Below are 55,529 nucleotides of genomic sequence, written 5' to 3'. Positions count from 1 at the left end.
ACGGCAGCAACCAGGTCTTGTGCATCAGCGGCGACATTGGCGAAGAAATCCGCCGCCAGTTGCCTGCGCATCAGCCCGTCACCTTCGCCAACCGCCTGATCAATGCGCTGCCGTTGCGCTGCCCGCAGTTCCTGCGCAAATTTTTGCTGAAGTGGAAAATCGAGCGGGCGAACGCCGACGTGGTGATCGTCTGGGACCTGGTGCCGGGGCTGGTGGCCAAACCCAAGCGCGGCAAGCTGGTTTACTACGATCACGGCTGCTCCTGGCGTTACCCCAAGAATAAAAAGACGCTGCGTTTCTTCGCCATGCTGGACGGCGTCATTTCCGCCTCACACGCGTCGAAGCGGGTGATGGAGCAGCGCTTTAATCTGCCTTGCCCAAATCACGTGGTGATCAACCGCATCAAAACGCCGACGGGAATCGACACTGCGCCGAAAACCCTGTCGCAGCCGGTCAGGATCGGCACTGCCTCACGCCTGGTCAGCCTGAAAGGCATCAGCGTGTCATTATTGATGATGCAGGAACTGCTGCGGCGCGGGCATGACGTCACGCTGGAAGTGGCCGGCAAAGGGCCGGATCGCGCGGCGTTCGAGGCGCTGGCGGCCCGGCTACAGCTCGGCGATCGCGTTACCTTCAGCGGTTATCAGGATGACGTCGCCGGCTTCTTCAATCGCACGCACATCTACATGAGCACGCCGATCACCGAGCCGTTCGGCTTGTCCTGCATGGAATCGCTCTATTTCGGCGTGCCGGTCATCTTCCCGCAGGTCGACGGCCAGCCGGAAGCGGTGAAAGACGGGGTCTGCGGCATTGGCCTGACGCCGTCGGTCACCATCGAACAACACCGGCAGCTCACCGATATCGAGGTCGACTTCCCGCATGAGGTCTACGATCCGTTGACCGACAGCCTGGTCGCGCCCAAGCTGCTGTCGCATATCGATTGTGCGGATGCCTTTGAGAAATTGCTGGAGCGAGAAACCTACCAGACTCTGAGCCGAAATGCGCAGCGCTATCCTGCGGAACATTTTAACTATGCTCAGTTCAAAGTTGAATTCGACGACACGCTGCGATCACTCACTACATCTAATTAATTACTTCGGAACCCCAATTCATGCTGAAAGAAAAAATACCTCATCCAGCATTCAGTTATCTTATTTATTTAGGGTGTGCAATTGCATTCTGCACCACACCATTTGACTCCCATACCGGGAAAAATATATTTTACATATCCAGCTACATCGCTTTCATAGCATTCATAATGAATGTGAAATTTTATACAAAAAACTATAAAAATCTCATTCTTCCTATGCTTTTCTTCATTATTGGCATGGCAAGCGTACTCTGGACTGCCTACTTTAAGCAACCTGGTGATTATATAAACATATACCGCTCCTATACTTCATCAGGTAAATTGCAAATTGCAACGGCGTTTATTCTTTTGATTTCACTCAATGAACGGCTAGACATCAAAAAGTATCTTTCCTGCATTATTCTTCTTTGTGGCCTGGCAGTAAACGCTTATGCTATTTATCAAGGAGTTTTGCTAGGAGCAGAGCGCGTAGAGCTTAACTTTGATCGCTCTACTGCCGCTGCCTATATCATCACTGCGGTAAATTTAGTCGTCATGTATACTATCATGATTATGAATAATCGATACCGCCTGTATATCTACGCCATCGCTTTCTTGCTAACACTCTCTTCTATCATTCTGACGGGCACACGTGCGGCGATAATAATTTACCCTATAACTTTAGGCATCTCACTCCTAATTAATAAAGAGTCGATGACAAAGAAAAATAAATTTAACTTGTCATTAATTCTGATCGCAATATTCGCTATTTGCAGCTTCATCTTTAAAGGAGAAATAGAGCAGCGCATTCATGCTTTCCAGACTGATCTACAGATGGCATCTCAGCCAGAAAGAGAAAACTCAATAACATCAAGAATTTCAATGCAAGAGTCAGGTATAAATGCCGGTATGAGTGCGCCACTTGGCCAATCAGCAGAACAACGAGCAAGAGAGATCCTCTCATATGTCGCTCAAAAACCTCTGCTAGCGGGTGTATTGCCTTATTTAACCGTGCATATGCATAACGAAATTATCGAAACATTCTCTATTAAAGGAATGTGGGGGGTCATAATATTACTGGCCCTTTACATTGGATTATTTTACTGTTCCTTCAGACCTATTCGTAATCCAATGTTGTTATCAATATCTATCGCTCTTTTTGCCTATGGGTGCAGCGATGTCGTCTTCTTCAGTAGTGAAGTGACCATTGTTTTCTGTCTTGTTATAATACTTAGCGTGATTCTTGTTAGAAGCCCGATAAAGCAGGTATGAGTATATGACACAGCCCCCTTATTTACTCAGCATTATCATTGCATTATATAACAATGAGAATTTCATTATAGACTGTCTGCAGTCTTTGCTTCCTCAGTTAGACAATGATATTGAGGTGATCATCGTTGATGACGGCTCTACAGATTTATCTGAAAAAAAAGTGCAGAATTTTATTAAGGGGATCGACAACTTCAAATTTATTCATCAAGAAAATCATGGTGTTGCCCATGCAAAGAATACTGGATTGCACAATGCACAGGGCCAGTATGTCACTTTTCTCGACAGCGACGATCTCATTAGTCGTCAATATATTCAAATACTTAGACCAATTTTACAATCTGAGCAATATGATATTATTGACTTCAATTATAAGAAGTTTTGTACATCGCCCCCTGAAGAGCTGACATTGATTAACGTCATCCCCCAAAATTATGCCGTCGAAGCACAAGGTATTTATGCCTTAGAGAAGGTATTTGAAAAATCATTGTGGCACTTGGTGACTCGGATTTTCAGGCGCGCCACAGTTCATGGAGAACGTCTTGAAGACGGCAGGCGCTATGAAGACGTGATTTTCACGCCTTTTCAGTATTTCAAAACCCGCCGCATCGCCCATCTGGACTGCGAGCTCTATTTCTATCGGGATAACAGCCAAGGCATCACTCGCAATATCAAACCCAAAGATATTGAAGATCTGCTGTTCGCCATGGAGAAGATGCTGCGTTTTGTGGCGCAGCATCCCGGGGATGAGCCACTGCGCCGGTTGGCCGCCCTGATGCTGGCCAACTGCTTTTCCGAGGTGAAAAGCATGTCGAAGGCGGTGTACGGCTATTATCATTACGCGCCGGCAACGCTGCACATCCTGCGCCGCGCCGCCGACGTCTGCCGCAACAGCGACGTGCCGGGCAAAAAAGTCCGCCAGATGCGCTATGCGCGAGTGGATACCTTTCTTTCTAAGCTGCGCAGGCGCAGGCAGCACTAACCGCATCGGCCGGGCGGCCGATGGGTCGTCTCGCCTTTAGCGCGCTAAAGGCACGTGTGCGACCAGCTCATCATAAATCCGCTGCGGCTGGATGACCCCCATCGGGCTTTCCGCCTCCAGCGGCATCGTATAACCGGTACGCGACACCTGAATGATGCGGTGCAGTTCAGCATCCTGAATCGGGCCGGTGGAGCGTGAGTCGGCGGTCACGAACAGGCTGATGGTTTTCACCTTCAACGCCACCGCCAGGTGCAGCGGCCCGGTATCGCCGGTGACCAGAACATGGAAACTGTCGATCAACGTCAGCAAGCCTTGCAGCCCCGTTTTACCGATCTGGTTATCCACGCAGGCCTGCGTTTGCGGGCCGATCAGGCTCATAAACTGTTTGGCCTTGCCGTCGTCAAACGGTGCGCCAATCAGCACGATGCGTACATTAGGGTGCTTCGCCACCAGCTCATCGGCCAGCCGCGCATAGTGCGAAACCGGCCAGCAACGCGACTCCGTAGATGCCCCCAATTGAAAACCGATGGTGGGATGCTCGCTGCTTTTGACGCCGCGCTGATAATCCACGGGAATTTCCATCGTCGGATCGTCGCTGCGGCAGCCCAAAATGGAAATCAGCTCCAGCTTGCGGCGCACGAAGTGGCCGTAATAATGGAAGATATAGTTGGTCAGCCAAGGCTCCAGCCCGCAAATGCCCGAGCTGTAGTTATCCCTGATAATGTACTTCGCCCCGGCCAGTACGGCGCTGATGATGTCATAAGGCAGGTGGGAGTGCAGGATCAGCGCCAAATCCGGCTGATGTTCGCGCAGCGATTTCAGCAACGGGCGGATCGTCTTGATCTTGCTGTCCCAATACACCACGCGATCGTAATAGCGGCCGTTTTCCACCAGCTCGCGGTTTTTCTTGTGCACCACCAGCGTGATGTGTGCGTTGGGGTAGCGTTCCCGCATCGCCCTCAATGCCGGCGTGTTGAACATGAAGTCGCCCAACGCCGTGGTGGAATAGATGACGATATTGTCAAACTGCTGGGCGCCGTCGAACGTCGTCTTATCCTGAAAACGACCGTACTTCGCCGTATAGCGCCGCAAGAACCAGTCGGCAACCTTGATTTTCCATTTTTTCGACATGTGCGTGCTTAATTCGCTTTAAGTTGATAATACTCGGCCAGCGTCATGCCCACCGTGCGCTGCTGGAGCCAGTCAAACAGCTGTTCCAGATCGCGGTACAGCACTTCGATATCCTGCTCGGTTTTGAACGTCGGGCTGCCGCCCGGCATAAACTCGGAGGAGTGCAGCATAAATTCGACGTAGTCATGCCCCTGCGCCAGCGACGCTTCAGCCACCCCTATCATCTTGGCCACGTTGCCGCCACTTGGCCGCAGCCAGTTGACGGACGGCGAACGCCGCTTGCCGCGCAGCCGATCATAACCTTGCTTGAACGCGTTCATCAGCGCCGAGTGCTTGTACTGAATGCTCATCGGCACTTCCAGCAGCGCCGAAGCGCCCGGTTTGGCAATGTTCTGCGGATCGATGAAATAGGCCTGCGACGGGAACCGGCTGTAATCGGTGCCGCCGTTGCCATGCGGATTGCCCGGCGAAAACTGCCAGTTGACGCGCGGCGTCACCGAGCAGTCGACCTGATAGCCATACTCCAGCAGCAGCGAGGCATAATATTCGTTGAACGCCCAGCGGCCGGCGCGATGGCTGAGCATTTTGGTCTGGAAGGCATCTTCCAGCAGCTTGGTCATGTGATCGACCTTGGCGCGGATCTGATCGGCGGGATACTCGATCAAATACGGTTTGTAGCGCCAGTCGTCGTCGGTGAGCGGCGTTAGCGGCGGGCTGTTCCAGGCGTGCAGGTGCATGCCGACTTCACCCGCGCCGCGGGCGATCACGTCGCGCGCGAACTCGACGTAAGCCGGATCCATCGCCATTTCATAGTTGGTGAGATAAACCGGTTTGAAGGCGTATTTTTCGCACAATGCCTGAAAGCGCGGCAAGAAACGCGTGTTTTCGGTCGCGATGCGATCGTGGTTTTGCCACAGATTATCGCCTTCGGTATCAATGGTGATGAGAAACGCCGGTTTAGTCATGAATATCGAGCCTGATATCAACAGAATGCACTATGTTACGCAGCCCGTTTCGCCAGGGCAAACGACTTTGCTGCCTGGTTTGGACAACATTGAAACGCATTCGTCCCCGGCTCGGCGATTTTTTTGCGGCCCGGCAAGAAAACCTTGCAACAGTAGCCACATGCGATCGGGTCATTTAGAATCAAAGATTGGTTTCCCAGAAAGCGACTCATGATGAACGACGCGCCAGCCCCAACTTCCGCCCCATCCGTACAGCGTATTTTGATCATAAAACTGCGCCATCACGGCGATATGCTGCTGGTCACGCCGGTCATCAGCAGCCTGCGGCAAAACTACCCGCAGGCGCAGATCGATGTGCTGCTGTATCAGGAAACGCAGGAGATGCTGGCCAGTAATCCGGAACTGTCGACGCTGTTCGCCATCGACCGCCAATGGAAAAAACAGGGCGCCCGCGCGCATCTGGGGCACGAACTGGCGCTGCTGCGCCGCCTGAAGGCGCAGCGCTACGATCTGGTGGTCAACCTGGCCGATCAGTGGCGCAGCGCCATCCTCACGCGCCTGACCGGCGCGCGCATCCGTCTGGGCTTCGATTTCCCTAAACGCCGCGGCTTCCTGTGGCGCCACTGCCACACGCAGCTGGTGCCGGTCGACAATCATGCCCGCCTGCATACCGTCGAACAAAACCTCTCGCTGCTGGCGCCGCTGAACCTGCCCGCGCTCAGTGATCATGTGACCATGAGTTACGATCCGCAGGATTGGCAGGCATGTGAGCAACGGTTACAGAAACAGGGCGTCACCGGCAGTTATATTGTGGTGCAGCCCACCTCGCGCTGGTTCTTCAAATGCTGGAGCGAAGAGAAAATGGCCGCCACCCTCACCGCCTTGCAGGCCGACGGCCACCAGCTGGTGATCACCTCCGGCCCCGACGCCAGAGAACAAGCCATGGTAGAGCGCATTTTGGCGCTCTGCCCGCCGCAGGGCGTGATTTCGTTAGCCGGCCAGCTGACGCTGCGCCAACTGGCCGCCCTGATCGACCACGCCAAGCTGTTTATCGGCGTGGATTCGGTGCCGATGCACATGGCCGCCGCGCTGCACACGCCGTGCGTAGCGTTGTTCGGCCCTTCCAAGCTGACTTTCTGGCGGCCGTGGCAGGCTACCGGCGCCGTGATCTGGGCCGGCGACTTCGGCGAACTACCCGATCCGGACGCCATCGATACCGGCACCGACGAACGGTATCTCGACCTTATTCCTACAGACGCGGTGATTGCAGCCGCGCGGAGCACGCTGGCATGAAAGCATTTCGTTTGGCGATCGTTCGCCAAAAATACCGCCCGGACGGCGGAGCCGAACGTTTCGTTTCCCGCGCCCTGGAGGCGCTGGAGCAACAGGATCTCGATCTGAACGTCATCACCCGCGAATGGCAGGGTGACGCCAATCCCAACTGGCATATCCACCTGTGCAACCCGCTAAAACTCGGCCGCATCAGCCGCGAGCGAGGCTTCGCCGTGGCGGCCAGGGCGCTGTGGCAGAAAGAGCATTTTGATCTGGTGCAAAGCCACGAGCGCATTCCCGGCTGCGACATCTACCGCGCCGGCGACGGCGTACACCGCCGCTGGCTGCTGCAACGCGCGCGTCTGCTGCCGGAATGGCGCCGCAAATGGCTGTTCTCCAACCGTTATCACCGCTATGTGATGTGCGCCGAACGCGCCATGTATGCCGCACCGGAGCTGAAAGCCGTCATCTGCAACGCCGAGATGATCAAGCAGGAAATCATCGCGGACTTTGGCGTGCCCGCCGACAAAATCACGGTGATCTATAACGCCATCGATAATCAAAAGTTCCCGCCCGCCGACGAGGCCCTGCGCCAACGTCTGCGCGAGCAGTATCAGATCCCGCAACAGGCGCACTGCCTGATCTTCGTCGGTTCCGGCTTTGAGCGCAAAGGGCTGGCCGCCGCCATCCGCGCCGTGGCAGCGACCGACAGCCACCTGTTGGTGGTCGGTAAAGACAAGGCCGAAAAACGCTACCGGGCGCTGGCGCAGTCGCTGGGCTGCGGCGATCGGGTTCACTTTATGGGCGTGCAGAAGCAGACCTTGCCGTTCTATCAGGCCGCAGATGCGCTGCTGCTGCCGACGCTGTACGATCCGTTCCCGAATGTGATTCTGGAAGCGATGTCGTGCGGCCTGCCGGTTATCACCAGCACCACCTGCGGCGGCGCCGAGTTTATCACCCCCGGCCAGAACGGCTTCGTGACCGACGCGCTCGACGTACCGGCCATCGCGGAGGCCATTCGGGCGCTGCCGCGCCAGGCGCTGGGATCATCCATGGGCGAAGCGGCAAGATTGCGTATTATGCCGGCTACGCCGGCGCATCTGTCCGAACAGCTTATTTCCCTCTATAACCGGTTACTGGATTAGCTATGCGTATTCTGATGATCATCGACGGCCTGCCGGGAGGCGGCGCGGAAAAAGTGGTGCTGACCCTGTGCCAGGGCATGCAGCAACAGGGGCATGACGTCAGTCTGATCTCGCTGCGCGACGTCTGCAATTACCCTATCCCGCCGGGCATTGATTATCAGGTGGTGGCCGATCGCAGCCGCGCCCCCTGGCGCAAGCTGACCGAGCTGTCGCGCCGCGCCGGCGCGCTGGATCGGGCGATAGCCGAACACGAGCGCCAACACGGCGCGTTCGATCTGGTGTTCTCCAACCTGCATAAAACCGATCGCATCGTCAGCCGCAGCAAGCGGTTGGCCGCGGATCGCCTGTGGTTCTGCATTCACGGCATTCTCTCCACCTCCTACCTCGGCCACCGCAAGGGCCTGGATCGCTGGCTGAAGCAACGCAAAATCGCCAACGTTTACCAGGGAAGAAACATCGTCGCCGTTTCACGGGCGGTCGGCGACGATCTGCAGCAGAACTTGCCGATCCGCCCGCGCCGGCTGGCGGTCATCAACAACCCGTTCGATATCGACGCCATCCAGCAACAGGCGGCGATGCCTTGCGAACTGGCCGGCCAGGACTATCTGGTGCACGTCGGCCGCTTTCACGCCACCAAGCGGCATGACCGCCTGCTGAAAGCCTATGCGCACTCCGGCATTCAGGCGCCGCTGGCCTTAATCGGCGCCGGGGACGACGCCAGAGTCGCCGAGGTCAAACGTCTGGCGACAGACCTGGGCATTGCAGAGCGCGTGCTGTTTCTCGGTTTCCAGGCTAATCCCTACCCGTTTATTCGCCATGCCTCGCTGCTGGTGCTCAGCTCCGACAGCGAAGGGTTTGGCAACGTGCTGGTAGAATCGCTGCTGTGCGGCACACCGGTGGTCAGCACTCGTTGTCCGGGTGGCCCTGCGGAAATTCTGGAAAAAGCCGGCATGGCTAACGCGCTGGCGGAATTAAACGAAGCGTCGCTGGCAGAAAAAATGGCGGAGATTTACGCCAATCCGCCGCAGATAAATCAACAGCAATTGCTGAGCTATGGGCTTGAGCCTATTTGCCGCCAATATCTGGAACTGGAAAGAAAATAATAAAGAATGAAATAAGGCAGGGGATGCCTGCCTTATTTTCTTCGCTAGCTGAGCGCCTGCATTTTCTGCCAAACCTCATCGACAGAAACATCCTCACAGTGCCCCGACTCACTTTGCAAAATATGATGACGGCCGGTCCATGGATGCCAGGAGGCTTTATCGGTATCGCCAAAGAACACTACCATGTCCTTATTCAACGCGGCGGCAAGATGCATCTGCCCACCGTCGCTGCACAGCACCCGGTCGCATAAATCAAACCCGCCCAACAGCTCACGCACCGACGCCGTCGGATAAAGCGCGACGCGTTCGTTTTGACACAGCGCCAGCAGCTGTTCGGCGCGCTGCTGGTCGCCGATGTCGTCCGGCGCCAGGGTGCCCTGCGGCGACCAGAAGATCAGCACGCCGGTGTGGGGATCGGCAACCAGACGGTTGATGATTTCGGCATAGCGTTCAACCGGCCAACGCCTTTTCGGGCTGCGGCTGCTGATATGCACGGCGCATACCCGTTCGACCGGCGGCAGACGCTCCTGCATCCGTTGCGCCGCCAATTGCCGCTCTTCAGGCGTCAGAAACACCCGCACCGGCGGGATCAGAATGGATTGATCGGTTATCGCCGATAAATAGCTGTAGGTATGTTCGACCTGATGTTGACCGTTGAAATCGTCCTTGCGGAACGGGCGATGAATATCTTTCGTGCCCAAATCAGCGCCGATGATATGGGTGGCGCCAGCCATTTTCGCTAAACGTAAACTGTATTTGCAAGGCACCGGGTTGGCCAGAATGACCGCATCGAATTTTATTTTGCGCAGCTTCAGGAAGATCATCAGACGCTCGAAATAAACGCCCAGCGTGGTCTCATTTTTCGCCTTGTGCTTGGCCTTTTTATAGACAAAGACTTTCTCGAGATGAGGGTTGTTTTTAACGACGTCCTGGCTGACTTTATTGATCAGCAGATAAACTTTTGCGTCCGGATAGGCAATTTTCACCCCTTCAATCAAGGGCGTGGTGCAAACAAGATCGCCGATGTTATCGCGGCGAATAATTAAAATATTCTTCATTCCGAGCCTGTCGGCGAAATCGCTCGCCGGTTGTCTGAAACTGACACCCAAGGTTACCAAATTAGCGCCTTTCCCTTCCAGTTATGGTACTATTCCGAATAACCCATATAAATGAAATTGATAGAATGTTGCTGCGTTTATATCAGGTACTACTCTACCTCATCCAACCCCTGATCTGGCTCCGCTTACTGCTGCGCAGCCGCAAAGCTCCAGCCTACCGTAAACGCTGGGCGGAACGCTATGGCTTCTGCGCCGGGAAAGTCGTGCCAGGCGGCATCATGCTGCATTCCGTCTCCGTCGGCGAAACGCTGGCGGCCATCCCGCTGGTGCGGGCGCTGCGCCATCGTTACCCCGCTTTGCCGATAACTGTGACCACAATGACCCCAACAGGTTCAGAACGCGTCCAGTCCGCTTTCGGCAAAGACGTGCATCATGTCTATCTGCCCTACGATCTGCCCAGCTCCATGAACCGCTTCCTCGATCAGGTGAATCCCAAGCTGGTGATCATCATGGAAACCGAGCTGTGGCCCAACCTGATCAACGCGCTGCATCAGCGGCAGATCCCCCTGGTGATCGCCAATGCGCGCCTGTCGGCCCGCTCCGCCGCCGGCTATAAGAAAATTGGCGGATTCATGCGCGATATGCTGCGCCGCATCACGCTGATCGCCGCCCAAAACCAGGAAGACGGCGATCGGTTTATCGAGCTGGGCCTGAAGCGCTCTCAGCTGGCCGTGACCGGCAGCCTGAAGTTCGATATCTCCGTCACCCCGGAGCTGGCCGCCCGCGCCGTTACGCTGCGCCGCCAATGGGCGCCGCGCCGCCCGGTGTGGATCGCCACCAGTACCCATGACGGGGAAGAAACCATCCTGCTGGAAGCGCACCGCAAACTGCTGGAAAAACACCCCGATCTGCTGCTGATCCTGGTGCCGCGTCACCCGGAGCGCTTTCCGACCGCCAAGGAGCTGGTGCAGAAAGCCGGCTTCAGCTACACCCTGCGCAGCAGCGGCGAAATCCCGTCCGGCAGCACCCAGGTGGTGATCGGCGATACCATGGGCGAGCTGATGCTGCTGTACGGCATCGCCGATCTGGCCTTTGTCGGCGGCAGCCTGGTGGAACGCGGCGGGCACAACCCGCTGGAAGCCGCCGCGCACGCCATCCCGGTGTTGATGGGCCCGCATACCTTCAACTTCAAAGACATCTGCGCCAAGCTTTCGCAGGCCGAAGGCCTGATCACCGTGACCGACGTGGATTCGCTGGTGAAGGAAGTGGAAACCCTGCTGACCGACGAAGACTACCGCCGCTACTACGGCCGCCATGCGGTGGAAGTGCTGTATCAGAATCAGGGAGCGTTGCAGCGCCTGCTGCAGCTGCTGGAACCGCACCTGCCGCCCCGGAGCCACTAAATGAGCAGCCGCAAAAGCCTGTCGGTGGTGATGATCGCCAAAAACGAAGCCGGGCTGTTGCCGGACTGTCTGCGTTCGGTCGAGTGGGCCGATGAAATCATCGTGCTGGACTCCGGCAGCGAGGACGACAGCGTCGCCATCGCCCAAAGCCTGGGCGCCAAAGTCTTCACGCACACCGACTGGCAAGGGTTCGGCAAGCAGCGTCAGCTGGCGCAAAGCTACGCCAGCCATGACTACGTTTTGATGATCGACGCCGACGAACGCGTCACGCCCGAGCTGCGGCAATCCATCGAACGGGTGTTGAACGCGCCGGACGACGGCGCCGTCTACAGCTGTGCGCGGCGCAATCTGTTCCTTGGCCGCTTCATGCGCCACAGCGGCTGGTATCCCGACCGCGTCAACCGCCTGTACGCCAACCGAAGCTATCGCTATAACGACGATCTGGTGCACGAATCGCTGAACATCGGCGGCGCCAAAGTGATCCCCCTCAGCGGCGATATGCTGCACCTGACCTGCCGCGATTTCTTCGCCTTCCAGCGCAAACAGCTGCGCTACGCCGAAGAGTGGGCGACGCAACGCCACCGGGCCGGCAAGCGTTGCGGCTACCTGTCTATCCTGACCCACACGCTCGGCGCCTTCGTCAAAACCTGGCTGCTGCGGGCCGGCTTCCTCGACGGTAAACAGGGGTTGCTGTTAGCGGTGGTCAACGCGCAATATACCTTCAATAAATATGCCGCATTATGGGCATTGGGCCGCAACTACTCAGAGAAGTGAATCATGACCAGCAAAGCCATCTATCCCGGGACCTTCGATCCCATGACCAACGGCCACCTGGATTTAGTGACGCGCGCGTCACTGATGTTCGATCACGTGATTCTGGCCATCGCCGCCAGCCCGAGCAAAAAGCCGCTGTTCAGCCTGGATGAGCGCGTGGCGTTGGCGATGCAGGTCACCTCGCATCTGGGCAATGTGGAAGTGCTGGGCTTCAGCGAGCTGATGGCGCACTTTGCCGCTCACCAAAATGCCAATATCCTGGTGCGCGGCCTGCGTGCGGTGTCTGATTTTGAATACGAATTGCAGCTGGCGAACATGAACCGCCATTTGATGCCGACGCTGGAAAGCGTGTTCCTGATGCCTTCCGAAGAGTGGTCGTTCATCTCCTCCTCACTGGTGAAGGAGGTCGCCCGTCACGGCGGCGATATCGCGCCTTTCCTGCCGGATGTGGTCACCCAGGCGCTGATGGCGAAGCTCGCCACCGAGTAATGCTCAGCGCTGGCAGCGGCGGCAAAAGAAGGTGCTGCGCTGCCCGTGCTTAGCGGATTCGATCGGCGTGCCGCACGCGCGGCAGGGTTCTCCCGCCCGCCCGTAAACCTGCAGTTCCTGCGCGAAATATCCCGGTTTGCCGTCAGACTGCAAAAAGTCGCGCAATGTCGTGCCGCCCTGCTCGATAGAGCGCTGCAACACCGCCTTGATGGTCTGCGCCAGCAGCGCCGCTTCGGCTTTGCTCAACGATCCCGCGGGACGATCGGGCAGGATCCCGGCGCTGAACAGGGATTCGCTGGCGTAAATATTGCCGACCCCGACCACCAGCTTGTTATCCATCAACCACGGTTTGATCAGAGTGCGCTTATTACGTGATTTTTCATACAGGTAGTCGCCGTTGAACGCTTCGCTCAGCGGCTCCGGCCCCAGATGCGCCAACACGCTGCTGGTCGCCAAATCTTCGCACCACAGCCAGGCGCCGAAACGGCGCGGATCGGTATAGCGCAGGATCATGCCGTTGCTGATCACCAGATCGACGTGGTCGTGTTTGCCGGCTTCGTCTTCGTTTTCCTCACGCAGCATGCGCAGGCTGCCCGACATGCCCAGGTGCACGATAATCCAACCGTTCTCCAGCTCGATCAGCAGGTATTTGGCCCGGCGCTGTACGCTGAGCACCGGCCGATCGCTCAGCGTCAGGATCTGCTCGGAAACCGGCCAGCGCAGGCGCGCGTTGCGCACCACCGCATACTGAATGCTGTGGCCGACAAGATAAGGCTCTATACCGCGTCTGCTCGTCTCAACTTCCGGTAATTCAGGCATCTGGCTTCCCCTCCGACGTTTTCTACCCTTTATAAAACAAAAAACCCGGCCAAGGCCGGGTTTTTCATTAATCCACTAAAATTATTTAATTTTAGCTTCTTTGTATACTACGTGCTGACGGACAACTGGATCGAATTTCTTCAGTTCCAATTTTTCCGGCTTAGTACGCTTGTTCTTCGTGGTGGTATAGAAGTGACCAGTACCAGCAGAAGAAACCAGCTTGATCTTCTCGCGAACACCTTTAGCCATGATTCAGTTCCTTAATACTTCTCACCACGGGCACGCAGATCGGCCAGAACCGTCTCAATACCCTTCTTATCGATAACACGCATACCTTTAGCAGATACACGCAGAGTTACAAAGCGCTTCTCAGCCTCAACCCAAAAACGGTGTGAGTGCAGGTTAGGCAGAAAACGGCGTTTGGTCGCGTTCATTGCGTGGGAACGGTTGTTACCGCTCACCGGGCGCTTGCCAGTAACTTGGCAGACTCGGGACATGTCTATTCTCCAAAAATCAAATCAGCTCGAGCTTCGTATAGGGTATGGCCGCCTCGTCAGGCTTTTAGAGCCCATCTCAGCAAACTTCATACTGAGGAGACTCTCGTCATCAGGTAGAAACCACACATCAGGTCAGAAACCTGCTGAGATAGGCTCTTGCGCCAAACCCAAGATTCTCAAAGGTGGCGTAGTATACGCTCTGAAGCGTAAGTGCTCAAGTCCCGAACAGCTAAAGATCCCACAAGGATCGCGAAAAAATCGCTTAAAGCCATCCGCGCTCGGCAAAAGAGACGCATTCACCCCGACCGATCACCAAATGATCAAGCACTCGGATCTCCAATAACTGACAGGCTTTCACCACCTGTTCCGTTATCAAGCGGTCGGCATGACTGGGTTCAGCCTTACCCGAAGGGTGATTATGCGCGAGAATCAGCGCGGCGGCATTAGCCTTCAACGCTTCGCGCACAATTTCTCTCGGGTAGACGACGACGCTGCTGATGGTACCAGCAAACATCTCCTGATGGCGAATAACCCGGTGCTGATTGTCTAAAAACAATACCAAAAAGACCTCCCGCTCGCGATGCGCCAGCAGGCTTTGCAGATAATGCTGGGTGACCCGCGGATTGAGCATGGCGTTTTCCTGCGACAAATGGCTGGAAAAGAAGCGCAGCGCCAGCTCGGCAATCGCCTGCAGCTGCGTATAGCTGGCGTCCCCCAGGCCTTTTTGGCTGCAAAAAGCCTGATGATCGGCCGACATCAGGTGATAAAGCGAGCCGAACCGGCGCAGCAGCTGCTCCGCCAGCTGCATCACGTGCACGCCGGGCAACCCGGTGCGCAAGAAAATGGCCAACAGCTCTGCGTCGGACAGCGCCGCCGCCCCCTGCATCAACAGCTTTTCACGCGGTGCCAGCGCGCCCGGCCAGCACGCCACAATCGAGTTGCTCATCGTGTTCCTCCCTGAAAGGGCTACAGCATGCCATGTGCCACCCGGCGCGTTCGACAGGTGTTTGATAACATTGCGAAGTGTTTCGCAAAGCACAATGTAACGCCCTGCAGCCATTGCGGAATCGCTCACCTGAACGGCGGATATGCTAAAATGGCGCATCTTTCGGCTTTCAATCGGACAATGATGATGACGGGACTTTCCGGCAAACATATTGTGCTTGGCATCAGCGGCGGCATCGCCGCCTACAAATGCCCAGAGCTGGTGCGCCGCCTGCGCGACAGGGGCGCGGAAGTGCGCGTGGTGATGACCCACGCCGCCAAGGCGTTCATTACGCCACTGACGCTGCAGGCCGTTTCCGGTTACCCGGTGTCCGACGATCTGTTGGATCCCGCCGCCGAAGCCGCCATGGGCCACATCGAACTCGGCAAGTGGGCGGATCTGGTTATTCTGGCGCCGGCGACCGCCGATCTGCTGGCGCGCGTGGCCGCCGGCATGGCCAACGATCTGCTGACCACCGTCTGCCTGGCGACCGATGCCCCCATCGCCGCCGCGCCCGCCATGAACCAGCAGATGTATCGCGCCGCCGCCACGCAGGCCAACCTGCAAACGCTGCAGGCGCGCGGCATGCTGCTTTGGGGGCCGGACAGCGGCAGCCAGGCCTGCGGCGACGTCGGCCCGGGCCGCATGTTGGATCCGCTGAACATCGTCGACCTGGCGAACGCGCATTTTTCCTCCCCGCAGGATCTGCAACATTTGCAGGTTATGATCACCGCCGGCCCGACGCGTGAAGCGCTGGATCCGGTGCGTTTCATCAGCAACCACAGCTCCGGCAAAATGGGCTTCGCCATCGCCCGCGCCGCCGCCGCCCGCGGCGCGCAGGTGACGCTGATCGCCGGGCCGGTCAGCCTGCCGACGCCGCCATCGGTCACCCGAGTGGACGTCACCAGCGCGCTGGAGATGGAGCAGGCGGTGCAACAGCGCGCCGCGCAACAGCAGATTTTCATCTCCTGCGCCGCCGTGGCCGACTACCGCCCCGAGCGGATCGCCGATGAAAAAATAAAAAAACAGGGTGATGAAATCATCCTCAAGATGGTAAAAAACCCCGACATCGTCGCCGGCGTGGCGGCGATGACCAAAAATCGACCGTTTGTCGTGGGGTTTGCCGCCGAAACCCAGAATGTGGAAGAATACGCGCGGCAAAAACTGGCGCGTAAGAAGCTGGATTTGATTTGCGCTAACGATGTATCGCTTGCAGAGCACGGGTTCAACAGCGACACCAATGCCCTGCACCTTTTTTGGCAGGATGGAGAGAAACGCCTGGCGCTGAGCGACAAGGCACTCCTTGGCCAACGTTTAATAGACGAGATAGTCAGCCGTTATGATGAAAAAAATCGACGTTAAGATCCTCGACCCGCGCATCGGTCAGGATTTCCCGCTACCGACCTACGCCACCCCGGGCTCCGCCGGTCTCGACCTGCGCGCCTGCCTGGACAGCGCGGTAGAGCTGGCGCCGGGTGAAACCACGCTGCTGCCTACCGGCCTCGCGATCCATATCGCCGACGCAAGCCTGGCGGCGGTGATCCTGCCGCGCTCAGGCCTGGGCCATAAGCACGGCGTCGTGCTGGGCAACCTGGTCGGCCTGATCGACTCCGATTATCAGGGCCAGCTGATGGTGTCCGTTTGGAACCGCGGCCAGAAGCACTTCACCATAGAGCCGGGTGAACGCATCGCGCAGATGGTCTTCGTGCCGGTAGTGCAGGCAGAATTCAACCTGGTGGAAGAATTCAACGGCAGCGAGCGCGGCGAAGGCGGCTTCGGCCACTCGGGGCGCCACTAAGCGCCACCCAAGGCACGAGGGCCGGCAGGGAAACGTCGCCTGAACCTTGCCTTTCCGGGGAGAAGGATGTTCTCTGCGGCAAGGTTTTACCGCGACAATTGCAGCGCACACCAGGCAGCGCGGAAAGGGCCGTTAAGGCCGCTGACCCCAGCATCGTAAAAAAGCTATCACATAAGCCGCACAGAGCCTGCTCTGCAGCGGCCGGTGCGCGGGTTTCCGTCAGTTAAGTTTTAGCAAGGGTCTAATCAGACATGGCAGAAAAAGAAAAGACGAAAAGGAATCGGCGCGAGGAAATATTGCAGGCGTTAGCCCAGATGCTGGAGTCCAGCGACGGCAGCCAACGCATCACCACCGCCAAGCTCGCCGCGAACGTGGGTGTTTCTGAAGCTGCGCTGTACCGGCATTTCCCCAGCAAGACACGGATGTTCGACAGCCTGATCGAGTTTATCGAAGACAGCCTGATCACCCGCATCAACCTGATCTTGCAGGACGAGAAAGAGACGTTTAATCGTCTGCGCCTGATTTTACTGCTGATTCTGGGCTTTGCGGAACGCAACCCGGGGCTGACGCGCATCATGACCGGCCACGCGCTGATGTTTGAACAGGATCGCCTGCAGGGCCGCATCAACCAGCTGTTCGAACGCATCGAGGCGCAGCTGCGACAGGTGCTGAAAGAGCGCAAATTGCGCGAAGGCAAAGGCTTTATCGTCGATGAAACGCTGCTGGCCAGCCAGCTGCTGGCCTTCTGCGAAGGCATGTTGTCGCGCTATGTGCGTTCGGAATTCCGCTATCGCCCAACGCAGGAATTCGACGCCCGCTGGCCGCTGTTGGCGGCCCAGCTGCAATAAAGATAACGCCGGGCATGCCCGGCGTTTTTACTTACACCCCGTACTGCTCGCGGTAAGCGCGCACCGCCGCCAGGTGGTCCGCCATTTCCGGCTTCTCTTCCAGATAGGCGATCAGGTCCTTCAGCGTCACGATCGAAATCACCTTGCAGTGATAGTCGCGTTCCACTTCCTGAATGGCGGAGATATCCGCGCGGCCGCGTTCCTGACGGTCGAGGGAGATCAGCACGCCCGCCAGCGAAGCGCCGCTGGCGCCGATGATTTCCATCGACTCGCGGATCGCGGTGCCGGCGGTGATCACATCATCCACCAACATCACGCGCCCCTGCAGCGGGCTGCCTACCAGCGAACCGCCTTCGCCGTGGGTCTTGGCTTCCTTGCGGTTAAAGCAGTAAGGCACGTCGCGCTCATGGTGTTCCGCCAACGCCACCGCCGTAGTGGTGGCGATAGGAATGCCTTTATAGGCCGGGCCAAACAGCAGGTCGAAATCGATGCCGGAGTCCATCAGAGCTTCGGCGTAGAAGCGCCCCAACAGCGCAAGATCGCGCCCGGTATTAAACAGGCCGGCGTTGAAGAAATACGGGCTGGTGCGGCCGGATTTCAGGGTGAACTCGCCGAATTTCAATACCTGCTTGTTAAGCGCGAACTCGATAAACTGGCGCTGATAGGCTTTCATTACTGCTTCTCCTCGTCTGAATCTGCTTAGGTCTTGTTATTACTGCCGCCCGATCGCCGGGCATAAAAAAGGCGACTTCTCAGTCGCCTTAAAAAATCAGTCCGCCAGCGCCGCTTTCTGCGCCTGGAAGATGGTTTCGATGCCCCCTCGGGCCAGCGCCAATAGCGCCAACAGCTCATCGTGGCTGAACGGCTCGCCTTCGGCGGTGCCCTGCACCTCAATCATGCGGCCATCTTCCATCATCACCACGTTCATGTCGGTTTCCGCCGCGGAATCCTCCACATACTCCAGATCGCACAGCGCTTCGCCATTGACGATGCCGACGGAAACCGCCGCCACCATGCCCTTCATCGGGTTGGCTTTCAGCTTGCCGTTGGCCACCAGCGTGTTCAACGCATCGGCCAGCGCCACGCAGGCGCCGGAGATCGAGGCAGTTCGGGTACCGCCGTCGGCCTGCAGTACATCGCAGTCGAGGGTGATGGTGAATTCACCGAGCTTTTTCAGGTCTACCGCGGCGCGCAGCGAGCGGGCGATCAGGCGCTGGATCTCCAGCGTGCGGCCACCCTGTTTGCCTTTGGCGGCTTCACGAGCGTTGCGGCTGTGGGTGGAGCGCGGCAGCATGCCGTACTCGGCGGTGATCCAACCTTGCCCCTGGCCTTTCAGGAAGCGCGGAACGCCCTCTTCTACCGTGGCGGTGCACAAGACTTTGGTATCGCCAAACTCAACCAGCACTGAACCTTCAGCGTGTTTGGTATAGTGACGGGTCAGTGTCAGGGGGCGAACTTGCTGTGGTGCTCTGCCTGCAGGACGCATGGGCTCTCTCCGGCTTCAAATCAACTATTGGCTGCGCATTATACGGGCTTCGTGACGTAATGCCTATCCTGCCCGCAGCCGCGACGCTATAATCGCCCCATCTTTTCCTATTACGGGTACGCATCAATGATCCGCAGCATGACCGCCTACGCCCGGCGTGAAATCAAGGGTGAATGGGGCAGCGCAGCCTGGGAGCTGCGTTCCGTTAACCAGCGCTACTTAGAAACCTACATCCGCCTGCCGGAACAATTCCGCAGCCTGGAGCCGGTGATCCGTGAACGTATCCGTGGCCGCCTGACCCGCGGCAAAGTCGAATGCAACCTGCGTTTCGAGCTGGATCCAAGCGCGCAAAGCTCGCTGATCCTGAACGAAAAACTGGCCAAACAGCTGGTCGAAGCCGCCAACTGGGTGAAAATGCAGAGCGACGAAGGTGAAATCAACCCGATCGACGTGCTGCGCTGGCCGGGCGTGATGTCCGCGCAGGAGCAGGATCTGGACGCCATCAGCGCCGAGCTGATGCAGGCGCTGGACGGCGCGCTGGATGACTTCATCGTCGCACGCGAAAGCGAAGGTGCCGCGCTGAAAACGCTGATCGAACAGCGCCTCGACGGCGTCAGCGCCGAAGTGGTCAAAGTGCGCGCCCAGATGCCGAACATCCTGCAATGGCAGCGCGAGCGCCTGGTCAGCAAGTTGGAAGAGGCACAGGTACAGCTGGAAAACACCCGCCTGGAGCAAGAGCTGGTGCTGATGGCGCAGCGCATCGACGTCGCCGAAGAGCTGGACCGTCTGGAAGCGCACGTGAAAGAGACGCACAACATCCTGAAGAAGAAAGAAGCCGTCGGCCGCCGCCTCGACTTTATGATGCAGGAGTTCAACCGCGAATCGAACACCCTGGCCTCCAAGTCGATCAATGCCGACGTCACCGCTTCCGCCATCGAGCTGAAAGTGCTGATCGAGCAAATGCGCGAGCAGATCCAGAACATCGAGTGATCCTGCCCCGCATGCCATCAAGCCCGCGCCAAGCGGGCTTTTTTCTGGCTGCAGATCAGCGATGGGCGGCCGCCTGCTCTTCATCAATCAGCCCCATGTTCTGCAACTGCACCGCAATGCTCCAGGTTGAGCGCTCGAACTCATCGCTCAGCGCTTCCAGCGTCGCCCCGGCCGCATGGCTCTCACGCAGCCGCAGTTTTTCTTCTTCCGGCCAAGGGAAGTAGGCATTGGCCGGCCGGCCCTCGGCCAGATTCTTCTGCCGCTTCTCCTCCGGCGTCAGCCGGGCTTTTTTCTGCAGTTCGGATTCACCGTCGAACTCGTTGGCCAACGCGAACAGCAGGCGGATAGCCTCCGGCGCACAGGCCGCCGAAGCCGATCTCAACAGCTCGCCGGTGTCGGGATTAACGCCGTTGGCCAGCGCCCTGAGCAACGTGCCGGTATTCATCGTTCGCCTCCTTGTCCGAGAAAATACGCGCCGGTCGTGGCGCTTTGTTCAGGCATTTTTCTCTGCCTCTCTCGAGAAAACCACGCTTTACGCCATGAAAAAGCGCCAGTTGCGAGCCAGATTCCAGGCGTTTGCACGCGAGTGACGGCGATTGCATCAGGTTGCGAGCCGGCAGGCCTCTGGGCAACCGGCTCACCGGGAAGCTTATGAAAAACTGCCGAGCAGCGCGTGCGGATGACAATCGGCAAGATATCCCGCACGCCATAAGTATTTTGTTCTAATTATCACGCAAGGTAATGAAAGGGCGGCGATGCTGTGGCTAAATGTGTTTTTTCTCTGCCCGTGAACCGTACGGACCGTTTATGCCACAAATTCTGCAATTTATTATGGCTCTGGTGGTGATCATCGCCCTGGCGCTGCTGGTCAGCAATAATCGCAAGAAAATCCGCCTGCGCTATATCATCCAGCTGCTGGTGATCGAAGGCGCGCTGGCCTATTTCTTCCTGCACTCCGCCAGCGGGCTCAGCGTGATCAAACACGTCGCCGGCTTCTTCGACACTCTGCTCGCCTACGCCGCCCAAGGATCGGAGTTCGTGTTCGGCGGCATGAGCAAGGATGGTCTGGCATTCATCTTCCTCGGCGTTTTGTGCCCTATCATCTTTATTTCCGCCCTGATCGGCATTTTGCAGCATTTCCGCATCCTGCCGCTGATCATTCGCCTGGTCGGCACCTTGCTGTCCAAGGTCAACGGCATGGGCAAGCTGGAATCGTTCAACGCAGTCAGCACGCTGGTGCTGGGGCAGTCGGAGAACTTCATCGCCTATAAAGGCATCATCGGCGATATCTCGCCGCGCCGCATGTACACCATGGCCGCGACCGCCATGTCGACGGTATCGCTCTCCATCGTCGGCGCCTACATGTCGATGATCGACGCGCAGTACGTGGTGGCGGCATTGATCCTTAACATGTTCAGCACCTTCATCATTCTGTCGATCATCAACCCGTATCAGGTCGAAGACGAGCCGGAGCTGAAGCTGAACAAACTGCATGAAGATCAGAGCTTCTTCGAAATGTTGGGCGAATACATTCTGGCCGGCTTCAAGATTGCGATGATCATCGCGGCGATGCTGATCGGCTTTATCGCGCTGATCTCCGCCGTCAATGCGTTGTTCTCCGCGGTGCTCGGCATCAGCTTCCAGCAGATCCTCGGCTATGTGTTCTATCCGCTGGCCTGGCTGATCGGTATCCCGGCGGAAGAGGCTCTGAAGGCGGGCAGCATCATGGCGACCAAGCTGGTGGCCAACGAATTCGTGGCGATGATTGAGCTGAAGAAAATCGCGGCGGAGCTGTCGCCGCGCGGGCTGGGCATTCTGTCGGTGTTCCTGGTGTCGTTCGCCAACTTCGCCTCCATCGGCATCGTCGCCGGCGCCATCAAGGGGCTGAACGAGCAACAAGGCAACGTGGTTTCCCGTTTTGGCCTGAAGCTGGTTTACGGCTCGACGCTGGTGAGCCTGCTGTCGGCGGCCATCGCCGGCCTGGTGCTGTAATCCCCACTCCCGGCCGCAGAGCCGGGAGTTCGCTTTAAAACGCCACGCACACCGGCGCATCCACCCGCATTACCGAATCCTGCGCAAACTGCTGCTTGTAGCCGCTGCGCAGCGCCTCGATATTCGCCTCGCTCTCTTTGCCCGGCGCATGGATCAGCAGCAGCGCCTTGCTGTTCTCGCGCGCCAGCTTGCCGTCGTGGCCCAGCCACTGCCCTTTGGCATCAAAGACCGTCAGCCCGTCTTTAAAGCGCGGCGTCACCTGGCTATCGACGAAGGTTTGCCACTCGGCGGCGGTGATCGCCGGCCCCGCCGGGCGATTCAGGCCGAAGTAGAGCGTTGTTTGCACCAGCGGGTCGCCGGTGCGGCAAGCCGGGGCGGGTGGCACAGCCTGGTGGCCTGGCGCCACGCAGCCGCTCAGCAGCAGGGCGGCCACCACGGCGCCGGCGGCCAATCTCGGGGAGTTTTTCATCTGCAGTCTCGGTTTATCGGTTGAAGGATTCGCTGCAAAAAGCATAGTCAGCGATGGAAACCAGCGCGAAATTTCTAATGCTTTCATCAACAGCCAGATGTTAAAAAAGGCTGGTTATCGGCAATAAAAACGGAGTTTGGATTAGCTAAATTAATCCGAAACGCCATCGGTGAAAAAAACTCAGTGGCGCGCGTCCTCGGCGGCGATTACCCTGCCGGCCATCATTCTGACGCAAGTACGCTGTGAATCCCTTATGTTACTGAGCATCCTTTATATCATCGGCATCACCGCCGAAGCCATGACCGGCGCGCTGGCGGCCGGCCGCCGCCAAATGGACATGTTCGGCGTGATCATCATCGCTTCGGTCACGGCGATCGGCGGCGGGTCGGTGCGCGATATGCTGCTCGGGCATTTTCCTTTGGGCTGGGTCAAACACCCGGAATACATCGTCATCGTCGCGATAGCGGCGATCGTCACCACCTGGGTGGCTCCCCTGATGCGCCATTTGCGCCGCCTGTTCCTGGTGCTCGACGCCGTCGGCCTGATCGTCTTCTCGATCATCGGCGCGCAGGTGGCCCTGGATATGGGACACAGCGCCATTATCGCCGCCATCGCCGCGGTGATCACCGGCGTCTTCGGCGGGGTGCTGCGCGACATGTTCTGCAACCGTATCCCGCTGGTTTTCCAGAAGGAGATCTACGCCGGCATCTCCTTCAGCGCCGCCTGGCTGTATATCGGCCTGCAGCACCTCAGCCTGCCGCACAATCTGGTGGTGATCCTCACGCTGGTCGCCGGCCTGAGCGCGCGCCTGATCGCCCTGCGCTTCCGCCTTGGCCTGCCGGTGTTCAACTACCAGCATCCGGATCACTGATCTCGGGGCGGCAACGCGCCGCCGCCGAGGCCAAAACTGCAGAAATGTCGCCCTTCGACGCGCAAATTCGCTCATTCGCCGCTTTTTCCGCGCAAAGCGGCGGGCAAAATGCGAGCTAACGCTGCACCCGGCGCGTTAGCCGTGTATACTGTGCGGAGAAAATACACATCCGCTGTTATTGGCATATCAACCGTTATCAACGAACATCATCATGGCTCAAGGCACGCTTTATATTGTCTCTGCTCCCAGTGGCGCAGGTAAATCAAGTCTGATTCAGGCTTTGTTAAAGACGCAACCGCTGTACGACACGCAGGTTTCGGTTTCGCACACCACGCGCGACAGCCGCCCGGGTGAAAATCACGGCGAGCACTATTTCTTCGTCTCGAAAGACGAATTCCGCCGGATGATCGAGCAGGACGCGTTTCTTGAGCACGCCGAAGTGTTCGGCAACTATTACGGCACCTCGCGCGCCGCCATCGAACAAGTATTGTCGACCGGCGTGGACGTGTTTCTGGATATCGACTGGCAGGGCGCGCAGCAAATCCGCGCCAAAATGCCGCAGGCGCGCAGCATCTTCATTCTGCCGCCGTCGAAGGAAGAACTGGGCCGCCGCCTGCGCGGGCGCGGGCAGGATTCCGAAGAGGTGATCGCCAAGCGCATGGCTCAGGCCGTGGCGGAAATGACGCATTACGCGGAGTACGATTACCTGATCGTGAACGATGATTTCGATCTGGCGCTGTCCGATCTGAAGACCATCATTCGCGCCGAACGCCTGCGTTTGGGCCGCCAGTTGCTGCGGCATGACGCTTTAATCAGCAAACTATTGGCAGACTGAAGGCAGTTTCAGTATCATGCCCAGTCTTTTCGTCACCTGTGGAGTAGCACAAATATGGCACGCGTAACTGTTCAAGACGCTGTAGAGAAAATTGGTAACCGTTTTGACCTGGTGTTGGTCGCTGCTCGTCGGGCGCGTCAGATCCAGACCGGCGGCAAAGATGCACTGGTTCCGGAAGAGAACGACAAGTACACCGTTATCGCCCTGCGCGAAATCGAAGAAGGCCTGATCACCAGCCAGATCCTCGACGTGCGTGAGCGCCAGGAACAGCAAGAGCAGGAAGCCGCAGAGATTCAAGCGGTTACCGCGATTGCTGAAGGTCGTCGTTAATTAGACTGCGAGTCCGCCTTGTACCTGTTTGAAAGCCTGAATCTGCTGATTCAACGTTACCTGCCCGAGGAGCAGATTAAGCGCCTCAAACAGGCATACCTCGTCGCGCGCGACGCGCACGAGGGCCAGACACGCTCCAGCGGTGAGCCTTACATTACTCACCCGGTCGCCGTGGCCTGCATCCTGGCGGAAATGCGTCTCGATCACGAGACGCTGATGGCGGCATTGCTGCACGACGTCATCGAAGACACCCCAGCCACCTATCAAGATATGGAACAGCTGTTCGGCAAGAGCGTCGCCGAACTGGTTGAGGGCGTCTCCAAGCTCGACAAGCTGAAGTTCCAGGACAAGAAAGAAGCGCAGGCGGAAAACTTCCGCAAGATGATCATGGCGATGGTGCAGGATATCCGCGTCGTGCTGATCAAGCTGGCCGACCGTACGCACAACATGCGCACCCTCGGTTCGCTGCGCCCCGACAAACGCCGGCGCATCGCGCGTGAAACCCTGGAAATCTACAGCCCGCTCGCCCACCGTCTGGGTATTCATCACCTGAAGACCGAGCTGGAAGAGCTGGGCTTCGAGGCGCTGTACCCGAACCGTTATCGCGTGATCAAGGAAGTGGTGAAAGCCGCACGCGGCAACCGCAAAGAGATGATTCAAAAAATCCTCTCCGAGATCGAGGGGCGACTGACCGAAGCCGGTATCGCCTGCCGCGTCAGCGGGCGGGAAAAACACCTCTACTCCATCTACCTCAAGATGCATCTCAAAGAACAGCGTTTCCATTCCATCATGGATATCTACGCGTTCCGGGTGATCGTGAAAGAGGTCGATACCTGCTACCGCGTGCTCGGCCAGGTGCACAGCCTGTACAAACCGCGCCCGGGGCGAGTGAAAGATTACATCGCCATTCCCAAGGCCAACGGCTATCAATCGCTGCATACCTCGCTGATCGGCCCGCACGGCGTGCCGGTCGAAGTGCAGATCCGCACCGAAGACATGGACCAGATGGCTGAGATGGGGGTAGCCGCGCACTGGGCTTACAAGGAAAGAGAACAGGGCGAAACCGGCACCACGGCGCAGATCCGCGCCCAGCGCTGGATGCAGAGCCTGCTGGAACTGCAGCAAAGCGCCGGCAGTTCGTTTGAGTTTATCGAGAGCGTCAAATCCGATCTGTTCCCGGATGAGATTTACGTTTTCACCCCGGAAGGCCGCATCGTCGAGCTGCCCGCCGGCGCCACGCCGGTCGATTTCGCCTATGCGGTGCATACCGATATCGGCCATGCCTGCGTCGGCGCGCGCGTCGATCGTCAGCCGTACCCGCTGTCGCAGTCGCTGACCAGCGGCCAGACCGTCGAGATCATCACCGCGCCGGGTGCGCGGCCCAACGCCGCCTGGCTGAACTTCGTGGTCAGCTCGAAAGCGCGCGCCAAAATTCGCCAGATGCTGAAGAACCTCAAGCGCGACGACTCCGTCGGCCTCGGCCGCCGTCTGCTCAACCACGCGCTGGGCGGCAGCCGCAAGCTGGCCGAAATCCCGCAGGAAAACATTCAGCACGAGCTGGACCGTATGAAGCTGGCGACGCTGGACGATCTGCTGGCGGAAATCGGCCTCGGCAACGCCATGAGCGTGGTGGTGGCGAAGAACCTGCAGGGCGATCAGTCCAGCCTGGGCGCTTCCTCCGGCGTGCGTAACCTGGCCATCAAGGGCGCCGACGGGGTGTTGATCACCTTCGCCAAGTGCTGCCGTCCGATTCCGGGCGATCCGATTATCGCTCACGTCAGCCCGGGCAAAGGGCTGGTGATCCACCATGAGTCCTGCCGCAATATTCGCGGCTATCAGAAAGAGCCTGAGAAGTTCATGGCGGTCGAGTGGGATAAAGAGACCGAGCAGGAGTTCATCGCCGAGATCAAGGTGGATATGTTCAACCACCAGGGCGCGTTGGCCAACCTGACGGCGGCGATCAACGCGGCCGAGTCCAATATTCAGAGCCTGAACACCGAAGAGAAAGACGGTCGGGTTTATAGCGCCTTTATCCGCTTGACCACCCGCGATCGCATCCATTTGGCAAACATTATGCGTAAAATCCGTATCATGCCGGATGTGATCAAAGTTAACCGCAACCGAAACTAGCGCTTATGAGTCCTGAACGCTATGCGCGGATTTGTGAAATGCTCGCGACCCGGCAGCCGGATTTGACGGTCTGCCTGGAGCAAGTGCACAAACCGCATAACGTCTCCGCCATTATCCGCACCGCCGACGCCGTCGGCGTGCATCAGGTCCACGCCGTGTGGCCCACCACCCGCATGCGCACCCTGGTTTCCTCCGCCGCCGGCAGCAACAGCTGGGTCAGCGTCAAAACCCATCGCTCCATCGGCGACGCGGTCGGTCACCTAAAAACGCAGGGCATGCAAATTCTGGCCACCAATCTGTCTGCGCGCGCGGTCGATTTCCGCGAGGTGGATTATACCCGGCCCACCTGCGTGCTGCTCGGCCAGGAAAAAACCGGCATCACCGAAGAAGCGCTGGCGCTGGCCGATCAGGACATCGTCATTCCGATGATCGGCATGGTGCAATCGCTCAACGTCTCCGTGGCCTCGGCACTGATCCTGTATGAAGCACAGCGCCAGCGGCAGAACGCCGGCCTGTATCGCCGCGACAACAGTATGCTGGATGAAGAAGAGCAGCAGCGTCTGCTGTTCGAAGGCGGCTACCCGGTGCTGGCCAACGTAGCCAAGCGCAAAGGGCTGCCGCGCCCGCAGATTGACGAGCAGGGCCAGGTGGTCGCCAGCGCCGAATGGTGGGCGGCCATGCAGGCGACGGTGCGCAAATGAAAGGCCGCCTGCTGGATGCTGTCCCACTCACCACGCTTTCCGGGGTTGGCGCCAGCCAGGCGGGCAAACTGGCCAAACTCGGCCTCGAGACCATTCAGGATCTGCTGCTGCACCTGCCGCTGCGCTACGAAGACCGCACCCGCCTCTACCCGATCAACGATCTGCTGCCGGGCATCTACGCCACGGTAGAAGGGGAAGTGCTGCGCAGCGACATCAGCTTCGGCCGCCGCCGCATGCTGACCTGCCAGATCAGCGACGGCACCGGCATCCTCACCATGCGGTTCTTCAACTTCAACGCCGCAATGAAGAACAGCCTGGCCACCGGCCGCCGCGTGACCGCCTACGGCGAGATCAAGCGCGGCAACCACGGCGCGGAAATCATCCATCCGGAATACCGCATTCAGGGCGAAGCCAGCGAGGTTGAGCTGCAAGAGTCGCTGACGCCGGTCTACCCCACCACCGAAGGGGTGCGGCAGGCCACGCTGCGCAAGCTAACCGATCAGGCGCTGGAGCTGCTGGATACCTGCGCTATCGCCGAGCTGCTGCCGCCGGAGCTGAGCGGCGGCCTGATGAGCCTGCCGCAGGCGCTGCACACCCTGCATCGCCCGCCGCCGGACATCCAGCTGGCGGATCTGGAGCTGGGCAAACACCCGGCGCAAAAACGCCTGATCCTTGAAGAGCTGCTGGCGCATAACCTCAGCATGCTGGCGGTGCGCGCCGGCGCGCAGAGCTATCAGGCGCAGCCGCTGCTGCCGGACGATCGGCTGAAAAACCGTTTTCTCGCCCAGCTGCCGTTCTCGCCGACCGGCGCGCAAACGCGCGTGGTGGCCGACATCGAAGCCGATATGCAAAAAGACTTCCCGATGATGCGGCTGGTGCAGGGCGACGTCGGCTCCGGCAAAACGCTGGTGGCGGCGCTGGCGGCGCTGCGCGCCATCGCGCACGGCAAGCAGGTAGCGCTGATGGCGCCGACCGAGCTACTGGCCGAGCAGCACGCCAACAATTTCCGTCAGTGGTTTGAACCGCTGGGGCTGGAGGTCGGCTGGCTGGCCGGCAAACAGAAAGGCAAGGCGCGCATCGCGCAGCAGGAGGCTATCGCCAGCGGCCAGGTGTCGATGGTGGTCGGCACCCACGCCATCTTCCAGGAGCAGGTGCAGTTCAACGGCCTGGCGCTGGTGATCATTGATGAGCAGCACCGCTTCGGGGTGCATCAGCGGCTGGCGCTGTGGGAGAAAGGCGAAGAGCAAGGCTTCCACGCCCATCAGCTGATCATGACCGCCACGCCGATCCCGCGCACGCTGGCGATGACCGCCTATGCCGATCTCGATACCTCGGTCATCGACGAGCTGCCGCCGGGCCGTACGCCGGTGACCACCGTCGCCATCCCCGATACCCGCCGCGCCGACATCATTCAACGGGTGAAGAGCGCCTGTCTGGAAGAGGGGCGGCAGGCTTACTGGGTATGTACGCTGATCGAAGAGTCCGAGCTGCTGGAAGCGCAGGCGGCGGAAGCCACCTGGGAAGAACTGAAAACCGCGCTGCCAGAGCTGAAGGTAGCGCTGGTGCACGGCCGCATGAAAGCGCAGGAAAAGCAGGCGGTGATGCAGGCGTTTAAACAGGGCGAGCTGCAGCTGTTGGTGGCCACTACGGTGATCGAAGTCGGCGTCGACGTGCCGAACGCCAGCCTGATGATCATCGAAAACCCGGAGCGGCTGGGCCTGGCTCAGCTGCACCAGCTGCGCGGCCGCGTAGGGCGCGGCGCCGTGGCCTCACACTGCGTGCTGCTGTACAAAACGCCGCTGAGCAAGACTGCGCAAACGCGCCTGCAGGTGCTGCGCGACAGCAACGATGGCTTCGTCATCGCGCAGCGCGATCTGGAGATCCGCGGCCCGGGCGAGCTGCTGGGCACCCGCCAGACCGGCAGCGCCGAATTCAAGGTGGCGGATCTGCTGCGCGATCAGGCGATGATCCCCGAAGTGCAGCGCGTCGCTCGCCATCTCCATCAGCACTATCCGGAGCACGCCCAGGCGCTGATCGAACGCTGGCTGCCGGAGAAGGCGCGCTACTCCAACGCATAAAAAAGGGCGCCGCAGGCGCCCTTTTCGCGATGACCCGCGATATCACCCCACCGCCGGGAACACCGGCAGCAGCAGATACAGCTTGATGACGATGGCATTGGCGATATCGATAAAGAACGCCCCCACCATCGGCACCACCAAAAACGCCACGTGCGACGGGCCGAAACGATCGGTGATCGCCTGCATGTTGGCGATCGCCGTCGGCGTGGCGCCCATGCCGAAGCCGCAGTGGCCGGCGGCCAGCACCGCCGCGTCGTAGTTTTTACCCATCACCCGATAGGTGACGAAGATCGCGTACAGCGCCATGACCAGCGTCTGCACCGCCAGGATCGCCAGCATCGGCAGCGCCAGCGAGGCCAGCTCCCACAGGCGCAGGCTCATCAACGCCATCGCCAGGAACAGCGACAGGCTGACGTTGCCCAGCACCGACACCGCCCGCTCGAACACGGTATAGAAACCGGTGAAGGCCAGCGTGTTACTGAGGATCACCCCGACGAACAGCACGCAGACGAAGTTCGGCAGTTCAAACACCGTGCCGCTCAGCAGGCCGGCAATCAGCTGCCCCAGACTCAGACAGATGGCGATCATGGCGATGGTTTCGATCATCACCAGCGAGGTGATCAGACGGCCGCTTTCCGGCTTCTCGAAGCCGCTCGGCTGCACGCTGTCATCCGGGGTGCCTTCCGGCGTGGAGGAGTGCTTGACCAGATAGCGCGCCACCGGGCCGCCGATCAGGCCGCCCAGCACCAGGCCGAAGGTGGCGCAGGCCATGGCGACTTCCGTGGCGTTCTCGAAGCCGTAGCGCTCGATGAATAGCTTGCTCCAGGCCGCCCCGGTGCCGTGGCCGCCCGACAGGGTGATCGACCCGGCGATCAGGCCCATCAGCGGATCCAACCCCAGCATTTTCGCCATGCCGATGCCGATGGCGTTCTGCACGATAAGCAGCCCCAGCACCACGAACAGGAACACCACCAGCACCTTGCCGCCGGCGCGCAAACGCGCCAGGTTGGCGTTCAGGCCGATGGTGGCGAAGAAGGCCAGCATCAGCGGATCCTTCAGCGACATGTCAAAACTGATTTCCCAGTTGACGAGCTTTTTCAGGGCTAACAGCAGGAGGGCCACCAGCAAACCGCCGGCGACGGGAGCGGGAATGGTATATTTTCGCAGCAGAGGAATGGTTCTGACGCACTTGCCCCCGAGGAGCAAAACCAGCGTCGCCGCGACTAACGTGCCATAAGTATCAAGATGAAACATCCAGGTACTCCATGTAAGGAAAAAGATCCAAATAAAAATAATAAGTTATAGAAAACCACTGAGTTTTTAAACTTGATGAGTGCAGGATTAGAAGTAAAAAACGCTGAGATGACAAGAAAAAATGAATGAAAATGCGACATAAACAGGAAAGTCGGCAACATAATATTTACGCGCAACCGTTTGCTTTTGTGGGGCGGAGCATTAAAATGCCTGCTTTGCCGTATCTGGAAACGCCACACCATGAGCATGTCATCCTCCGAGCTTGATGCCGCGCGCCAAGCCGCCTCAGAACCCCGCGCCAGTGAACTGATTTATCGCCTGGAAGATCGCCCGCCGCTGCCGCAAACGCTGTTTGCCGCCGGCCAGCATCTGCTGGCGATGTTCGTCGCGGTGATCACCCCGGCCCTGCTGATCTGCCAGGCGCTGGGCCTGCCGGCACAGGATACCCAGCACATCATCAGCATGTCGCTGTTCGCCTCCGGTCTGGCTTCCATTCTGCAAATCAAAACCTGGGGGCCGGTGGGTTCCGGGCTGCTGTCGATTCAGGGCACCAGCTTCAACTTCGTTTCGCCGCTGATCATGGGCGGTCTGGCGCTGAAAAACGGCGGCGCCGACGTGCCGACCATGATGGCCGCGCTGTTCGGTACCCTGATGGTCGCCTCCTGCACCGAAATTCTGCTGTCGCGCGTGCTGCATCTGGCGCGCCGCATCATCACCCCGCTGGTTTCCGGCATCGTGGTGATGATCATCGGCCTGTCGCTGATTCAGGTCGGCCTGACCTCGATCGGCGGCGGCTACGCCGCGATGAACGATCATAGCTTCGGCTCGCCGAAAAACCTGCTGCTGGCCGGCGCGGTGCTGGCGGTAATCATCCTGCTGAACCGCCAGCGCAACCCTTACCTGCGCGTGGCTTCGCTGGTGATCGCCATGGCGGTCGGCTATCTGTTGGCCTGGGCGATGGACATGCTGCCCGCCGATGCACCGGCGGCCCCCACGGCGGCGATCACCATCCCCACGCCGCTCTATTACGGCCTGGGCTTCGACTGGAACCTGCTGCTGCCGCTGATGCTGATTTTTATGGTCACCTCGCTCGAGACCATCGGCGACATCACCGCCACCTCCGACGTCTCCGAACAGCCGGTCAGCGGGCCGCTGTACATGAAGCGCCTGAAGGGTGGCGTGCTGGCCAACGGCCTGAACTCGATGCTGTCGGCGGTGTTCAACACCTTCCCCAACTCCTGCTTCGGCCAGAACAATGGCGTGATCCAACTGACCGGCGTCGCCAGCCGCTACGTCGGCTTCGTGGTGGCGCTGATGCTGATCGCGCTGGGGCTGTTCCCGGCGGTGGCCGGCTTCGTGCAGCACATCCCCGAACCGGTACTGGGCGGCGCGACCATCGTGATGTTCGGCACCATCGCCGCCTCCGGCGTGCGCATCGTATCGCGCGAGCGTCTCAACCGCCGCGCCATCATGATCATGGCGCTGTCGCTGGCCGTCGGCATGGGCGTCTCCCAGCAGCCGCTGATCCTGCAGTTCGCGCCGGACTGGCTGAAAACCCTGCTCTCTTCCGGCATCGCCGCCGGCGGCATTACCGCCATCGTGCTGAACCTGGTGTTCCCGCAGGAACACGAGAAGAAGTAACCCGTCCATCGGCGTTCAAACGGCCGCTTGCGGCCGTTTTTTATTGTCTATCAGACCATTGCCCTTGAGATGCCCGGCCAATTGCGGCATAAACAGGGTATCTTTTTTGACCGATGCGGATGTAGACGATGAAATTTGTCGGAAAGCTGTTGCTGACGTTGCTGCTGCTGATCGTGCTGGCGGCAGTGGTACTGTACCTGGTCGGGCAAACCCGCTGGGCGGCAGGCCGCCTGAGCGCCTGGATCAGCGACAACAGCGAATACCGCCTGTCGATAGGAAAAATCACCCATTCGTGGAGCCAGCCGAACCAGATTGAGCTGGAAGACGTGCAACTGGCGCGCAACGGCCAGCCGCAGGCGCTGGTCGCCAAACGCGTCGATCTGGGCCTCAGCCTGCGCCAAATCACCGAGCCGCGCTATTTTCACAGCGTCACGCTGCGCGACGGCACGCTGAACGTGCAGCCGCAGGCGGCGGCGCTGCCTGTACAGGCCGACGTGCTGCAGCTGAGCAACATGGCGTTGCAGTCCAACGATAACGAGTGGCAACTCAACGCGCAGCAGGTCACTGCCGGCATCACGCCGTGGCGCCCGCTGGCCGGTCATCTGCTGGGGGACAACAACCAGTTCCAGTTCAGCGCCGGTTCGATGACGCTGAATGGCATCCCCGCCTCGAAGGTGTTGGTGCAGGGGGAGCAGAAGCAGGGCCAGCTGCTGTTGAACAACTTCGGCGCCGATCTGGCGCAGGGCGACCTGACCGGCGTGGCCAGCCGCGCCGCCGACGGCAGTTGGCAGGTGGATCGCCTGCGGCTGAGCGGCGTGCGCATGCAGACCCCGCTGACGCTGGCGGAATTCATGCAGCGCTTTACCACCCTGCCGCCGGTCACCCTCAAGCGTTTCGATCTGATCGACGCGCGCCTGGAAGGCAAGGCATGGGCGTTTAACGATCTCGATCTGTCGCTGCAAAACGTCAGCGTCGAAAAAGGCGACTGGCGCAGCGAAGACGGCTCGCTAAACGTCAACGCCAGCGACGTGATCAACGGCGGCTTCCACCTGATCGATCCGATCGCCACCCTGCGGCTCTCCTCCGCCGGCATCGCCATTCAACAGTTCACCACCCGCTGGGAAGGCGGGCTGCTGCGCACCTCCGGCAACTGGCTGCGCGCCGGCAAACGCCTGCAGCTGGATGAAGTGGCCATGGCGGCGCTGGAGTACACCCTGCCGAGCGACTGGCGCGAACTGTGGCTGAAACCGCTGCCGGACTGGCTGGCGGAGGTGTACGTCACCAAGCTGACCACCAACCGCAATCTGATCATCGATATCAACCCGGCATTCCCGTTCCAGATCACCGCGCTGGACGGCTACGGCAGCAACCTGCTGCTGGCGCGCGATCGCCAGTGGGGCATCTGGTCCGGATCGCTCAACCTGAACGGCAGCGAGGCGACCTTCAACAAGATAGACGTGCGGCGCCCTTCGCTGGCGCTGAACGCCGACGCCAATCAGATTAACGTCACCGAGCTCAGCGCCTTTATGCCTAATGGGTTGCTTGAGGCCAAAGCGACCGTCGATCAGCTGCCGGGCAAGCCTTTCCAGCTGACGCTGCACGGCCGTTCGGTACCGATGAACACCTTGCAGCAATGGGGATGGCAGCCGGTGCCGCTGACGGGCGACGGCAACCTTGAGCTGCAGTTGAAAGGGCTGCTGAACAGCGACGGGCCGTTCAAAGCCTCGTTGAAGGGAAATCTGCAGGCCACCGCCGGCGACGGCCAAGCGGTGAACCAGCAACTGCCGTAATGCCCTGCGCGGCCCGCCCTCAGGCAGGCCGCCGTCTTACTCTTCCAGCGCCTCAGAGCCGCCCTGATCCAGCGGCACATCCGGCTCGGCCGGCAGCACCATGTAGGTGCCTTCGAACACCGCACCTTTATCCTCGTCGCCGAACAGATGCACTTCGGCGTGCACGCGCGCGCGGCGGCCGCGCGCCAGACGCGCCAAATCGCCGCTCAGCGAGCCGAGATCCGCCACCGCTCGCGGCCTGCCGGTAATCGGTTTGCTGTAGCGAATGTGCGCGTCCGCCAGAATGATGGTGCCGCCGAGGTGGCGCTCGCGCAGCAGCAGCCAAATCAGCCCCCAGGCGGTCAGCGTCGCCAGCGAGAACAGGCTGCCGGCGAACAGCGTGTGGTGCGGATTCTGGTTGCCGGTCTCGGGCATGGTGGTGACGAAGCGCTGGCCGGTGTATTGGCTGATGCGCACGCCCATCTTTTCGCTCAGCGGGATGTGTTCATACCAGGCCTGCTGCAGTTGGCCGCACCAGTCGGGGCGATGCAGGATATCGTCCAGCGTCGCTACCGGTTTGATCATCAAAAAGTGGCGGATCGGGGTGGTCTGCGGCGCAGTGATCTCCCCCTGATTGACGAACCCCAGCTTGGCGAAGAAGTCCACCGCGTCCTCACGGGCGCTGCACACCACCCGCTTCACGCCCTCCTGCCGCGCGACGGACTCCAGCGTCATCGCCACCAGCGTCCCCAGCCCTTTATCCTGCAGCGTCGGATCTACCGCCAGAAAACGGATCGCCGCCTCGTTGTCGGCATTGATGTACAGCCGCCCGATGGCGACGATTTTACCGGCCTCGTCCACCACCATTTGGTGGTGGGCCATGGCGTCATAGGCATCCTTTTCCGAACCCACCGGCTGGTGCAGCGGCTTGCGCAGCATTTCCCAGCGAAACTGGTAATACTCCTTCAGTTCTTGCTCTGTTACGGGTACTCGTAGGTGATACATAGACGCCTGTTCTCCGAATGCTTAGACCTGTAGCCAGAATGTCACCGGACCATCGTTGACCAGCGCCACTTGCATGTCGGCGGCGAATTCGCCGGTCTGGGTCTCTACGCCGCGTTCGCGGCACTGGCCAACAAAATATTGATATAACCGATCGGCGACCAAAGGTGCGGCGCCGCGCGAGAAGCTGGGCCGCATGCCCTTTTGGGTGTCCGCCGCCAGGGTGAACTGCGAAACGACCAGCACGCTGCCCCCGGCCTGCTGGACGTTGAGATTCATCTTGTCGTTCTCGTCGCCGAAAATGCGGTATCCCAACACGCGTTCGCACAGGCGCTGCGCTTTTTGCTCGTTATCGCCCTGCTCCACGCCCAATAACACTAACAAACCGGGGCCAATCTTGCCTACCGTCTCGCCACCCACCGTGACGCTGGCGTTTAACACCCGTTGAATCAACGCAATCATTCCTGCTGCCCTTCTGGTTTCTGTTCCTGTTGCTCCGCCTTCTGCCGACGGTAGTCGCGGTATTCGCCGATGGTCACGGTGATTTCCGCGCCGAGTAACACGATACACCAGCTCCAGTAGACCCACAGGAATAAAATCGGGATCACCGCCAGCACACCGTAAATCAGCTGATAGGAGGGGAACATGGTGACGTACAGCGCGAATCCCTTCTTGCCCAGCTCGAACAGCAATCCGGCCACCAGCGCGCCAATCAGCGCGTCTTTGGGCGGCACCCGCACCGTCGGCACGATGCAATACAGCAGCCAGAAGGAAGCGCACGACAAAATCAGCGGGAAGATGCGCAGCACCTGATCCACCAGGCCGTTGACGCCGGTCTGCGCCAGCCAGTTGAGCGACAGCAGGTAGGAGCTGATGGCCATGCTGGCACCCACCAGCAGCGGCCCCAGCGTCAGCACCATCCAGTACACGGCGAAGGAGAAGACGATCGGCCGCTTGTTCTTGCTGCGCCAGATGGTGTTCAGCACGCTGTCCACCGAGGAGATCAACAGCAGCGCGGTGACGATCAGCCCGCAGGTGCCGACGGCGGTCATCTTGTTGGAGTTGGCGACGAACTGTTCCAGGTAGTTCTGTATGACGTTGCCGGCGGCCGGCACGAAATTGGAAAAGATGAAGCTCTTCAGCTGTTCGCTGATGTCGGAAAACATCGGGAAAGCGGCGAACAGCGCGAACACCACGGTGACCAGCGGCACCAGCGACAGCAGGGAAACATAGGCGAGATGGCCCGCCAACATCGTCAGGCCATCGTGATCGATACGCTGGTACAGCAGCCGTCCGAAGGTGACGCCGGGCTTAATCGCAGAGGGCAGCTTCTTGCGGCGGAAAAACGACATGGTCACTCCTTGATGTCCGTTGATACGCCTTAAGCTTAACGCGCCCTGCGCTCATTGAGCAAAATAGGCCGGCACCACGTCGCGATCGGTGACGTGCACCGTCTTGATCCCCAACGCCTGCGCGGCGAGGACGTTCGCCGGGTGATCGTCGAAGAACACCGCGTCGGCGGCGGCGGTGTTTTCCGCGGCCAGCACATGCTGGTAGATCTCGGCCTCCGGCTTGCGCATGCCGAGATCTTGCGACAGATAGAGGTGATCGGCGGCGGCGGCCACTTCAGGATAGTGCTGCGGCCAGTAGTTGCAGTGCAGACGGTTGGTGTTCGACAGCACCACCACCCGGTGGCCCTCGTTGCGCAGGCGCTGCATGATGTCGATCACTTCCGGGCGCAGCGCGACGAATACCGCCTGCCAGCCGGTGGCGAACTGCTCGAAGCTGAGCGCGATGCCCATTTCATCGCACAGCTTGCCGGCGAAGTCTTCGTCGCTGATTTCACCGCGCTCATGCTGCTGGAACACCTCACCCATAGTGAAACGATCGGACAGCACCGCCAACGGCGTGCCGCTCAAATTGCTCCACACGCCCAGCACACGCTTGAAATCGATATCGACGATCACATTACCTAAATCAAAGATATACAGCATAGTCCTCTCCTGATGGGCCGGTGAGATTTCACTGTAGCGGGAAAAGGAACAGCTGAACAGGGAACGAACGGAAAAGCGCATAGCGCGCCGCACAAACGGGGAACAACAGAGGAAAAAACTCAGGGCGCGAGAACCGCGCCCTAAGCATGAGACACTCAATCAGCGATTAAGCGTCTTTAGGACCGCGGCTGGCGCGCTTACGATCGTTTTCCGTCAGGTGACGCTTACGGATACGGATCGAGGTTGGCGTCACTTCTACCAGTTCGTCGTCATCGATGAACTCCAGAGCTTGCTCCAGGGTCATTTTGATGGCCGGAACCAGGGTAGTCGCTTCGTCAGTACCGGAAGCACGCATGTTGGTCAGCTTCTTACCGGTCAGGCAGTTTACGGTCAGGTCGTTGGAACGCGAGTGAATACCGATGATCTGGCCTTCATACACTTCCGCACCGTGGCCCAGGAACAGCTTGCCGCGATCCTGCAGGCCGAACAGCGCGAACGCGACCGCTTTGCCCTGGCCGTTGGAGATCAGCACGCCGTTCTGACGCTGGCCCACTTCGCCCGGACGCACGTCGTCGTAGTGGCTGAAGGTGGAGTACAGCAGACCGGTGCCCGAAGTCATGGTCATGAATTCGTTACGGAAGCCGATCAGACCGCGGCTTGGGATCACGTAGTCGAGACGCACGCGGCCCTTACCGTCCGGATCCATGTTTTTCAGGTCGGCTTTACGCTCGCCCATCGCCTGCATCACGGAACCCTGATGCTGCTCTTCGATATCCAGCGTCACGTTCTCGAATGGCTCCTGCTTGCGGCCATCGATTTCGCGGAAGATAACTTTCGGACGGGAAACCGCCAGCTCGAAACCTTCGCGACGCATGTTTTCGATCAGCACCGACAGGTGCAGCTCGCCACGGCCGGAAACGCGGAAGGCGTCCGCATCGTCGGTTTCTTCAACGCGCAGCGCTACGTTGTGCACCAGCTCTTTGTTCAGACGGTCAAGGATCTGACGCGACGTCACGTACTTGCCTTCTTTACCGCAGAACGGCGAGGTGTTGACGTTGAAGAACATGGTGACGGTCGGTTCGTCGACGGACAGCGCCGGCAGCGCTTCTACGGCGTTGGTGTCGCAGATGGTGTCGGAGATGTTCAGCTCGCCCAGGCCGGTGATGGCGATGATGTCGCCCGCTTCCGCCAGGGTGCTGTCGATACGCTCCAGACCCAGGTGGCCCAGCACTTTGCCCACTTTACCGTTGCGAGTTTTACCTTCGCTGTCGATGATGGTGACCTGCTGGTTCGGCTTCACTTTACCGCGCTTGATGCGGCCGATGCCGATAACACCCAGGTAGTTGTTGTAGTCCAACTGGGAGATCTGCATCTGGAATGGCGCTTCCAGCTCAACCTGCGGCGCAGACACGTGGTCGACGATCGCCTGATACAGCGGGGTCATGTCTTCCGCCATGTCGGTGTGGTCGACGCCGGCGATGCCGTTCAGCGCAGAAGCGTAGATGATCGGGAAGTCGAGCTGCTCGTCGGTCGCGTCGAGGTTCACGAACAGGTCGAACACCTGATCCACAACCCAGTCAGGGCGCGCGCCAGGACGGTCAACCTTGTTGATGACCACGATCGGCTTCAGACCGTTGGCGAAGGCCTTCTTGGTCACGAAGCGGGTTTGCGGCATAGGGCCATCCATTGCATCCACAACCAGCAGCACCGAGTCAACCATCGACATCACGCGCTCTACCTCGCCGCCGAAGTCGGCGTGTCCCGGGGTATCCACGATGTTGATACGGTAACCGTTCCAATTAATGGCGGTGTTTTTTGCGAGGATGGTAATCCCACGCTCTTTCTCCAAATCGTTGGAGTCCATTACGCGTTCGGTGGCTTCCGCACGCTCTCCGAAAGTACCGGATTGTTGCAGCAGCTTATCAACCAGGGTGGTTTTACCATGGTCAACGTGGGCAATAATGGCGATGTTACGCAAATTTTCGATCACAGCTTTGCCTCGGGCATTAGAAATAGCGCGCTATTGTACACGTATTAAGCGAGGGACTAAACAAGATCACAACCATCTCTTATAAACAACCGCGTACCGGTCAGTTTGTGATCCCTTTCACGGTGCAAAAAGCCGCAATCGCTGCACTTTTGCACCATTTCGGTGCCTGCGCCCACCCTTATTGCACCATAACAGTGCAATTTATCGTTGATGGTGCATACTGTGGCTGGGTAAAACCCGCGCAGAAAGGCGATGAACGCCTTTTTAAAAAGTTGGCACGCTTTTCGCTTTAGTCTTTTCAAGGCGAAAAAAGCCAGTTCCACAGATTCGTTCCACGACGACGACAATGATAAACCGGGAGAGTTAAGTATGTCCGCTGAACACGTTTTGACGATGCTGAATGAGCATGAAGTGAAATTCGTAGACCTGCGTTTCACTGACACCAAGGGTAAGGAACAGCACGTGACTATCCCGGCTCACCAGGTAAACGCCGACTTCTTCGAAGAAGGCAAAATGTTTGACGGCTCCTCTATCGGTGGTTGGAAGGGCATCAACGAATCTGACATGGTGCTGATGCCGGACGCCAGCACGGCGGTTCTGGATCCGTTCTTCGAAGAACCTACCCTGATCATTCGCTGCGACATTCTCGAGCCGGGCACCATGCAAGGCTACGATCGCGACCCGCGCTCCATCTCCAAACGCGCCGAAGACTTCCTGCGCTCCTCCGGCATCGCGGATACCGTGCTGTTCGGGCCAGAGCCTGAGTTCTTCCTGTTCGACGACATCCGCTTCGGCAGCAGCATCCGCGGTTCCCACGTGGCCATCGACGACATCGAAGGCGCCTGGAACTCCGGTACAAAATACGACGGCGGCAACAAAGGCCACCGTCCGGCGGTGAAAGGCGGTTACTTCCCGGTTCCACCGGTCGACTCTTCGCAGGATCTGCGTTCCACCATGTGTCTGACCATGGAAGAGATGGGCCTGGTGGTTGAAGCGCACCACCACGAAGTGGCAACCGCCGGTCAGAACGAAGTGGCAACCCGCTTCAACACCATGACCAAGAAAGCCGACGAAATTCAGATCTACAAATACGTGGTGCACAACGTGGCGCACGCCTTCGGCAAAACCGCGACCTTCATGCCGAAGCCTATGTTCGGCGACAACGGTTCCGGCATGCACTGCCACATGTCGCTGTCCAAGAACGGCACCAACCTGTTCGCCGGCGACAAATACGGCGGCCTGTCTGAAACCGCGCTGTTCTACATCGGCGGCATCATCAAGCACGCCAAAGCGATCAACGCCCTGGCCAACCCGACCACCAACTCGTACAAGCGTCTGGTGCCAGGCTACGAAGCGCCGGTGATGCTGGCTTACTCCGCCCGTAACCGCTCCGCGTCCATCCGTATCCCGGTGGTCGCCAGCCCGAAAGCGCGCCGCATCGAAGCCCGCTTCCCGGATCCGGCGGCTAACCCATACCTGTGCTTCGCCGCGCTGCTGATGGCCGGCCTGGACGGCATCATCAACAAGATCCACCCTGGCGACGCCATGGACAAAAACCTGTACGACCTGCCGCCGGAAGAAGAAGCCGAGATCCCAAAAGTGGCCGGCTCGCTGGACGAAGCGATGGCCGCACTGAACGAAGACCGCGAGTTCCTGACCCGCGGCGGCGTGTTCACCGACGATGCGATCGATGCCTACATCGAACTGCGCAAAGAAGAGATGGACCGCATTCGCATGACGCCACACCCGGTTGAGTTCGAACTGTACTACAGCGTCTAAGCCCTACCCGCGCCGTCTGCGCAGGCGGGCGGCGCCCACATTTTTGTTATCGCTTTTTTGTTGCCGTGGAAACTTTCAGCCCATCTTCGGATGGGTTTTTTTCTCCACCGTATTTTCTGCAAAACTATTCCATACCGCGCCGATCCCGGATGGAGTAGGATAGATGCACTAAAAAGGTGCAGGAGTCTGCTGTATGGCAACTGGCAAGCTGCCCGATGCTGGGCAGATCCTCAATTCACTCATCAACAGCATCCTGCTGTTGGATGACTCTCTGGCGGTTCACTACGCCAACCCTGCGGCACAGCAATTGCTGGCGCAAAGCTCCCGCAAGCTGTTCGGCACGCCGCTGCCCGATTTGCTCGGTTATTTTTCGCTGAACGTCTCTTTGATGCGCGAAAGCCTGCGCGCCGGTCAGGGCTTCACCGACAACGAAGTGACCCTGGTGGTCGACGGCCGTGCGCATATCCTTTCCCTGACCGCTCAGGCGCTGCCGGAAGGCTATATTCTGGTCGAGCTGGCGCCGATGGACAATCAGCGCCGCCTGAGCCAGGAACAGCTGCAGCATGCCCAACAGGTGGCGGCCCGCGATCTGGTGCGCGGTTTGGCGCACGAGATTAAAAATCCGCTGGGCGGCCTGCGCGGCGCGGCACAGCTGCTGGCCAAAGCGCTGCCCGATCCGGCGCTGACCGAATACACCAAGGTGATCATCGAGCAGGCCGATCGGCTGCGCAATCTGGTGGATCGCCTGCTCGGCCCGCAGCGGCCCGGCCAGCACATCACCCAGAGCATCCATCAGGTCGCGGAGCGCGTCTGCCAGCTGGTGTCGCTGGAAATGCCGGATAACGTCACGCTGGTGCGCGATTACGATCCGAGCCTGCCGGAAATGGCCCACGACCCGGATCAGATAGAACAGGTGCTGCTGAACATTACCCGCAACGCGCTGCAGGCGCTGGGCGAAGCGGGCGGCACCATCACGCTGCGCACCCGCACCGCGTTTCAGATTACGCTGCACGGCACCCGCTACCGCCTGGCGGCGCGCATCGACGTCGAAGACGACGGCCCCGGCGTGCCGGCGCAGCTGCAGGACACGCTGTTCTACCCGATGGTCAGCGGCCGTGAAGGCGGCACCGGCCTGGGATTATCCATCGCCCGCAATCTTATCGATCAGCATTGCGGAAAAATTGAATTCAACAGTTGGCCAGGTCATACCGAATTCTCGGTCTACCTGCCCATTCGTCAGTGAGGTTTGCTATGCAACGAGGGATAGTCTGGATCGTCGATGACGATAGCTCCATCCGCTGGGTGCTTGAGCGCGCGCTCACCGGCGCGGGCCTGAGCTGCGCCACCTTCGAAGGCGGCAATGACGTGCTGGAAGCCTTGGCCACGCAAACCCCCGACGTGCTGCTGTCCGATATCCGCATGCCGGGCATAGACGGCCTGGCGCTGCTCAAGCAGATCAAACAGCGCCACCCGATGCTGCCGGTGATCATCATGACCGCGCATTCGGATTTGGACGCCGCCGTCAGCGCCTATCAGCAAGGGGCCTTCGACTACCTGCCGAAGCCGTTCGATATCGACGAAGCGGTGGCGCTGGTCGAGCGCGCCATCAGCCATTATCAGGAGCAGCAGCAGCCGGTGCGCAGCCAGCCGGCCAGCGATCCGGCGGCGGACATCATCGGCGAGGCGCCGGCGATGCAGGACGTGTTTCGCATCATCGGCCGGCTGTCGCGTTCGTCGATCAGCGTGTTGATCAACGGTGAATCCGGCACCGGCAAGGAGCTGGTGGCGCATGCGCTGCACCGCCACAGCCCGCGCGCCAAGTCGCCGTTCATCGCCCTGAACATGGCCGCCATCCCCAAGGATCTGATCGAGTCCGAGCTGTTCGGCCACGAGAAAGGCGCCTTCACCGGCGCGAACCAAATTCGTCAGGGCCGTTTTGAACAGGCCGACGGCGGCACGCTGTTCCTCGACGAGATCGGCGATATGCCGCTCGACGTGCAAACGCGCCTGCTGCGGGTGCTGGCGGACGGCCAGTTCTACCGGGTCGGCGGCTATGCGCCGGTGAAGGTCGACGTGCGCATCATCGCCGCCACGCACCAGAATCTGGAGCTGCGGGTGCAGGAAGGCAAGTTCCGCGAGGATCTGTTCCACCGCCTGAACGTGATCCGCGTACACCTGCCGCCGCTGCGCGAGCGCCGTGAAGATATCCCGCGGCTGGCGCGCCACTTCCTGCAGATCGCCGCCAAAGAGTTAGGCGTCGAGGCCAAGAACCTGCACCCGGAAACCGAAACCGCGCTGACCCGCCTGCCCTGGCCGGGCAACGTGCGCCAGCTGGAGAACACCTGCCGCTGGCTGACGGTGATGGCCGCCGGGCAGGAAGTGCTGATCCAGGATCTACCGGGTGAGCTGTTCGAAACCGCCGCGCCGGAAAGCCCCAGCCACAGTCTGCCGGACAGCTGGGCCACGCTGCTGGCGCAGTGGGCCGATCGCGCGCTGCGTTCCGGTCATCAAAACCTGCTGTCGGAAGCGCAGCCGGAGATGGAGCGCACGCTGCTCACCACCGCGCTGCGCCACACCCAGGGGCACAAACAGGAAGCCGCGCGCCTGCTGGGCTGGGGGCGCAATACCCTGACCCGCAAGCTCAAAGAGCTGGGTATGGAATAGGAACGGGGATGGATGATGAAAAACGCCGTCCGGCGCACAAAAAAACGCCAACCGCAGGCTTTACAGCCGGTGCGGGCGCAGTATGATCGTGTCGCACACTCTGGAGGTTGACGATGCTGGACTCATTCATCGTATTCATTTCTCAGGGCGCGGAGCTGGGCTCCGCCGCCAGCCACACCCCGCAGGCGGCGGTTGCCGCGGTGTTGTGCGCCGCGCTGATTAACTTCTTCAGTTAAAAAAACAGCCGCATCAGCGGCTGTTTTTTCATCCTCAGATCACCCGTGAGAACTGCTGGCTGCGCGCCTGTTGCCGCAGATAGCGGTCGAAACACATGCAGATATTGCGGATCAGCAAGCGCCCGCGCGGCGTGACGCGAATGCCCTGCTCGTCGCGCTCCACAAGCCCATCGCGTTCAAACGGCGCCAGCAGCTGCAGGTCTTCGGCGAAGTAAGCGGTGAAATCGATGCCGTATTGCCGTTCGAGCGGCTGATACGCCAACCGGAAATTGCAGATCAGGGTTTTGATCAGATCGCGCCGCAGGCAATCGTCGTCCGTCAGCGCCAGCCCGCGCCACAGGGCGTTGCCCTGCGCCGGTACGCTCTCATAGTAATGCTTCAGCTCTTTCTGGTTCTGCGCATAGCTGTCGCCGAGCATGCTGATGGCCGACACGCCCAGCCCCAGCAGATCGCTGTCGCCCTGGGTAGTATAGCCCTGGAAATTGCGGTGCAGCTTGCCTTCGCATTGGGCGATTGCCAGCTCGTCGTCCGGGCGCGCAAAGTGATCCATGCCGATGAACTGATAGCCGGCGCCGGTCAGGAAAGCGATGCTCTGCTGCAGAATATCCAGCTTCTGCTGGGCGCTGGGCAGATCGGCGTCTTTGATTTTGCGCTGGGCGGCGAACAAGTTCGGCATATGCGCGTAGTTGAACACGCTGAGGCGATCGGGATTCAATTCAGCCACCCGCTGCAGCGTGAAAGCGAAGCTTTCCGGCGTCTGTTTCGGCAGGCCGTAGATCAGATCGATATTGGTCGAGCGGAAGCCCAGCGCTTTGGCCCGCTCAATCAGGGCGAAGATAAAGGCTTCGTCCTGCTCGCGGTTGACCAACTGCTGCACCTGTTTGTTGAAATCCTGCACCCCCATGCTCAGACGGTTAAAGCCTTCGGCGCGTAAATGATCGAGCACATCCAGCTCTATCTCGCGCGGATCGACCTCGATCGACATCTCCGCATCGGGCAGGAAATCAAAGTGTTCGCGCAGCAACGCCACCAGCCGGCTGATTTGCGTTTTATCCAGGTAGGTCGGCGTACCGCCGCCCCAGTGCATCTGGCCGACCTTACGGCCGGCGAACAGCGGCGCACGGCTGGCGATCTCTTGCGCCAAAACGTTCAGGTACTCGTCGGCCTTGTGGGTCTGGCGCGTCACCAGCTTGTTGCAGCCGCAGAAGTAACACAGCTTATGACAGAAAGGGATATGCACATACAGCGACAGCGGCCGCTCAGGGTAACGCGCAGCGGCGCGTTGAAACGCCGCTTCGTCGTAGCGCTGGTTAAACTCCAGCGCCGTGGGGTATGAAGTATAACGCGGCCCTGAGTAGTTATATTTTTGGATCAGGGCCAAATCCCAGACAATCGTCTGCTCTGACATGCTCACTCCTTCCGATATCTTTTTCTACCGGGCCTGGAGAGAGGCGGTTGTCTGCGCTGTCTGGCCACGGAAGCGCTGCGAAAACGCGCTTTGCGCTTAGACAGCCGCCATAGTTTACCGAATAACCACAGCAGATAACACATCAAGAGTAGGGCTATTGCCGAGATTAGCCACATAGCGCGTTAAAAAGCGTCTTTCGGGTTGCCGCCTTTCAGCAGCTTCAGAATATCTTCCTGCTTCTCTTCTTCTTCGTCGTCGTCTTCACCCAGTTCGATGCCCAACACGTCCATCAGCACATCGATGCGATCCAACGTTTTGTCGACATAGGTCTGCTCTTCCGCGTTCAGCGTTTCGCCATCGTCGATGCGATCCAGCAGCGCGTTCAGGCGTTCGTCATTTTCCAGCTTCGCCAGCTCTTCTTCCGGCGACAGGCGCGGTTTCGCTTCGGCCTTTGGCTTCGGCTGCGGTTTGGCCTTTACTTTGGTTTCGTCGACCACCAGCGCTACCGGCACTTTACTGCCGATACGCGGATCTTTGGCTTCCGCCGCCGATTTGTTCTTCTGGCTGCCGGACTCGACCTGGGTGCGCGAACCGGAAGCGTGGCCGCGGCGCTTTTTCAGGCGTTTGCGCTCGCGCGCTTCCTGATCGAGCTCCATACGGCTTTTCTTTTTCGTTTTTGACTTCGCCGCGCTGCCGCGAGGTGCTTTTGATGGCTGGTTCATAGCGTGTGCTCTTAGGTATGTAGATTCAGTATAGAATTGCGGCGGAATCTAGCAGAAAGCGGACAAAGAAAAAAGGCGGCAGGTTAAACCTGCCGCCTATTTCGCACCTTCTTGCGAAGGGTATTCCTGTTACGCGCTCCTTGCGCACATGCAACATCCCGGTTTTTCCTTCTGCTATAACCGCATTCCCTGCCACTACGTCCTTCATCCTGAAAGAAAAATCGTCCATGGCGCAATCCATTCGCATCCGCTCTTCCCGAGCGAGCTTCCTGCCGGCATCCAAACTGCCAATACTTCACCATCCGATGTGCCTGCCGCCTGTTCCGGTGCGAAAGGGTCACTTCCTGTTGCGTTCATCCTGGCACTCATTGCACGCCCTGTGCATTCCCTGAGATTTGTCATCCTTCCCGGATGTTCCTTAATCCTGCGCAACCCTGCGTTAACGACTACTTTACGTTATTGTTGCCAAGGCTCAAGGCACCTGACGCCGATTTGGACGACATTTCCCTACAACGAAAAAACAACATATTGTTTTTAAAATAAAAACAGAAACATCACTTTCGAATAAAGCGACATTACCCGCGATTCGAATGGCAAATGTCTCACAACGTACGCGCGGCATAACCGTCGTTTTATCGCGTCCCGCCGCTTAAAAACCGAGAAACACGCCATTTTTACCGCTGATGCAGTTATAATCGCCAACCAGTTAGCCATCCTCACGGAGACGAAAAATTTTGACCAGCAAGAACTACAACTATCATGTGACCCATTTCGTCACCAGCGCACCCGATATTCGCCATCTGCCGGGGGATGCAGGAATTGAAGTCGCCTTTGCCGGCCGTTCCAACGCCGGGAAATCCAGCGCGCTGAATACGCTGACCAACCAAAAAAGCCTGGCGCGCACCAGTAAGACGCCGGGGCGCACCCAGCTGATCAACCTGTTCGAAGTGGAAGACGGCATCCGCCTGGTCGACCTGCCGGGTTACGGCTACGCCGAAGTGCCGGAAGAGATGAAGCGCAAATGGCAGCGCGCGCTGGGCGAATACCTGCAGATGCGCAACAGCCTGAAAGGCCTGGTGGTGCTGATGGATATTCGCCATCCGCTGAAAGATCTCGACCAGCAGATGATCCAGTGGGCGGTCGACGTCGGCACGCCGGTGCTGGTGCTGCTGACCAAGGCCGACAAGCTGGCCTCCGGCGCACGCAAGGCGCAGCTCAATATGGTGCGTGAAGCGGTGCTGCCGTTTATGGGGGATATCCAGGTTGAAGCCTTCTCGTCGCTGAAGAAGATCGGCGTCGACAAGCTGCGCCAGAAGCTGGACACCTGGTTTAACGAGATCCCACCGGAAGTGCTGCCGGAAGACGAAGCCGGCGAATAAGCCCAGGCCGAACGCCAGAGCCGATGCCTCGCCGCATCGGCTTTTTTATACCCGCAGTTCAGCCGCAGGCGGGATTTTTTGTTATCTAATTACAGTTCTGAAATAAAGCCATCATAAAAACTTATCGCCAGGGCTGGCTTATCTCGCCGGATTACGCGAGTCGAGAGGGGGGAAGCAGGAACGAAAAGCGGAGCGGAGCGATAGGAAAAACGTATGGTTTGCTGCTGTTTTTACAATAAAAAACGCCCCAGTCAATACTGACTGGGGCGGCTAAATATTCAGCCAAATCCGATTACGTGAAGTAAAAGGTCTGAAAGATAGAACATCTTACCTCTGTACCCTACGCCTGTAACTCTACCTTATTTTTTCGCAGGGCAAAAGAATTTTTTGTAGTTTACTTACACAATTTGCGGCGCAAGAACGGCGAAGTTGGGGAAACTATCGCCGCATCTTGTAGCTTAATTACGAAAAGTGCTTAGGTTATCGCCAGTTAGCGCATCCGGCGATAACCCGGTAATCAGTGCGCCTCATCCCAGTTCATGCCGACGCCCACGTCGACCTTCAGCGGCACCGCCAGGGTCATGCTGCCTTCCATCAATTGACGGATGCGTTGGCTGGCTTCTTCGATCACCGACTCATGCACCTCAAATACCAATTCATCGTGCACCTGCATGATCGCGCGCACCAACGGCTTCTCCTGCCCTTGCAGCCAGGCGTCGACCTCGATCATCGCACGCTTGATGATATCGGCCGCGGTGCCCTGCATCGGGGCGTTGATGGCGGCGCGCTCGGCCGCCTTGCGGCGCATGGCGTTGCTGGAGCGGACGTCCGGCAGGTACAGGCGGCGCCCGTCCAGCGTGCTGACATAACCCTGTTCGGAAGCCTGTTGACGGGTGCGCTCCATGTAGTCCAGCACGCCCGGGTAACGCTCGAAGTACAGATCCATATAGCGCTGGGCTTCCCCACGCGGGATCCCCAACTGGCGCGCCAGGCCGAAGGCGCTCATGCCGTAAATCAGGCCAAAGTTAATCGCCTTGGCGCTACGGCGCTGTTCGCCGGTCACTTTATCCAACGGCACACCGAAGACTTCCGACGCCGTGGCGCGGTGAATGTCTTTCCCTTCGGCGAAGGCCTTCAGCAGCCCTTCATCCTGTGACAGATGCGCCATGATGCGCAGCTCGATCTGCGAGTAGTCGGCCGCGACGATGCGGTAGCCTTCCGGCACGATGAAAGCCTGGCGGATGCGCCGCCCTTCTTCGTTGCGCACCGGGATGTTCTGCAGGTTCGGATCGCTCGAGGAGAGACGGCCGGTCGCAGTCACCGCCTGATGGTACGAGGTGTGTACCCGGCCGCTGACCGGGTTGATCATCAGCGGCAGCTTGTCGGTATAGGTGGTCTTCAGCTTCGCCAGGCCGCGGTATTCCAGGATCACCTTCGGCAGCGGGTAATCCAGCGCCAGCTCGGCCAGCACTTCTTCGTTGGTGGACGGCGCACCGCCCGGGGTTTTCTTCAGCACCGGCAACTTTTGTTTCTCGTACAAGATAGCCTGCAGCTGCTTGGTCGACGCCAGGTTGAACGGCTCTTCCGCCAGCTCGTGGGCCTGCGCCTCCAGCTCAGCCAGACGCTTGGCCAGCTCCTGGGAGTGGGCCGACAAAATGGCCGGATCGATCAGCACCCCGGTGCGTTCGATATGCGACAGCACCGGCAGCAGCGGCATTTCAATCTCGTTGAACACCGTCAGCAGCTCTGCGCTCTGTTTCAACTGCGGCCACATCGCCAGGTGCAACTGCAGCGTGACATCGGCGTCTTCGGCGGCGTAAGGCGCCGCCTGCTCCAGCGCGATCTGATTGAACGTCAGCTGGTTTTTGCCCTTGCCGGCGATCTCTTCGAAGGTGATGGTTTTATGGCTCAGATAACGATCGGCCAGGCTGTCCATATCGTGACGGCCGCCGACGCTGTCCAGCACATAGGACTCCAGCATGGTGTCGTAGGCGATGCCGCGCATCTCAATGCCGTAGCGCGCCAGCAGGCTCATGTCGAACTTCAGGTTTTGCCCGACCTTCAGCGCCTTATCGTCCTCCAGCAGCGGCTTGAGCGCTTCCAGCACGTAGGCGCGGTCCAGCTGTGGCGGTGCGTCCAGATAATCGTGCGCCACCGGCAAATAAGCCGCCTCGCCCGGCGCGATCGCGAAGGACAGGCCGATCAGGTTGGCGGTCAGGGTATCCAGACCGTCGGTTTCGGTATCGAAGGCAAACACGTCGGCCTTTTTCAGCCGCGCCAGCCAGTCGGTAAAGGTCGCTTCATCCAGAATGGTGACATAACCGTCCTGGGACAGCTTGGCCTCCGCCAGCGCCTTCGGCGCTTCCGCGGCGGCGGCGGCCGGTTTGGCGCCGCCGGCAGCTTTCGCTCCCGCGCCTTTCTTGTTTTCCAGCCATACGCCGGCTTCCACGTCCGCCAGCCAGCGTTTGAATTCATACTGTTTGAACAGCTGCTGCAGCGTATCGACATCCGGTGCAGAGACCGTCAGATCCGCGCAGGTCAGATCCAGCTCAACGTCGGTTTTGATCGTCGCCAGCTTATAGGAGAGGTACGCGACCTCTTTGTTCTGCTCCAGCTTGGCCGCCATGGTTTTGGCGCCGCGGAAGCTCAGCGTGGCGATATTCTCCAGATTACCGTACAGCGCATCCAGCCCGCCGATACCCTGCAGCAACGCCTGAGCGGTTTTCTCACCCACGCCCGGCACGCCGGGAATGTTGTCCGATGAATCGCCCATCAGCGCCAGGAAGTCGATGATCAGCTCCGGCGGAATACCGTACTTGTCGCACACTTCCTGCGGGCCGAGGATGGTGTTGTTCATGGTGTTGATCAGGGTGACGTTCGGCGTCACCAGCTGCGCCATGTCTTTGTCGCCGGTGCTGATCAGCACCGCGTGGCCAGCTTTTTCGGCCTCCAGCGCCAGCGTACCGATGACGTCGTCCGCCTCAACGCCGGGCGTCACCAGCAGTGGCAGGCCCATCGCCTTGACCATGTTATGCAGCGGCTCGATCTGCGCACGCAGATCGTCCGGCATCGGTGGCCGGTGCGATTTGTATTCGGCGAAGAGATCATCGCGGAAGGTCTTCCCTTTGGCATCAAACACCACGGCAACGTGGCTCGGTTGATACTGCAGCAGCAGGCTGCGCAGCATATTCAGCACGCCGTACATCGCGCCGGTCGGCTCGCCCGCCGAGTTGGTCAGCGGCGGGAAGGCGTGATAAGCGCGGTAGAGGTAGGAGGAACCGTCAACCAGGATTAGTGGGTTTTCTGCAATCTGGGCCATAGCGTTTCTTTATCGTGATCGGACATAGGGGTAAGCATGCCATAGCTGGCCGCCGGAGACGAACCTTAGCGTGCATTGCGGACGAAAATGATGAGATTGTGCGCGAGGATCCGCAAGATCTTACCTGTGGATAACTTTGTGCATAGAAAAGAGACCGAATTATAACGTTGTGATTATCGTTATAACGGCGAATAAAATTCCTATTTAAATCACCGCGTTAAAAGAACGAATTCCGGCGACGCTTTATTACTGGCTTTTATTGGATTTGTGGATATAACTTTCGCCGGATTTTAATCGCACTATTAATCAAATTCGGCGCCTCAATTACCTTAGCACAAGCTGGACAAGTTGCACAAAAACTCGGCAAATGGTTATCCGGCGAGGCCAAAAACAGTGATTTTTAGCGGCGCTTTACCCCGACATTCTCTGTTAAAATAGGCTTTTGTTCATGCGCTTCGGCATGCAACGATGTTCCCAACAACCGTCAGCCCATAACCATGCCAAGATTGTTAACGCCTGTTATCTTTATCATTTCCGTCATACTCACCATTCTGGTGACGGTGTTGTGTTCTATCCCCATCACGCTGGCCGGCATCGTGAAACTCCTGGTGCCCATTCCCGCCGTCTGGCGATATATCTCTGCTTTCGCCGATTTCATGATGTGGTGTTGGTGTCAGGGGCTGGCGCTGTTATTGCGCATTAACGGGCAATTGCGTTGGGATATTGAAGGGCTGGAAGGGCTGGATCGCAAAAACTGGTATCTGCTGATCAGCAACCACGAAAGCTGGTCAGACATTGTCGTGTTGTGCGTGCTGTTCAGAAATCATATTCCAATGAATAAGTATTTCCTCAAGCAACAGCTCGCCTGGGTGCCTTTTGTCGGCCTGGCCTGCTGGGCGCTGGATATGCCATTCATGAAGCGTTACTCCCGCGCCTATTTGCTCAAGCATCCGGAGAAGCGCGGCAAGGATATCGAAACCACGCGCCGTTCCTGCGAAAAATTCCGTCAACGTCCAACCACCATCGTCAATTTCGTCGAAGGTTCGCGCTTCACCGAAGCCAAGAAAATTAAAAGCAATTCGCCGTATCGCAATTTGCTGGCGCCCAAAGCCGCCGGCATCGCGTTTACCCTTAGCGCGCTGGGCAATCAGTTCGACAAAGTGCTGAACGTCACCCTGCTCTATCCAGAAAATAACCAACGGCCTTTTCTGGATATGCTGTGCGGTCGTTTGACGCGCATCGTGGTAAGAATAGAGACGCTACCGATCGATGAAACCCTGCACGGGGACTATTTCAACGACAAGCAGTTCAAGCGGCGTTTCCAACTGTGGCTGAATACGCTGTGGCAGGAAAAAGACCGGCTGCTGGATAAATTGAAGCGGCAATACGGATAAAAAAACGCCGGCAACGAACGCCGGCTTTTTTCATGTTGAATCTGGCTTATTTCTGCTGGCTGAGGAATTTAACCACGTCGGCGAACTGCTTCACGTAAGCGTCCATCGAGCTGGTGTCCAGGCCATCGTTTTTAACCATGTATTTGCCGTTCACGAATACCGCCGGCACACCGCGCAGCTGCAGATCTTCCGCGGCTTTCTCCTGTTGAACCACCAGAGATTTCACCACGAAGCTGTTCCATGCCGCGTCATAATCTGCGGCGGTCACGCCCGCTTTCACGAAGACGTTACGGATATCGTCCGGCGTTTGCACGGTCTGGGTTTTCTGCACCGCTTCAAACATCAACGGGCTTACCTTGTCTTCCACGCCCAGCGCCATCGCCACCGCCCATGCCTGAGTCAGCTGTTTGCCCAGCGGCCCCAGGAACTCAACGTGGTACTTGGTCATTTTGGTGCCGGCAGGCAGCGCCTTCTTCACGTTCTCGGACACGTGATAGACCTGCTCGAACTGGTAGCAGTGCGGGCAGTAGAAGGAGAAGAACTCCAGCACCTGAGGCTCACCGGTCACCGGCTTGTCCAGGGTCACGTACTGAGCGCCATCGCTAAACTGTGCCGCCGAGGCACTGAAGGCCATCACCATGCCAACGAGCGCCAACCATATTTTTTTCATAAGACTAAACTCTCCATTGTGTTAAAGCTTCAATACATTGGCGTCAGCTGCAGAGGGGGCTCCTGCAACAGCTTAACCTGTTCGGTGAAGGCCGCAGTCTGAGACAACCAGAAATCAGACTCCGCCATCCACGGAAAACTCTTAGGGAAGGCCGGATCCTGCCAACGGCGGGCGACCCAGGCCAGGTAATACACCATGCGCATCGCGCGCAGCGGCTCAATCAACGCCAGCTCGCGTTGGTCGAACTCGGCAAATTCGCCGTACGCTTCCAGCAAGACGTCCAGCTGCATCAATTGATCGCGCCGCTCACCGTGCAGCAGCATCCACAAATCCTGCACCGCCGGGCCGTTACGCGCGTCATCAAGATCGACGAACAGCGGGCCGTCGCGCCACAGAATATTGCCGGGATGGCAATCACCGTGCAAACGGCGCGGCTGCCAGTCCAGATGCCAGTGCGCCTTGATCGCCGCAATCAGGTTGTCCGTTGCCAGCAGGAACGCGTCACACTGTGCTGCCGGCAACAGCCCGCAATCGGCCAACACCTGACGCGGGGCGGTGAGATACTCTTCAACCCCCATCGTCGGCCGTTCGGCGAACAAACGCTCGCCGCCGACCTGATGGATACGGCCCAGGAAACGACCCACCCATTCCAACTGATCCAGGTTGTCTATCTCATATTGGCGCCCGCCCACGCTGGGAAACAGGGTAAAGAAGAATCCACCGTGCGTATGCAGCGTAGCGCCTTGCAGCGCCAGCGGCGCCACCGCCGGAATTTCCGCGCTGGCCAGATCCAGAGCGAACTGATGTTCCTCACCGATTTGTGCGGCGCTCCAGCGCTCCGGGCGGTAAAACTTCACTACGTAGCGCCGGCGATCTTCGTCTATAAACTGATAGACGCGGTTCTCATAGCTGTTCAGCGCCGTCAGGCCGGAATCGACGCGCAGGCCAACCCCTTCTAGCGCGTCCATAATCAAATCGGGCGACAGGGTGTCGAAATTAAAAGCAGAGTTATTCATAACGTTCGTTTGATCGCTGACAGCACGGTGCCGGGAATGAGAAATAGTAGCATTAATGGCGCATTTGACGCGCTATGCTTTCTCGCACCGCGCGAGGATCAGTCCTTGATAACGCCGCGAGCGCGCAACAGCGCCGTTTTAAAATCTTCTTCGTAATCTTTCTTCAGGCCCGGGATCTGATCCGTGCCGGCGCTGCCGCGCATTTTCAGATGGTAAATAAGAATGTCGTCGCTCAGTTCGGACAACTCGCCCTGGAAGCCCGCTTCCTGCGCCAGCTTTTGCAAAAACTGCATCAAATTGAGATCGGGATCTTCCTGCCAGGCCGGGTGCAACAGCTCGATCAACTCGTTTACGCGATGCGTTTTCATCTCAATATCGTCCAATAGCATGAATAAACTCACAAAGTAACAGGCTTACCCACGCAGTGAAAGAACCGGCTTGTCAATAAAGGTAAATCCTGATGTCGCACCGGCTTTAGCGCTACAATCAGCGCATCGACAAGGCGGGATAAACGAGATGCATAAAGAAATCAGCGGCGTCATTTTGGCCGGCGGACGGGCCACGCGTATGGGCGGTGAAGACAAAGGCCTGGTGTCGATTGCCGGTATCGCACTCTATCAACACGTATTGGCTCGGTTACGGCCGCAAGTGGCTTCCGTCGCCATCAGCGCCAATCGCAATCAGGCACGTTACCAGGCGAGCGGTTTGCCGGTGATTGGCGATCTGACGCCCGATTTCGCCGGGCCGTTGGCCGGGATGCTCGCCGGGCTCAAACAGGCCCCCAGCGAGTGGGTGGCCTTCGTCCCTTGTGACGTCCCCGACTTTCCCGCCGACTTAGTCGCGCAGCTATGGCGGCAAAAAGGCGCGGCGCCAGCAGCCTTTGCCAGCGATGGTGAACGAGATCACCCTACGCTGGCATTATTGCATACCCAAATAGCGCCGCAGCTGGCCGACTATCTGGCGCGCGGTGAACGCAAGCTGATGCTGTTCTTGCATCAGATTAACGCACAACGCGTGGTGTTCAGCGGGCAGCAAACGGCATTTCATAACCTGAATACGCCGGAAGACTGCCTGCACTGGCAGCAAGAACGAGAGCTAAAAACATGAATCGTTCATTGCCCCCTTTGCTGGCCATCGGCGCCTACAGCGGGACGGGGAAAACCACCCTGCTCAAGCAATTGATCCCAATGCTGAAACAGCGCCAGGTGCGGGTTGGGCTGATAAAGCATACGCATCACGACATGGATGTGGATACGCCGGGTAAAGACAGCTATGAGCTGCGCAAAGCGGGTGCCGACCAAACGCTGGTCGCCAGCGATCGCCGTTGGGCATTGATGACCGAAACGCCGGAGCAACAACCTTTGGATCTACGCTACCTGGCAGGGCGTTTTGACGCCGATAAGGTCGATTTGATTCTAGTGGAAGGGTTCAAACATGAGCCGGTCAGCAAGATCCTGCTTTATAGGGCCGAGATCGGCAGACCGCTGGAAGACATGCTGGATCAGTTTGTCGTGGCGGTAGTCAGCGACCGGCCGCTATCCATCGCAGCTAAGCAGTTGGATCTCAATCAACCGGAAAGCATCGCCGACTTTATTGTCGAGTGGTTGAAAGGCGCAGCGTAGCTGCGCTTTTTTGCGTTTTACGCATAGCAAAAAGCCCTGAACGTCAGTTCAGGGCTTTCGGCTTTATTTGATGCCTGGCAGTGTCCTACTCTCGCATGGGGAGACCCCACACTACCATCGGCGCTACGGCGTTTCACTTCTGAGTTCGGCATGGGGTCAGGTGGGACCACCGCGCTATTGC

The 55,529-nt window shown here is 58.8% G+C and carries 55 protein-coding genes and 1 rRNA gene (1 of these 56 running past the window's edge); 30 read left to right on the top strand and 26 right to left on the bottom strand.

Features of this window, described 5'->3' with window-relative positions:
- The 3 genes in view from ACJ8HN_RS23470 to ACJ8HN_RS23460 are tightly spaced (at most 20 nt apart) and all read left to right on the top strand, a layout consistent with a single transcriptional unit that may run on beyond the window.
- Positions 1-1,091 carry the 3' portion of a glycosyltransferase gene (locus ACJ8HN_RS23470; protein ID WP_442524029.1) on the top strand. Its footprint begins 82 nt before the window's first position, so 1,091 of the gene's 1,173 nt are visible here — the last part of the coding sequence; its start codon lies off the left edge, out of view; it ends in the stop codon at positions 1,089-1,091.
- A gap of 20 nt (positions 1,092-1,111) precedes the next feature.
- Entirely contained in the window at positions 1,112-2,341 is a 1,230-nt protein-coding gene (locus tag ACJ8HN_RS23465) for an O-antigen ligase family protein (protein ID WP_442524028.1), read from the top strand.
- Positions 2,342-2,345: 4 nt separating this feature from the next.
- On the top strand, positions 2,346-3,320 hold the full coding sequence (locus ACJ8HN_RS23460) for a glycosyltransferase family 2 protein (RefSeq protein WP_442524027.1): 975 nt from the start codon (positions 2,346-2,348) through the stop codon (positions 3,318-3,320).
- Between the two features lie 36 nt (positions 3,321-3,356).
- Here ACJ8HN_RS23460 and ACJ8HN_RS23455 read toward each other — a convergent pair whose 3' ends face one another.
- Entirely contained in the window at positions 3,357-4,451 is a 1,095-nt protein-coding gene (locus tag ACJ8HN_RS23455; RefSeq protein WP_060431538.1) for a glycosyltransferase family 9 protein, read from the bottom strand.
- An 8-nt stretch (positions 4,452-4,459) separates the two neighbouring features.
- The gene (locus tag ACJ8HN_RS23450; RefSeq protein WP_334283104.1) at positions 4,460-5,416 is read right to left on the bottom strand and encodes a polysaccharide deacetylase family protein; all 957 of its coding nucleotides are present in this window, start codon (positions 5,414-5,416) and stop codon (positions 4,460-4,462) included.
- A 210-nt stretch (positions 5,417-5,626) separates the two neighbouring features.
- On the opposite strand from ACJ8HN_RS23450, the gene rfaQ reads away from it, so the two are divergent.
- From rfaQ to ACJ8HN_RS23435, 3 genes are read left to right on the top strand one after another with little or no spacing between them, the layout of a single operon-like run.
- Positions 5,627-6,709, top strand: coding sequence for a putative lipopolysaccharide heptosyltransferase III (gene rfaQ / locus ACJ8HN_RS23445; protein ID WP_197841229.1), 1,083 nt, complete (start codon positions 5,627-5,629; stop codon positions 6,707-6,709).
- Positions 6,706-7,833 (top strand): glycosyltransferase family 4 protein, encoded by a 1,128-nt coding sequence (locus ACJ8HN_RS23440; RefSeq protein WP_151265519.1) that lies wholly within the window; start codon positions 6,706-6,708, stop codon positions 7,831-7,833. Before rfaQ ends, ACJ8HN_RS23440 begins: the two co-directional genes overlap by 4 nt.
- A 2-nt stretch (positions 7,834-7,835) precedes the next feature.
- The gene (locus tag ACJ8HN_RS23435; RefSeq protein WP_033649738.1) at positions 7,836-8,936 is read left to right on the top strand and encodes a glycosyltransferase; all 1,101 of its coding nucleotides are present in this window, start codon (positions 7,836-7,838) and stop codon (positions 8,934-8,936) included.
- Positions 8,937-8,980: 44 nt separating this feature from the next.
- On the opposite strand, the gene ACJ8HN_RS23430 is transcribed toward ACJ8HN_RS23435, so the two are convergent.
- Complete coding sequence (locus tag ACJ8HN_RS23430) at positions 8,981-9,994, bottom strand: glycosyltransferase family 9 protein (RefSeq protein ID WP_060439582.1); 1,014 nt, start codon at positions 9,992-9,994, stop codon at positions 8,981-8,983.
- A gap of 125 nt (positions 9,995-10,119) precedes the next feature.
- Between ACJ8HN_RS23430 and waaA the strand changes: the two genes are divergently transcribed.
- The 3 genes from waaA to coaD are packed head-to-tail and all read left to right on the top strand — an operon-like array spanning position 10,120 to position 12,660.
- Positions 10,120-11,397 (top strand): lipid IV(A) 3-deoxy-D-manno-octulosonic acid transferase, encoded by a 1,278-nt coding sequence (waaA, locus tag ACJ8HN_RS23425; protein ID WP_049234130.1) that lies wholly within the window; start codon positions 10,120-10,122, stop codon positions 11,395-11,397.
- Positions 11,398-12,171 (top strand): glycosyltransferase family 2 protein, encoded by a 774-nt coding sequence (locus tag ACJ8HN_RS23420; protein ID WP_039569548.1) that lies wholly within the window; start codon positions 11,398-11,400, stop codon positions 12,169-12,171.
- Positions 12,172-12,174: 3 nt separating this feature from the next.
- Positions 12,175-12,660, top strand: coding sequence for a pantetheine-phosphate adenylyltransferase (coaD, locus tag ACJ8HN_RS23415; RefSeq protein WP_442524025.1), 486 nt, complete (start codon positions 12,175-12,177; stop codon positions 12,658-12,660).
- A 3-nt stretch (positions 12,661-12,663) separates the two neighbouring features.
- Here the strand turns inward: coaD and mutM are convergent, their stop codons facing one another.
- From mutM to radC, 4 genes are all read right to left on the bottom strand, one after another.
- Entirely contained in the window at positions 12,664-13,479 is an 816-nt protein-coding gene (gene mutM / locus ACJ8HN_RS23410) for a bifunctional DNA-formamidopyrimidine glycosylase/DNA-(apurinic or apyrimidinic site) lyase (protein ID WP_033649742.1), read from the bottom strand.
- An 81-nt stretch (positions 13,480-13,560) separates the two neighbouring features.
- Positions 13,561-13,728: a 50S ribosomal protein L33 gene (gene rpmG, locus ACJ8HN_RS23405; RefSeq protein WP_002442576.1), complete on the bottom strand. Its 168-nt coding sequence runs from the start codon at positions 13,726-13,728 to the stop codon at positions 13,561-13,563.
- Positions 13,729-13,739: 11 nt separating this feature from the next.
- Positions 13,740-13,976 carry a 50S ribosomal protein L28 gene (gene rpmB / locus ACJ8HN_RS23400; RefSeq protein ID WP_004931195.1) on the bottom strand — a complete coding sequence of 79 codons (237 nt, stop codon included), beginning with the start codon at positions 13,974-13,976 and terminating at the stop codon, positions 13,740-13,742.
- A gap of 262 nt (positions 13,977-14,238) precedes the next feature.
- Positions 14,239-14,922, bottom strand: a complete 684-nt coding sequence (gene radC / locus ACJ8HN_RS23395; protein ID WP_033654522.1) for a RadC family protein — start codon at positions 14,920-14,922, stop codon at positions 14,239-14,241.
- 183 nt (positions 14,923-15,105) lie between these two features.
- Between radC and coaBC the strand changes: the two genes are divergently transcribed.
- From coaBC to slmA, 3 genes are all read left to right on the top strand, one after another.
- On the top strand, positions 15,106-16,323 hold the full coding sequence (gene coaBC / locus ACJ8HN_RS23390) for a bifunctional phosphopantothenoylcysteine decarboxylase/phosphopantothenate--cysteine ligase CoaBC (protein WP_164096530.1): 1,218 nt from the start codon (positions 15,106-15,108) through the stop codon (positions 16,321-16,323).
- Positions 16,301-16,759 (top strand): dUTP diphosphatase, encoded by a 459-nt coding sequence (gene dut / locus ACJ8HN_RS23385; protein ID WP_049212145.1) that lies wholly within the window; start codon positions 16,301-16,303, stop codon positions 16,757-16,759. The genes coaBC and dut overlap by 23 nt, the downstream gene beginning before the upstream one ends.
- 251 nt (positions 16,760-17,010) lie before the next feature.
- Entirely contained in the window at positions 17,011-17,607 is a 597-nt protein-coding gene (gene slmA / locus ACJ8HN_RS23380; protein ID WP_004931203.1) for a nucleoid occlusion factor SlmA, read from the top strand.
- A 31-nt stretch (positions 17,608-17,638) separates the two neighbouring features.
- Here the strand turns inward: slmA and pyrE are convergent, their stop codons facing one another.
- Both pyrE and rph read right to left on the bottom strand, forming a co-directional pair.
- Entirely contained in the window at positions 17,639-18,280 is a 642-nt protein-coding gene (pyrE, locus tag ACJ8HN_RS23375) for an orotate phosphoribosyltransferase (protein WP_004931204.1), read from the bottom strand.
- A gap of 96 nt (positions 18,281-18,376) precedes the next feature.
- Positions 18,377-19,093, bottom strand: a complete 717-nt coding sequence (gene rph, locus ACJ8HN_RS23370) for a ribonuclease PH (protein WP_025160305.1) — start codon at positions 19,091-19,093, stop codon at positions 18,377-18,379.
- Between the two features lie 126 nt (positions 19,094-19,219).
- Here rph and ACJ8HN_RS23365 point away from each other — a divergent pair, with 126 nt between their 5' ends.
- Entirely contained in the window at positions 19,220-20,083 is an 864-nt protein-coding gene (locus ACJ8HN_RS23365) for a YicC/YloC family endoribonuclease (protein WP_015379441.1), read from the top strand.
- 55 nt (positions 20,084-20,138) lie between these two features.
- On the opposite strand, the gene ACJ8HN_RS23360 is transcribed toward ACJ8HN_RS23365, so the two are convergent.
- A complete protein-coding gene (locus ACJ8HN_RS23360) occupies positions 20,139-20,528 on the bottom strand; it encodes a hypothetical protein (RefSeq protein WP_442524024.1) in 390 nt (129 codons plus the stop codon).
- A 362-nt stretch (positions 20,529-20,890) separates the two neighbouring features.
- Between ACJ8HN_RS23360 and ACJ8HN_RS23355 the strand changes: the two genes are divergently transcribed.
- Positions 20,891-22,075 (top strand): NupC/NupG family nucleoside CNT transporter, encoded by a 1,185-nt coding sequence (locus ACJ8HN_RS23355; RefSeq protein ID WP_004931212.1) that lies wholly within the window; start codon positions 20,891-20,893, stop codon positions 22,073-22,075.
- A 34-nt stretch (positions 22,076-22,109) separates the two neighbouring features.
- On the opposite strand, the gene ACJ8HN_RS23350 is transcribed toward ACJ8HN_RS23355, so the two are convergent.
- Entirely contained in the window at positions 22,110-22,544 is a 435-nt protein-coding gene (locus tag ACJ8HN_RS23350; RefSeq protein WP_047569999.1) for a DUF3574 domain-containing protein, read from the bottom strand.
- 253 nt (positions 22,545-22,797) lie between these two features.
- Between ACJ8HN_RS23350 and ACJ8HN_RS23345 the strand changes: the two genes are divergently transcribed.
- The 6 genes from ACJ8HN_RS23345 to recG all read left to right on the top strand — a co-directional run bounded on the left by ACJ8HN_RS23345 (position 22,798) and on the right by recG (position 29,489).
- Positions 22,798-23,415: a trimeric intracellular cation channel family protein gene (locus ACJ8HN_RS23345; protein WP_025304704.1), complete on the top strand. Its 618-nt coding sequence runs from the start codon at positions 22,798-22,800 to the stop codon at positions 23,413-23,415.
- Positions 23,416-23,626: 211 nt separating this feature from the next.
- The gene (gene gmk, locus ACJ8HN_RS23340; RefSeq protein ID WP_033636481.1) at positions 23,627-24,250 is read left to right on the top strand and encodes a guanylate kinase; all 624 of its coding nucleotides are present in this window, start codon (positions 23,627-23,629) and stop codon (positions 24,248-24,250) included.
- A 54-nt stretch (positions 24,251-24,304) separates the two neighbouring features.
- The gene (gene rpoZ / locus ACJ8HN_RS23335) at positions 24,305-24,580 is read left to right on the top strand and encodes a DNA-directed RNA polymerase subunit omega (protein WP_004931221.1); all 276 of its coding nucleotides are present in this window, start codon (positions 24,305-24,307) and stop codon (positions 24,578-24,580) included.
- 18 nt (positions 24,581-24,598) lie between these two features.
- Positions 24,599-26,710: a bifunctional GTP diphosphokinase/guanosine-3',5'-bis pyrophosphate 3'-pyrophosphohydrolase gene (spoT, locus tag ACJ8HN_RS23330; RefSeq protein ID WP_019452189.1), complete on the top strand. Its 2,112-nt coding sequence runs from the start codon at positions 24,599-24,601 to the stop codon at positions 26,708-26,710.
- A 5-nt stretch (positions 26,711-26,715) separates the two neighbouring features.
- Positions 26,716-27,411 (top strand): tRNA (guanosine(18)-2'-O)-methyltransferase TrmH, encoded by a 696-nt coding sequence (gene trmH / locus ACJ8HN_RS23325; RefSeq protein ID WP_060439569.1) that lies wholly within the window; start codon positions 26,716-26,718, stop codon positions 27,409-27,411.
- Positions 27,408-29,489, top strand: a complete 2,082-nt coding sequence (gene recG / locus ACJ8HN_RS23320; RefSeq protein ID WP_033636486.1) for an ATP-dependent DNA helicase RecG — start codon at positions 27,408-27,410, stop codon at positions 29,487-29,489. Before trmH ends, recG begins: the two co-directional genes overlap by 4 nt.
- Positions 29,490-29,531: 42 nt before the next feature.
- Here the strand turns inward: recG and gltS are convergent, their stop codons facing one another.
- On the bottom strand, positions 29,532-30,743 hold the full coding sequence (gene gltS, locus ACJ8HN_RS23315; protein WP_033649747.1) for a sodium/glutamate symporter: 1,212 nt from the start codon (positions 30,741-30,743) through the stop codon (positions 29,532-29,534).
- 240 nt (positions 30,744-30,983) lie between these two features.
- Here gltS and ACJ8HN_RS23310 point away from each other — a divergent pair, with 240 nt between their 5' ends.
- Positions 30,984-32,384 (top strand): nucleobase:cation symporter-2 family protein, encoded by a 1,401-nt coding sequence (locus ACJ8HN_RS23310; protein ID WP_019452186.1) that lies wholly within the window; start codon positions 30,984-30,986, stop codon positions 32,382-32,384.
- Between the two features lie 128 nt (positions 32,385-32,512).
- Positions 32,513-34,174 carry an AsmA family protein gene (locus ACJ8HN_RS23305; RefSeq protein ID WP_060426994.1) on the top strand — a complete coding sequence of 554 codons (1,662 nt, stop codon included), beginning with the start codon at positions 32,513-32,515 and terminating at the stop codon, positions 34,172-34,174.
- Between the two features lie 36 nt (positions 34,175-34,210).
- On the opposite strand, the gene fabY is transcribed toward ACJ8HN_RS23305, so the two are convergent.
- From fabY to typA, 5 genes are all read right to left on the bottom strand, one after another.
- Positions 34,211-35,158 carry a fatty acid biosynthesis protein FabY gene (fabY, locus tag ACJ8HN_RS23300; RefSeq protein ID WP_033636491.1) on the bottom strand — a complete coding sequence of 316 codons (948 nt, stop codon included), beginning with the start codon at positions 35,156-35,158 and terminating at the stop codon, positions 34,211-34,213.
- Between the two features lie 21 nt (positions 35,159-35,179).
- A complete protein-coding gene (dtd, locus tag ACJ8HN_RS23295; protein ID WP_016929644.1) occupies positions 35,180-35,617 on the bottom strand; it encodes a D-aminoacyl-tRNA deacylase in 438 nt (145 codons plus the stop codon).
- Complete coding sequence (locus ACJ8HN_RS23290) at positions 35,614-36,507, bottom strand: virulence factor BrkB family protein (protein WP_033636493.1); 894 nt, start codon at positions 36,505-36,507, stop codon at positions 35,614-35,616. Before ACJ8HN_RS23290 ends, dtd begins: the two co-directional genes overlap by 4 nt.
- A 51-nt stretch (positions 36,508-36,558) precedes the next feature.
- Positions 36,559-37,149: a glucose-1-phosphatase gene (gene yihX / locus ACJ8HN_RS23285; RefSeq protein WP_033636494.1), complete on the bottom strand. Its 591-nt coding sequence runs from the start codon at positions 37,147-37,149 to the stop codon at positions 36,559-36,561.
- A gap of 166 nt (positions 37,150-37,315) precedes the next feature.
- Entirely contained in the window at positions 37,316-39,139 is a 1,824-nt protein-coding gene (gene typA / locus ACJ8HN_RS23280) for a ribosome-dependent GTPase TypA (RefSeq protein WP_004931243.1), read from the bottom strand.
- Between the two features lie 369 nt (positions 39,140-39,508).
- On the opposite strand from typA, the gene glnA reads away from it, so the two are divergent.
- The 4 genes from glnA to ACJ8HN_RS23260 all read left to right on the top strand — a co-directional run bounded on the left by glnA (position 39,509) and on the right by ACJ8HN_RS23260 (position 43,818).
- Positions 39,509-40,918, top strand: a complete 1,410-nt coding sequence (glnA, locus tag ACJ8HN_RS23275; protein WP_004931244.1) for a glutamate--ammonia ligase — start codon at positions 39,509-39,511, stop codon at positions 40,916-40,918.
- A gap of 193 nt (positions 40,919-41,111) precedes the next feature.
- Positions 41,112-42,161 carry a nitrogen regulation protein NR(II) gene (gene glnL, locus ACJ8HN_RS23270; RefSeq protein ID WP_004931246.1) on the top strand — a complete coding sequence of 350 codons (1,050 nt, stop codon included), beginning with the start codon at positions 41,112-41,114 and terminating at the stop codon, positions 42,159-42,161.
- 8 nt (positions 42,162-42,169) lie between these two features.
- Complete coding sequence (gene glnG / locus ACJ8HN_RS23265) at positions 42,170-43,582, top strand: nitrogen regulation protein NR(I) (protein ID WP_015379452.1); 1,413 nt, start codon at positions 42,170-42,172, stop codon at positions 43,580-43,582.
- A gap of 113 nt (positions 43,583-43,695) precedes the next feature.
- On the top strand, positions 43,696-43,818 hold the full coding sequence (locus ACJ8HN_RS23260) for a YshB family small membrane protein (protein WP_015379453.1): 123 nt from the start codon (positions 43,696-43,698) through the stop codon (positions 43,816-43,818).
- A 34-nt stretch (positions 43,819-43,852) separates the two neighbouring features.
- On the opposite strand, the gene hemN is transcribed toward ACJ8HN_RS23260, so the two are convergent.
- From hemN to ACJ8HN_RS23245, 3 genes are all read right to left on the bottom strand, one after another.
- The gene (hemN, locus tag ACJ8HN_RS23255) at positions 43,853-45,226 is read right to left on the bottom strand and encodes an oxygen-independent coproporphyrinogen III oxidase (protein ID WP_041037373.1); all 1,374 of its coding nucleotides are present in this window, start codon (positions 45,224-45,226) and stop codon (positions 43,853-43,855) included.
- A 182-nt stretch (positions 45,227-45,408) separates the two neighbouring features.
- Positions 45,409-45,948, bottom strand: coding sequence for a Der GTPase-activating protein YihI (gene yihI, locus ACJ8HN_RS23250; RefSeq protein WP_071883854.1), 540 nt, complete (start codon positions 45,946-45,948; stop codon positions 45,409-45,411).
- 25 nt (positions 45,949-45,973) lie between these two features.
- Positions 45,974-46,177: a hypothetical protein gene (locus tag ACJ8HN_RS23245; RefSeq protein ID WP_223182053.1), complete on the bottom strand. Its 204-nt coding sequence runs from the start codon at positions 46,175-46,177 to the stop codon at positions 45,974-45,976.
- Between the two features lie 505 nt (positions 46,178-46,682).
- On the opposite strand from ACJ8HN_RS23245, the gene yihA reads away from it, so the two are divergent.
- Positions 46,683-47,327, top strand: a complete 645-nt coding sequence (gene yihA / locus ACJ8HN_RS23240; protein WP_019452177.1) for a ribosome biogenesis GTP-binding protein YihA/YsxC — start codon at positions 46,683-46,685, stop codon at positions 47,325-47,327.
- A gap of 278 nt (positions 47,328-47,605) precedes the next feature.
- On the opposite strand, the gene ACJ8HN_RS23235 is transcribed toward yihA, so the two are convergent.
- Positions 47,606-47,653, bottom strand: a complete 48-nt coding sequence (locus ACJ8HN_RS23235; RefSeq protein ID WP_071892919.1) for a spot 42 RNA, inhibition of DNA synthesis — start codon at positions 47,651-47,653, stop codon at positions 47,606-47,608.
- Between the two features lie 191 nt (positions 47,654-47,844).
- Positions 47,845-50,646, bottom strand: coding sequence for a DNA polymerase I (polA, locus tag ACJ8HN_RS23230; protein WP_442524022.1), 2,802 nt, complete (start codon positions 50,644-50,646; stop codon positions 47,845-47,847).
- A gap of 497 nt (positions 50,647-51,143) precedes the next feature.
- Here polA and ACJ8HN_RS23225 point away from each other — a divergent pair, with 497 nt between their 5' ends.
- On the top strand, positions 51,144-52,040 hold the full coding sequence (locus ACJ8HN_RS23225; protein WP_033636498.1) for an acyltransferase: 897 nt from the start codon (positions 51,144-51,146) through the stop codon (positions 52,038-52,040).
- 46 nt (positions 52,041-52,086) lie between these two features.
- On the opposite strand, the gene dsbA is transcribed toward ACJ8HN_RS23225, so the two are convergent.
- From dsbA to ACJ8HN_RS23210, 3 genes are all read right to left on the bottom strand, one after another.
- Entirely contained in the window at positions 52,087-52,710 is a 624-nt protein-coding gene (dsbA, locus tag ACJ8HN_RS23220) for a thiol:disulfide interchange protein DsbA (protein ID WP_004931264.1), read from the bottom strand.
- Between the two features lie 29 nt (positions 52,711-52,739).
- Positions 52,740-53,726, bottom strand: coding sequence for a serine/threonine protein kinase (locus ACJ8HN_RS23215; protein WP_342186231.1), 987 nt, complete (start codon positions 53,724-53,726; stop codon positions 52,740-52,742).
- A gap of 98 nt (positions 53,727-53,824) precedes the next feature.
- A complete protein-coding gene (locus tag ACJ8HN_RS23210) occupies positions 53,825-54,094 on the bottom strand; it encodes a YihD family protein (RefSeq protein WP_033638631.1) in 270 nt (89 codons plus the stop codon).
- 148 nt (positions 54,095-54,242) lie between these two features.
- On the opposite strand from ACJ8HN_RS23210, the gene mobA reads away from it, so the two are divergent.
- Together mobA and mobB are read left to right on the top strand one after the other, a co-directional pair.
- Positions 54,243-54,833 (top strand): molybdenum cofactor guanylyltransferase MobA, encoded by a 591-nt coding sequence (gene mobA, locus ACJ8HN_RS23205; protein ID WP_442524019.1) that lies wholly within the window; start codon positions 54,243-54,245, stop codon positions 54,831-54,833.
- Positions 54,830-55,348: a molybdopterin-guanine dinucleotide biosynthesis protein MobB gene (gene mobB, locus ACJ8HN_RS23200; protein WP_060437087.1), complete on the top strand. Its 519-nt coding sequence runs from the start codon at positions 54,830-54,832 to the stop codon at positions 55,346-55,348. Before mobA ends, mobB begins: the two co-directional genes overlap by 4 nt.
- A gap of 72 nt (positions 55,349-55,420) precedes the next feature.
- Here mobB and rrf read toward each other — a convergent pair.
- Positions 55,421-55,529 (bottom strand): 5S ribosomal RNA (gene rrf, locus ACJ8HN_RS23195); the annotation flags it as partial.

Source organism: Serratia sp. CY29653 (genome assembly GCF_052169255.1).
Classification (GTDB): Bacteria; Pseudomonadota; Gammaproteobacteria; order Enterobacterales; family Enterobacteriaceae; genus Serratia; species Serratia sarumanii.
The sequence above is the reverse complement of the archived record's forward strand: the minus strand, read 5'-3'. Positions and strand labels throughout refer to the sequence as shown.

Excerpts from the sequence above, each read along its gene's own strand:
- rpmB (WP_004931195.1), bottom strand. The coding sequence starts at position 13,976 with ATGTCCCGAGTCTGCCAAGTTACTGGCAAGCGCCCGGTGAGCGGTAAC.
- mobB (WP_060437087.1), top strand. The coding sequence starts at position 54,830 with ATGAATCGTTCATTGCCCCCTTTGCTGGCCATCGGCGCCTACAGCGGG.
- ACJ8HN_RS23365 (WP_015379441.1), top strand. The coding sequence starts at position 19,220 with ATGATCCGCAGCATGACCGCCTACGCCCGGCGTGAAATCAAGGGTGAA.
- mobA (WP_442524019.1), top strand. The coding sequence starts at position 54,243 with ATGCATAAAGAAATCAGCGGCGTCATTTTGGCCGGCGGACGGGCCACG.
- rfaQ (WP_197841229.1), top strand. The coding sequence starts at position 5,627 with ATGATGAACGACGCGCCAGCCCCAACTTCCGCCCCATCCGTACAGCGT.
- ACJ8HN_RS23310 (WP_019452186.1), top strand. The coding sequence starts at position 30,984 with ATGAGCATGTCATCCTCCGAGCTTGATGCCGCGCGCCAAGCCGCCTCA.
- gltS (WP_033649747.1), bottom strand. The coding sequence starts at position 30,743 with ATGTTTCATCTTGATACTTATGGCACGTTAGTCGCGGCGACGCTGGTT.
- glnG (WP_015379452.1), top strand. The coding sequence starts at position 42,170 with ATGCAACGAGGGATAGTCTGGATCGTCGATGACGATAGCTCCATCCGC.
- yihI (WP_071883854.1), bottom strand. The coding sequence starts at position 45,948 with ATGAACCAGCCATCAAAAGCACCTCGCGGCAGCGCGGCGAAGTCAAAA.
- ACJ8HN_RS23360 (WP_442524024.1), bottom strand. The coding sequence starts at position 20,528 with ATGAATACCGGCACGTTGCTCAGGGCGCTGGCCAACGGCGTTAATCCC.
- ACJ8HN_RS23465 (WP_442524028.1), top strand. The coding sequence starts at position 1,112 with ATGCTGAAAGAAAAAATACCTCATCCAGCATTCAGTTATCTTATTTAT.
- waaA (WP_049234130.1), top strand. The coding sequence starts at position 10,120 with ATGTTGCTGCGTTTATATCAGGTACTACTCTACCTCATCCAACCCCTG.
- ACJ8HN_RS23450 (WP_334283104.1), bottom strand. The coding sequence starts at position 5,416 with ATGACTAAACCGGCGTTTCTCATCACCATTGATACCGAAGGCGATAAT.
- gmk (WP_033636481.1), top strand. The coding sequence starts at position 23,627 with ATGGCTCAAGGCACGCTTTATATTGTCTCTGCTCCCAGTGGCGCAGGT.
- glnL (WP_004931246.1), top strand. The coding sequence starts at position 41,112 with ATGGCAACTGGCAAGCTGCCCGATGCTGGGCAGATCCTCAATTCACTC.
- mutM (WP_033649742.1), bottom strand. The coding sequence starts at position 13,479 with ATGCCTGAATTACCGGAAGTTGAGACGAGCAGACGCGGTATAGAGCCT.
- yihX (WP_033636494.1), bottom strand. The coding sequence starts at position 37,149 with ATGCTGTATATCTTTGATTTAGGTAATGTGATCGTCGATATCGATTTC.
- ACJ8HN_RS23420 (WP_039569548.1), top strand. The coding sequence starts at position 11,398 with ATGAGCAGCCGCAAAAGCCTGTCGGTGGTGATGATCGCCAAAAACGAA.
- ACJ8HN_RS23460 (WP_442524027.1), top strand. The coding sequence starts at position 2,346 with ATGACACAGCCCCCTTATTTACTCAGCATTATCATTGCATTATATAAC.
- ACJ8HN_RS23440 (WP_151265519.1), top strand. The coding sequence starts at position 6,706 with ATGAAAGCATTTCGTTTGGCGATCGTTCGCCAAAAATACCGCCCGGAC.
- ACJ8HN_RS23225 (WP_033636498.1), top strand. The coding sequence starts at position 51,144 with ATGCCAAGATTGTTAACGCCTGTTATCTTTATCATTTCCGTCATACTC.
- ACJ8HN_RS23430 (WP_060439582.1), bottom strand. The coding sequence starts at position 9,994 with ATGAAGAATATTTTAATTATTCGCCGCGATAACATCGGCGATCTTGTT.
- ACJ8HN_RS23355 (WP_004931212.1), top strand. The coding sequence starts at position 20,891 with ATGCCACAAATTCTGCAATTTATTATGGCTCTGGTGGTGATCATCGCC.
- ACJ8HN_RS23290 (WP_033636493.1), bottom strand. The coding sequence starts at position 36,507 with ATGTCGTTTTTCCGCCGCAAGAAGCTGCCCTCTGCGATTAAGCCCGGC.
- ACJ8HN_RS23350 (WP_047569999.1), bottom strand. The coding sequence starts at position 22,544 with ATGAAAAACTCCCCGAGATTGGCCGCCGGCGCCGTGGTGGCCGCCCTG.
- coaBC (WP_164096530.1), top strand. The coding sequence starts at position 15,106 with ATGATGACGGGACTTTCCGGCAAACATATTGTGCTTGGCATCAGCGGC.
- ACJ8HN_RS23435 (WP_033649738.1), top strand. The coding sequence starts at position 7,836 with ATGCGTATTCTGATGATCATCGACGGCCTGCCGGGAGGCGGCGCGGAA.
- ACJ8HN_RS23260 (WP_015379453.1), top strand. The coding sequence starts at position 43,696 with ATGCTGGACTCATTCATCGTATTCATTTCTCAGGGCGCGGAGCTGGGC.
- dtd (WP_016929644.1), bottom strand. The coding sequence starts at position 35,617 with ATGATTGCGTTGATTCAACGGGTGTTAAACGCCAGCGTCACGGTGGGT.
- glnA (WP_004931244.1), top strand. The coding sequence starts at position 39,509 with ATGTCCGCTGAACACGTTTTGACGATGCTGAATGAGCATGAAGTGAAA.
- trmH (WP_060439569.1), top strand. The coding sequence starts at position 26,716 with ATGAGTCCTGAACGCTATGCGCGGATTTGTGAAATGCTCGCGACCCGG.
- radC (WP_033654522.1), bottom strand. The coding sequence starts at position 14,922 with ATGAGCAACTCGATTGTGGCGTGCTGGCCGGGCGCGCTGGCACCGCGT.
- coaD (WP_442524025.1), top strand. The coding sequence starts at position 12,175 with ATGACCAGCAAAGCCATCTATCCCGGGACCTTCGATCCCATGACCAAC.
- rph (WP_025160305.1), bottom strand. The coding sequence starts at position 19,093 with ATGCGTCCTGCAGGCAGAGCACCACAGCAAGTTCGCCCCCTGACACTG.
- ACJ8HN_RS23345 (WP_025304704.1), top strand. The coding sequence starts at position 22,798 with ATGTTACTGAGCATCCTTTATATCATCGGCATCACCGCCGAAGCCATG.
- ACJ8HN_RS23305 (WP_060426994.1), top strand. The coding sequence starts at position 32,513 with ATGAAATTTGTCGGAAAGCTGTTGCTGACGTTGCTGCTGCTGATCGTG.
- ACJ8HN_RS23210 (WP_033638631.1), bottom strand. The coding sequence starts at position 54,094 with ATGAAAACGCATCGCGTAAACGAGTTGATCGAGCTGTTGCACCCGGCC.
- dsbA (WP_004931264.1), bottom strand. The coding sequence starts at position 52,710 with ATGAAAAAAATATGGTTGGCGCTCGTTGGCATGGTGATGGCCTTCAGT.
- ACJ8HN_RS23215 (WP_342186231.1), bottom strand. The coding sequence starts at position 53,726 with ATGAATAACTCTGCTTTTAATTTCGACACCCTGTCGCCCGATTTGATT.
- recG (WP_033636486.1), top strand. The coding sequence starts at position 27,408 with ATGAAAGGCCGCCTGCTGGATGCTGTCCCACTCACCACGCTTTCCGGG.
- slmA (WP_004931203.1), top strand. The coding sequence starts at position 17,011 with ATGGCAGAAAAAGAAAAGACGAAAAGGAATCGGCGCGAGGAAATATTG.
- dut (WP_049212145.1), top strand. The coding sequence starts at position 16,301 with ATGATGAAAAAAATCGACGTTAAGATCCTCGACCCGCGCATCGGTCAG.
- rpoZ (WP_004931221.1), top strand. The coding sequence starts at position 24,305 with ATGGCACGCGTAACTGTTCAAGACGCTGTAGAGAAAATTGGTAACCGT.
- pyrE (WP_004931204.1), bottom strand. The coding sequence starts at position 18,280 with ATGAAAGCCTATCAGCGCCAGTTTATCGAGTTCGCGCTTAACAAGCAG.
- polA (WP_442524022.1), bottom strand. The coding sequence starts at position 50,646 with ATGGCCCAGATTGCAGAAAACCCACTAATCCTGGTTGACGGTTCCTCC.
- ACJ8HN_RS23245 (WP_223182053.1), bottom strand. The coding sequence starts at position 46,177 with ATGGACGATTTTTCTTTCAGGATGAAGGACGTAGTGGCAGGGAATGCG.
- fabY (WP_033636491.1), bottom strand. The coding sequence starts at position 35,158 with ATGTATCACCTACGAGTACCCGTAACAGAGCAAGAACTGAAGGAGTAT.
- ACJ8HN_RS23455 (WP_060431538.1), bottom strand. The coding sequence starts at position 4,451 with ATGTCGAAAAAATGGAAAATCAAGGTTGCCGACTGGTTCTTGCGGCGC.
- hemN (WP_041037373.1), bottom strand. The coding sequence starts at position 45,226 with ATGTCAGAGCAGACGATTGTCTGGGATTTGGCCCTGATCCAAAAATAT.
- rpmG (WP_002442576.1), bottom strand. The coding sequence starts at position 13,728 with ATGGCTAAAGGTGTTCGCGAGAAGATCAAGCTGGTTTCTTCTGCTGGT.